Origin of the sequence: Streptomyces sp. NPDC058663 (genome assembly GCF_042716745.1) — a bacterium.
In the GTDB taxonomy this organism is placed as follows: domain Bacteria; phylum Actinomycetota; class Actinomycetes; order Streptomycetales; family Streptomycetaceae; genus Streptomyces.
Genome location: NZ_JBHXRV010000018.1, coordinates 1 through 55793 on the forward strand (window position 1 = coordinate 1; position 55793 = coordinate 55793).

52 protein-coding genes and 1 pseudogene are annotated in these 55793 nt (G+C 71.9%); 17 read left to right on the forward strand and 36 right to left on the reverse strand.

Annotated elements, in window-relative coordinates; translation table 11 throughout:
• Positions 1-132 precede the first annotated feature (132 nt).
• Complete coding sequence (locus ACFWVV_RS15215) at positions 133-303, reverse strand: hydrophobic protein (protein ID WP_384341667.1); 171 nt, start codon at positions 301-303, stop codon at positions 133-135.
• A gap of 310 nt (positions 304-613) precedes the next feature.
• On the opposite strand from ACFWVV_RS15215, the gene ACFWVV_RS15220 reads away from it, so the two are divergent.
• The gene (locus tag ACFWVV_RS15220) at positions 614-1297 is read left to right on the forward strand and encodes a vancomycin high temperature exclusion protein (protein ID WP_384341669.1); all 684 of its coding nucleotides are present in this window, start codon (positions 614-616) and stop codon (positions 1295-1297) included.
• 107 nt (positions 1298-1404) lie between these two features.
• Here the strand turns inward: ACFWVV_RS15220 and ACFWVV_RS15225 are convergent, their stop codons facing one another.
• Together ACFWVV_RS15225 and ACFWVV_RS15230 are read right to left on the reverse strand one after the other, a co-directional pair.
• On the reverse strand, positions 1405-1749 hold the full coding sequence (locus ACFWVV_RS15225) for an I78 family peptidase inhibitor (RefSeq protein ID WP_384341671.1): 345 nt from the start codon (positions 1747-1749) through the stop codon (positions 1405-1407).
• Between the two features lie 405 nt (positions 1750-2154).
• Positions 2155-2787, reverse strand: coding sequence for an NADPH-dependent FMN reductase (locus ACFWVV_RS15230; protein ID WP_384341672.1), 633 nt, complete (start codon positions 2785-2787; stop codon positions 2155-2157).
• 515 nt (positions 2788-3302) lie between these two features.
• Between ACFWVV_RS15230 and ACFWVV_RS15235 the strand changes: the two genes are divergently transcribed.
• Positions 3303-3920 carry a hypothetical protein gene (locus ACFWVV_RS15235; RefSeq protein ID WP_384341674.1) on the forward strand — a complete coding sequence of 206 codons (618 nt, stop codon included), beginning with the start codon at positions 3303-3305 and terminating at the stop codon, positions 3918-3920.
• A 90-nt stretch (positions 3921-4010) separates the two neighbouring features.
• A pseudogene (locus tag ACFWVV_RS15240) lies at positions 4011-4709 on the forward strand (class F sortase); the annotation flags it as partial.
• A 196-nt stretch (positions 4710-4905) separates the two neighbouring features.
• Here ACFWVV_RS15240 and ACFWVV_RS15245 read toward each other — a convergent pair.
• From ACFWVV_RS15245 to ACFWVV_RS15255, 3 genes are all read right to left on the reverse strand, one after another.
• Complete coding sequence (locus tag ACFWVV_RS15245) at positions 4906-5691, reverse strand: TSUP family transporter (protein ID WP_384341676.1); 786 nt, start codon at positions 5689-5691, stop codon at positions 4906-4908.
• Positions 5692-5728: 37 nt separating this feature from the next.
• Positions 5729-5932, reverse strand: coding sequence for a hypothetical protein (locus ACFWVV_RS15250; protein ID WP_384341678.1), 204 nt, complete (start codon positions 5930-5932; stop codon positions 5729-5731).
• Between the two features lie 80 nt (positions 5933-6012).
• On the reverse strand, positions 6013-7323 hold the full coding sequence (locus tag ACFWVV_RS15255; RefSeq protein WP_384342163.1) for a ferric reductase-like transmembrane domain-containing protein: 1311 nt from the start codon (positions 7321-7323) through the stop codon (positions 6013-6015).
• A gap of 371 nt (positions 7324-7694) precedes the next feature.
• Here ACFWVV_RS15255 and ACFWVV_RS15260 point away from each other — a divergent pair, with 371 nt between their 5' ends.
• Positions 7695-8018, forward strand: a complete 324-nt coding sequence (locus ACFWVV_RS15260; RefSeq protein WP_384341679.1) for a putative quinol monooxygenase — start codon at positions 7695-7697, stop codon at positions 8016-8018.
• 86 nt (positions 8019-8104) lie between these two features.
• Here the strand turns inward: ACFWVV_RS15260 and ACFWVV_RS15265 are convergent, their stop codons facing one another.
• The 3 genes from ACFWVV_RS15265 to ACFWVV_RS15275 all read right to left on the reverse strand — a co-directional run bounded on the left by ACFWVV_RS15265 (position 8105) and on the right by ACFWVV_RS15275 (position 10993).
• Positions 8105-8758: a response regulator transcription factor gene (locus ACFWVV_RS15265; RefSeq protein ID WP_384342165.1), complete on the reverse strand. Its 654-nt coding sequence runs from the start codon at positions 8756-8758 to the stop codon at positions 8105-8107.
• Positions 8759-8966: 208 nt separating this feature from the next.
• A complete protein-coding gene (locus tag ACFWVV_RS15270) occupies positions 8967-10259 on the reverse strand; it encodes a sensor domain-containing protein (protein ID WP_384341681.1) in 1293 nt (430 codons plus the stop codon).
• Positions 10260-10267: 8 nt separating this feature from the next.
• Positions 10268-10993: a sensor domain-containing protein gene (locus tag ACFWVV_RS15275; protein WP_384341683.1), complete on the reverse strand. Its 726-nt coding sequence runs from the start codon at positions 10991-10993 to the stop codon at positions 10268-10270.
• 235 nt (positions 10994-11228) lie between these two features.
• Between ACFWVV_RS15275 and ACFWVV_RS15280 the strand changes: the two genes are divergently transcribed.
• The 4 genes from ACFWVV_RS15280 to ACFWVV_RS15295 all read left to right on the forward strand — a co-directional run bounded on the left by ACFWVV_RS15280 (position 11229) and on the right by ACFWVV_RS15295 (position 15662).
• Positions 11229-12524, forward strand: a complete 1296-nt coding sequence (locus ACFWVV_RS15280) for an ABC transporter substrate-binding protein (protein WP_384341685.1) — start codon at positions 11229-11231, stop codon at positions 12522-12524.
• 137 nt (positions 12525-12661) lie between these two features.
• Positions 12662-13540: a carbohydrate ABC transporter permease gene (locus ACFWVV_RS15285; protein ID WP_384342167.1), complete on the forward strand. Its 879-nt coding sequence runs from the start codon at positions 12662-12664 to the stop codon at positions 13538-13540.
• Between the two features lie 3 nt (positions 13541-13543).
• Positions 13544-14380: a carbohydrate ABC transporter permease gene (locus tag ACFWVV_RS15290; protein ID WP_384341687.1), complete on the forward strand. Its 837-nt coding sequence runs from the start codon at positions 13544-13546 to the stop codon at positions 14378-14380.
• A 124-nt stretch (positions 14381-14504) separates the two neighbouring features.
• Positions 14505-15662, forward strand: coding sequence for an alkaline phosphatase PhoX (locus tag ACFWVV_RS15295; protein ID WP_384341689.1), 1158 nt, complete (start codon positions 14505-14507; stop codon positions 15660-15662).
• On the opposite strand, the gene ACFWVV_RS15300 is transcribed toward ACFWVV_RS15295, so the two are convergent.
• The 5 genes from ACFWVV_RS15300 to ACFWVV_RS15320 all read right to left on the reverse strand — a co-directional run bounded on the left by ACFWVV_RS15300 (position 15632) and on the right by ACFWVV_RS15320 (position 23513).
• Positions 15632-16624, reverse strand: coding sequence for an ArsR/SmtB family transcription factor (locus ACFWVV_RS15300; protein ID WP_384342169.1), 993 nt, complete (start codon positions 16622-16624; stop codon positions 15632-15634). The two genes, ACFWVV_RS15295 and ACFWVV_RS15300, sit on opposite strands and share 31 nt — an antisense overlap.
• Positions 16625-17203: 579 nt before the next feature.
• A complete protein-coding gene (gene ppdK, locus ACFWVV_RS15305; protein WP_384341691.1) occupies positions 17204-19948 on the reverse strand; it encodes a pyruvate, phosphate dikinase in 2745 nt (914 codons plus the stop codon).
• Between the two features lie 376 nt (positions 19949-20324).
• Positions 20325-21500 (reverse strand): tRNA dihydrouridine synthase DusB, encoded by a 1176-nt coding sequence (dusB, locus tag ACFWVV_RS15310; RefSeq protein WP_384341693.1) that lies wholly within the window; start codon positions 21498-21500, stop codon positions 20325-20327.
• Between the two features lie 159 nt (positions 21501-21659).
• The gene (locus ACFWVV_RS15315; protein WP_384341695.1) at positions 21660-21884 is read right to left on the reverse strand and encodes a DUF6243 family protein; all 225 of its coding nucleotides are present in this window, start codon (positions 21882-21884) and stop codon (positions 21660-21662) included.
• A 243-nt stretch (positions 21885-22127) separates the two neighbouring features.
• Positions 22128-23513 carry a glycine--tRNA ligase gene (locus tag ACFWVV_RS15320; RefSeq protein ID WP_384341697.1) on the reverse strand — a complete coding sequence of 462 codons (1386 nt, stop codon included), beginning with the start codon at positions 23511-23513 and terminating at the stop codon, positions 22128-22130.
• 210 nt (positions 23514-23723) lie between these two features.
• Here ACFWVV_RS15320 and ACFWVV_RS15325 point away from each other — a divergent pair, with 210 nt between their 5' ends.
• The 5 genes from ACFWVV_RS15325 to ACFWVV_RS15345 all read left to right on the forward strand — a co-directional run bounded on the left by ACFWVV_RS15325 (position 23724) and on the right by ACFWVV_RS15345 (position 28069).
• On the forward strand, positions 23724-24722 hold the full coding sequence (locus ACFWVV_RS15325; protein ID WP_384341699.1) for a metal ABC transporter substrate-binding protein: 999 nt from the start codon (positions 23724-23726) through the stop codon (positions 24720-24722).
• Positions 24723-24757: 35 nt separating this feature from the next.
• On the forward strand, positions 24758-25546 hold the full coding sequence (locus tag ACFWVV_RS15330; RefSeq protein WP_384341701.1) for a metal ABC transporter ATP-binding protein: 789 nt from the start codon (positions 24758-24760) through the stop codon (positions 25544-25546).
• A 2-nt stretch (positions 25547-25548) separates the two neighbouring features.
• Positions 25549-26439 carry a metal ABC transporter permease gene (locus tag ACFWVV_RS15335; protein ID WP_384341703.1) on the forward strand — a complete coding sequence of 297 codons (891 nt, stop codon included), beginning with the start codon at positions 25549-25551 and terminating at the stop codon, positions 26437-26439.
• 100 nt (positions 26440-26539) lie between these two features.
• Positions 26540-26971, forward strand: a complete 432-nt coding sequence (locus ACFWVV_RS15340) for a Fur family transcriptional regulator (protein ID WP_384341705.1) — start codon at positions 26540-26542, stop codon at positions 26969-26971.
• A gap of 192 nt (positions 26972-27163) precedes the next feature.
• Complete coding sequence (locus tag ACFWVV_RS15345) at positions 27164-28069, forward strand: trypsin-like serine peptidase (RefSeq protein ID WP_384342171.1); 906 nt, start codon at positions 27164-27166, stop codon at positions 28067-28069.
• Between the two features lie 82 nt (positions 28070-28151).
• Here ACFWVV_RS15345 and ACFWVV_RS15350 read toward each other — a convergent pair whose 3' ends face one another.
• The 6 genes from ACFWVV_RS15350 to leuA all read right to left on the reverse strand — a co-directional run bounded on the left by ACFWVV_RS15350 (position 28152) and on the right by leuA (position 35840).
• Entirely contained in the window at positions 28152-29696 is a 1545-nt protein-coding gene (locus tag ACFWVV_RS15350) for an ATP-binding protein (RefSeq protein ID WP_384342173.1), read from the reverse strand.
• 169 nt (positions 29697-29865) lie between these two features.
• On the reverse strand, positions 29866-31068 hold the full coding sequence (locus tag ACFWVV_RS15355; RefSeq protein ID WP_384341707.1) for a PP2C family protein-serine/threonine phosphatase: 1203 nt from the start codon (positions 31066-31068) through the stop codon (positions 29866-29868).
• Between the two features lie 81 nt (positions 31069-31149).
• The gene (locus ACFWVV_RS15360) at positions 31150-32001 is read right to left on the reverse strand and encodes an isoprenyl transferase (RefSeq protein WP_384341709.1); all 852 of its coding nucleotides are present in this window, start codon (positions 31999-32001) and stop codon (positions 31150-31152) included.
• Positions 32002-32052: 51 nt separating this feature from the next.
• Positions 32053-32799 carry a DNA repair protein RecO gene (gene recO, locus ACFWVV_RS15365; protein ID WP_384341711.1) on the reverse strand — a complete coding sequence of 249 codons (747 nt, stop codon included), beginning with the start codon at positions 32797-32799 and terminating at the stop codon, positions 32053-32055.
• 406 nt (positions 32800-33205) lie between these two features.
• Positions 33206-33919 (reverse strand): TerB family tellurite resistance protein, encoded by a 714-nt coding sequence (locus ACFWVV_RS15370; protein WP_384342175.1) that lies wholly within the window; start codon positions 33917-33919, stop codon positions 33206-33208.
• Between the two features lie 157 nt (positions 33920-34076).
• Complete coding sequence (gene leuA, locus ACFWVV_RS15375; protein ID WP_384341713.1) at positions 34077-35840, reverse strand: 2-isopropylmalate synthase; 1764 nt, start codon at positions 35838-35840, stop codon at positions 34077-34079.
• A gap of 310 nt (positions 35841-36150) precedes the next feature.
• Between leuA and ACFWVV_RS15380 the strand changes: the two genes are divergently transcribed.
• From ACFWVV_RS15380 to ACFWVV_RS15390, 3 genes are all read left to right on the forward strand, one after another.
• Positions 36151-37212 (forward strand): M4 family metallopeptidase, encoded by a 1062-nt coding sequence (locus ACFWVV_RS15380; protein WP_384341715.1) that lies wholly within the window; start codon positions 36151-36153, stop codon positions 37210-37212.
• 61 nt (positions 37213-37273) lie between these two features.
• On the forward strand, positions 37274-37546 hold the full coding sequence (locus ACFWVV_RS15385; RefSeq protein WP_384341717.1) for a protealysin inhibitor emfourin: 273 nt from the start codon (positions 37274-37276) through the stop codon (positions 37544-37546).
• A 125-nt stretch (positions 37547-37671) separates the two neighbouring features.
• Positions 37672-39033, forward strand: a complete 1362-nt coding sequence (locus ACFWVV_RS15390) for a GH1 family beta-glucosidase (RefSeq protein WP_384341719.1) — start codon at positions 37672-37674, stop codon at positions 39031-39033.
• A 55-nt stretch (positions 39034-39088) separates the two neighbouring features.
• Here ACFWVV_RS15390 and era read toward each other — a convergent pair whose 3' ends face one another.
• From era to ACFWVV_RS15435, 9 genes are all read right to left on the reverse strand, one after another.
• The gene (era, locus tag ACFWVV_RS15395) at positions 39089-40051 is read right to left on the reverse strand and encodes a GTPase Era (RefSeq protein ID WP_384341722.1); all 963 of its coding nucleotides are present in this window, start codon (positions 40049-40051) and stop codon (positions 39089-39091) included.
• 92 nt (positions 40052-40143) lie between these two features.
• Positions 40144-40506: a transglycosylase family protein gene (locus ACFWVV_RS15400; protein WP_384341724.1), complete on the reverse strand. Its 363-nt coding sequence runs from the start codon at positions 40504-40506 to the stop codon at positions 40144-40146.
• A gap of 318 nt (positions 40507-40824) precedes the next feature.
• Positions 40825-41199, reverse strand: coding sequence for a cytidine deaminase (locus ACFWVV_RS15405; protein ID WP_384341726.1), 375 nt, complete (start codon positions 41197-41199; stop codon positions 40825-40827).
• A 44-nt stretch (positions 41200-41243) separates the two neighbouring features.
• Positions 41244-42023 carry a hypothetical protein gene (locus tag ACFWVV_RS15410; protein ID WP_384341728.1) on the reverse strand — a complete coding sequence of 260 codons (780 nt, stop codon included), beginning with the start codon at positions 42021-42023 and terminating at the stop codon, positions 41244-41246.
• A 159-nt stretch (positions 42024-42182) separates the two neighbouring features.
• Positions 42183-42539, reverse strand: coding sequence for an MmcQ/YjbR family DNA-binding protein (locus ACFWVV_RS15415; protein WP_384341730.1), 357 nt, complete (start codon positions 42537-42539; stop codon positions 42183-42185).
• Positions 42540-42632: 93 nt separating this feature from the next.
• The gene (locus ACFWVV_RS15420) at positions 42633-43931 is read right to left on the reverse strand and encodes a hemolysin family protein (protein WP_384341732.1); all 1299 of its coding nucleotides are present in this window, start codon (positions 43929-43931) and stop codon (positions 42633-42635) included.
• Positions 43928-44425, reverse strand: coding sequence for an rRNA maturation RNase YbeY (ybeY, locus tag ACFWVV_RS15425; RefSeq protein ID WP_384341733.1), 498 nt, complete (start codon positions 44423-44425; stop codon positions 43928-43930). The genes ACFWVV_RS15420 and ybeY overlap by 4 nt, the downstream gene beginning before the upstream one ends.
• A gap of 14 nt (positions 44426-44439) precedes the next feature.
• Positions 44440-45495, reverse strand: coding sequence for a PhoH family protein (locus ACFWVV_RS15430; RefSeq protein ID WP_384341735.1), 1056 nt, complete (start codon positions 45493-45495; stop codon positions 44440-44442).
• A gap of 192 nt (positions 45496-45687) precedes the next feature.
• Positions 45688-46872 (reverse strand): carbohydrate kinase family protein, encoded by a 1185-nt coding sequence (locus ACFWVV_RS15435; RefSeq protein ID WP_384342177.1) that lies wholly within the window; start codon positions 46870-46872, stop codon positions 45688-45690.
• A 545-nt stretch (positions 46873-47417) separates the two neighbouring features.
• Between ACFWVV_RS15435 and ACFWVV_RS15440 the strand changes: the two genes are divergently transcribed.
• On the forward strand, positions 47418-48827 hold the full coding sequence (locus ACFWVV_RS15440; protein ID WP_384342179.1) for an MFS transporter: 1410 nt from the start codon (positions 47418-47420) through the stop codon (positions 48825-48827).
• Between the two features lie 122 nt (positions 48828-48949).
• On the opposite strand, the gene ACFWVV_RS15445 is transcribed toward ACFWVV_RS15440, so the two are convergent.
• The 7 genes from ACFWVV_RS15445 to ACFWVV_RS15475 form a co-directional block, all read right to left on the reverse strand.
• Complete coding sequence (locus ACFWVV_RS15445) at positions 48950-50422, reverse strand: M1 family metallopeptidase (protein ID WP_384341737.1); 1473 nt, start codon at positions 50420-50422, stop codon at positions 48950-48952.
• 74 nt (positions 50423-50496) lie between these two features.
• Positions 50497-51402 carry a ribonuclease Z gene (locus ACFWVV_RS15450; protein WP_384341739.1) on the reverse strand — a complete coding sequence of 302 codons (906 nt, stop codon included), beginning with the start codon at positions 51400-51402 and terminating at the stop codon, positions 50497-50499.
• A 17-nt stretch (positions 51403-51419) separates the two neighbouring features.
• On the reverse strand, positions 51420-51779 hold the full coding sequence (locus tag ACFWVV_RS15455) for a histidine triad nucleotide-binding protein (RefSeq protein ID WP_384341741.1): 360 nt from the start codon (positions 51777-51779) through the stop codon (positions 51420-51422).
• A 365-nt stretch (positions 51780-52144) separates the two neighbouring features.
• Complete coding sequence (locus ACFWVV_RS15460; RefSeq protein ID WP_384341743.1) at positions 52145-53101, reverse strand: ATP-binding protein; 957 nt, start codon at positions 53099-53101, stop codon at positions 52145-52147.
• Positions 53102-53441: 340 nt separating this feature from the next.
• Positions 53442-53834 carry a VOC family protein gene (locus ACFWVV_RS15465; protein WP_384341745.1) on the reverse strand — a complete coding sequence of 131 codons (393 nt, stop codon included), beginning with the start codon at positions 53832-53834 and terminating at the stop codon, positions 53442-53444.
• Positions 53835-53879: 45 nt separating this feature from the next.
• Positions 53880-54623 (reverse strand): 16S rRNA (uracil(1498)-N(3))-methyltransferase, encoded by a 744-nt coding sequence (locus ACFWVV_RS15470; protein WP_384341747.1) that lies wholly within the window; start codon positions 54621-54623, stop codon positions 53880-53882.
• Positions 54620-55720 carry a nitronate monooxygenase gene (locus ACFWVV_RS15475; RefSeq protein ID WP_384341749.1) on the reverse strand — a complete coding sequence of 367 codons (1101 nt, stop codon included), beginning with the start codon at positions 55718-55720 and terminating at the stop codon, positions 54620-54622. The genes ACFWVV_RS15470 and ACFWVV_RS15475 overlap by 4 nt, the downstream gene beginning before the upstream one ends.
• Positions 55721-55793: the final 73 nt, after the last annotated feature.

A 55793-nucleotide genomic window follows, 5' to 3' on the forward strand; every position in this document is an offset into this window, starting at 1 on the left:
GTGGGCTGGGATATGTTTATAAGTGACAGTGCGGGTGGCCCGGACAGATGTCTGTCCGGGCCACCCGCATTCGTGCCGTTGCACTACGCCTTCACAGTCGTGTCCTGACCTGCAGGCACAGTTCGGTCCTGGCTACCAGCGGTACCAGCGACCACGTCGGCCACCGCTGCCACTGGACCGGGCAACGAAACCGAGCAGCCACAGCACCAGTACGGCAATGGCGATCCACCAGAGAATCTTTACTGCGAATCCGGCACCGAAAAGGATCAGGATCAGCAGGAGAACGAGAAGCAGGGGAACCATGGTTATCAACCTCCAGGCAGACGTGTGCCCCGAGGATTCCTTGGCATGCACGCTGAATTAGCACTGCTTTTCGCGCCCCCGCCCCCGCACCCGCCCCGGGCCTCGGGGAGAAGCGGAAGGGTCACACGCAACGGGCGTGCGCGACGGGCACGCGCGACCGGCGGACGCGACCAGCACGCGCGACCGGCGCGGCGCGACCGGCGCGGCGCGACCGGCGCGGCGCGACCGGCGCGGCGCGGAACTGCGGAACTTTCGCGCCCGCCCGGGCGTCGGACAGGCAGGAGACCTGCACGTACCACGGGGGAATGTCATGCGGCTGAGACGCGTCGAGGTGAAGTGGCCCCGGCTGCCGGGGAGCAGGCGGGGGAAGCGACGCCTCGTCCAGGCCGTCATGGCGGGGTGCGTCCTGGCCCTGATCCCCTCGACCTGGACGTACGCGGCGGCCGGCGGGCGGGTCGGGGAGGTGGCCCGGGCGCCGGAGCGGGAGGTGGCGATCGTCTTCGGAGCCGGGCTGTGGCGGGGCGAGCCGACTCCGTACCTGGCGAGGCGGCTGGACGCGGCGGCGGAGCTGTACCGGGCGGGCAAGGTGCGCGTGGTGCTGGTGACGGGGGACAACGGACGCGCGGAGTACGACGAGCCGGACGCGATGCGCGGCTACCTGGTGTGGCACGGGGTGCCGGACAAGCACGTGGTGAGCGACTACGCCGGCTTCGACACCTGGGACTCCTGCGTACGGGCCAAGAAGATCTTCGGCGTCGACCGGGCGGTACTGATCAGCCAGGGCTTCCACATACGGCGGGCCGTCGCGCTCTGCGACGCGGCCGGGGTCGAGGGCTTCGGGGTCGGCGTCGACGACGTGCACGACGCGACCTGGTACTACGGCGGGGCCCGGGAGATGTTCGCCGCGTCGAAGGCCGCGCTGGACGCCGCGTTCAAGCCCGATCCGCACTTCCTCGGTGAGCGGGAGAAGGGCGTGACCGAGGCGCTGCGCTGATCACCGGCGGCACCCTGGGGCGAGGGGCGTGGTGGGAGCGGGCGTGGGAGTGTGCGGGGTGCACGGGGTGCGCCAGGCGTGCGGGGAGCGGGGTGCGCGGGGCGTGTTCAGCCGAGGGTGACGTGGGTGATGGTGCCCTGGTCGTCGACGAAGACGTTCACCCGGTCCGGGCGGTAGTCCTGCGTCACGAAGGAACCCGGGGTGACGATCCGGTACGGCTCGGGAAGGTCGCGCTCGTGCACCAGGCGGTCGGCCGGGACGGCGAAGGAGGGCCACTCCCCGGCGCGGACCAGTGTCCTGCCCACCCACTGCGCGTGGTCGGGTGCGGAGGCCACCGGGGGGTGGGGCTCGGCGGCATGCGGCTCGGCGGCGCGGGCCTCGCCGGTGGGGGCGAAGAAGGTGGCGGCCAGGGCTGCGGCGGTCACGAGGGTCTTCAGGTGTGAGCTGTGCATGCAGGGCAGGTTGCTACTGGTAACGGGCAACCACCAAACCCGTTACACCCGTTCGAGTGGGCGGCGTGTCGGCGCGTTCGAAGGCGGGGCCCGATCGGAGGGGGGTGCGGGAGAGCCGTGGCGGATGGACGGCTGTTCCAGAATGTCCGGGTTGCCGTTGGATTCGGGTACGGAGCGGCCGGAGCCGGCGGTGCATCCGCTGGGGGGGCGGGGGTGTAGGTGGGACGGGGTGTCGGTGGGCGGGGGCGGGTTGTTCGGCTCCGCCGGGGGGCCGCCCCCTTGCCCGCCCGTTCCGCCCCCCCGGGGGGGCGGCCCCGCCGCCCAAGGGGGCGACGAGCGCGTGCATGTCGGGCAGGGGCCTCATCTGTGACGGGCACGTCTGCGAGGGGCGCGGCGCGGCGCTTGCTACGCGGCGAAGGGGCGGGCGGACTTGGCGTCGCGCAGGGCCAGGGCCCACCAGGAGAGCTTCCCCAGCAGGGACTTGGCGGCGGTCTCGCTCGCGTCGGAGTCGGTGTGCTGCCCGTCCTCGTCGAACTGGCCCCACGGCCCGTGGAAGGAGACGGTGTCGCGGATCGTCACCGCGTGCAGTTCGGCGAAGACCTGCCGCAGGTGCTCGACGGCACGCAGACCGCCGGAGAGGCCTCCGTAGGAGACGAACCCGACGGGCTTGGCGTGCCATTCGGTGGTGAACCAGTCGATCAGGTTCTTCAGCCCCGCCGGGTAGGAGTGGTTGTACTCGGGGGTGATGACGACGAAGGCGTCCGCGGCCGCCAGTCTCGCCGCGATGGCGACGTGTTCGGCCCGTACGGCGTCGGAGGGGTTGAAGGAGAGGGCGGTCGGCAGCGCCACGTCGGCGACATCGACGACGTCGAGTTCCAGCCCGCCGAACTCCTCGGCGCGGGTAAGGAACCACTGGGAGATGACCGGGGCGAAGCGCCCCTCGCGGTTGCTGGCGACGACGACGGCGACCCGGACGGGCCTGTCGTCGGCGGAGTCGTGGCGGGCGGTGACAGCGGATGCGGTGCTCGTGAGGTCCATGCCGAGAAGACTCCGACCTCAAGCAAACTTGAGGTCAAGCGCGGGCGGGAAACTTCTTTCCCGGTACCGTGCGCCGAGCCGGGCCCCGCCCCTCTCCGGCATCTCTCCGACCCCTCTCCAACCCCTTCCTCCCCTCTCCGGCCCCTCCCTCTGGCCGCCCTCCGCTCCCCGAAGTGGTTGTTCCGTCGCACCGTCACCCATTCGGTCCGGTGCGCCGCCTGATCCCCCGCCACCGCCGCTGACCTGCCCGAACAAGCTGGCGTACGGGTGAAGGAGCAGCCCCCGGCACCCTATGACGCGCCGTCTCGGCAGGCGGGAGGAGCCGGACGCCGTTTATCTCGGAGACAGCGGTACGCGCCAGAGGTACCGGGACACGGACGCCTGACACGCGGACGCCGGACGCCGAGGATGCCGGATCCCGGACACGCCGGAAGCCGGACGCCGGACAGCAGTCGGCCGACGGCCGGCCGGCAGCAGGACGAAGAGCAAGAGCGGTACGCCCCCGGAGGACTCCCATGCACCAGCCCGTCGCCCGCCCCCGCCCCCGCCTCCGCACGACCGGCACGGTGATCGCCGCCGCTGCCGCCGTCCTCGCGCTGGGCGCACCTGGTGTGCCGGGAGCGGGCGGGGTGGCCCATGCGGAGAACGAGGACGCCGCCGGGGAGCTGGAGTTCAACCCGCCGACGGCGGCGCCCGGCACGGAGGTCACGGTGAACACCACCGCGTGCGGGCCCGAAGGCGCCGGCAGTGGCGAGGCCTCTTCGCTCGGCGTCAACGAGTTCCCGATGGAGAGGGCCACCCACAAGGAAGTGCTGGTGGGCAAGTTCAAGGTGCCGAACCACACCACCGGCGGCGAGTACCCGGTCACCGTGTCCTGCGCGGACGGACAAGGGTCGGCGATGGGCGCCCTGTGGGTGGAGGCGGGCGCACCGGTGCCCAGCCCCCACCACCCCTCCCCCACGCACAGCCCCACCACTCCCACGGGTCACGTACGCACCGGTGTAGGCGGCGGCACGACCGGCCCCGGCACCCCCCAGATCGCGGTGGGAGCGGCCGTACTGGCCGCGTCCGCCGTGGGCGGCGGCTGGCTGCTGCTGCGTCGCCGGGCGAGGGAGACGCAGCAGCACGGCTGAACCGCCGCCGATCCGTGTCCCCGCCCTTCACCATGAGTCCCGGGCGGGGACACGGGCCGTACGCACGAGTGGACCAGTGGGAGTGCCCCCATGCCAGTGACCGAGCCGCCAGGAAGTGCCCCGGGTGCCGCGGGCTCCGCCCGGCTCCGCGCCCAGGGCGCCCTGGTCGTCATTGCCGCGCTCACCGGACTGTGGCTGGTCAGGGAGGGTGCGGCGGAGGGCACAGCCCCGCCGCAGCCGACCGCCGCCGAGGCGTTCGCGGCGGGCCGCGCGGACCGGTCGGGGGGCCCGCCTCCCGAGCGCCCCGCGGCTGCCGCACCCGCGCCCGCCCCACTGCCGCCGTCCGCGCCTCTCCGGCTGCGTATTCCGCAGATCCGGGTGGACACCCCCGTGATGGGGCTCGGCCTCGGTGCCGGGGGCTCTCTCGACGTACCGCCCCAGGACGATCCCAATATCGCGGGCTGGTACCGGGACGGCACCCCGCCCGGCACCTCGGGCACCGCGATCGTCGCCGGGCACGTCGACACGGCGAGCGGCCCCGCGGTCTTCTTCCACCTCGGTTCGCTGCGCAAGGGGCACACGGTGGAAGTGCTGCGCGAGGACGGCAGGACCGCCGTGTTCACCATCGACGCGATCGAGGTGTACGACGCCGGGAAGTTCCCGGACGACAAGGTCTACGGCAAGGCCCCCCGCCCCGAACTGCGGGTGATCACCTGTGGGGGCGGCTTCGTCGAGGGCCAGGGCTACCGGGGCAATGTGGTGGCGTACGCGCACCTCACTGGGGTGCGGGCGGTGTCCGCCACCCGAACCGCAGGATCGCGGCCGGACGAGAAGGCAGGTCCGGAGACGGACGACGAAGCGGGACCGCGGCCGGACCAGAAGGCGGCACCGCGGGCGGACGACGAAGCGGCACCGCGGGCGGACGGGAGAGCGGGACCAGGGCCTGTGGCCCGTCGGCCGGGTGCCGGTGGCGTGGCTCCCGGTCTCAGGCCGCCACCCACTGGTCGTACGCCAGCTTGGCCACGAGGGTGAACACCACCACCAGCAGCACCACCCTGACGAATCCGCTGCCCTTCTTGAGCGCGGTGCGCGCGCCCAGCATGGCGCCCGCCAAATTGAACACCGCCATCAGCAGCCCCAGTTGCCACAGCACGTACCCCTGGTAGGCGAACATGGCGAGCGCCCCGGCGTTGGTGCACACGTTGACGATCTTCGCGGTGGCGGACGCGGTGACCATGTCGAAGTGCAGGATCGCGGCCAGCGCGAGCACCAGGAAGGTGCCGGTGCCGGGCCCGAACAGGCCGTCGTAGAAGCCGATGCCGCAGCCCGCGAGGAGGATCGCGGCGAGGATCCGCTGCTTGGTGGCGGGGCCGGTGGCGGGCGCGGTGCCGAAGTTCGGCCGGAAGATGACGAAGGTGCCGACGCCCACCAGAACGACCATGATCATGGGGCGCATGACCTCGTTGCTGATCCCGGCGGCGAAGAACGCCCCGGCCATCGACCCGGCGAGCGCCGCGATGCCGATCCGTACCGCGATCCGCACGTCCACCGGCGCCTTGCGCACATAGGTGATCGCCGCGCCGGTCGTGCCGACGATCGCGACCGCCTTGTTCGTACCCAGTGCGAACGTGCTCGCCATGGTGCCCGGCAGCCCCATGACCAGGGCGGGCAGGAGCAGCAGCCCGCCGCCGCCCACCACCGCGTCGACCCATCCGGCGGCAGCAGCCGCGAGGCACAGCAGGATGACGGCGGTGATCGAGATGTCGGGCATGGCCACGACAGTACGAGGCACCACCTTCATGGGCCACTTACTTGATGGAAAGTTGAGCAAGGCCCGAACCGCCCGTTGCGGGCGCCCGGTCGGGGGCGGGCGGGGCGGCCGGCGCGACGGCCACGGACAGGAAGGTCGCGGTGAGCGCGCTCACGCCGAAGAGCCCGGCGGCGACGTGCCGACGGGCCCGGGCGGCGACGGCAGCGGTGCGGAGCGGGGCGGGTCTGCGGTGACGTGCCATGGGGGCTGGGGTCCCTGGAGGTTGGAGTCGGAGGACGGAAAGCGAGGAGGGAAGCGAAGAGGGGAAGCGGGGGCAGGGGGCTAGAAGCTGAAGACCTCGGCGTGGATACGGGACTCGGGCACGCCGGCCCTGCCCAGCGAGACGGTCGCGGCCCGTGCCATCGCGGGCGGCCCGCACAGGTACACGTCGTGTTCGGCGATGTCGGGCAGCAGTGCGCGCAGCGCCTGGGGGGCCATGGGGTCGTACGCGGCGTCGGACGCGCCGAGCAGGAAGTGCAGTTCGGCCCCGCGGACCCGGGCGATCTCCTCCAGCTCCGCCCTGAGCACCAGCTGCCCCGCGTTGTTGGCCCGGTAGAGCAGCGTCAGTTCGCCGGGGCCGCCCGGCAGGGTCTCGAAGAGGGCTCGCATCGGAGTGATGCCCACGCCGCCGGCCAGCAGCAGTACCTTGCGCCGGGTGCGCCGGTGCGCGGTCATCGCCCCGAAGGGTCCGGTCGCCAGCACCCGGGTGCCGACCCGCAGCCTGCGCAGCCGCCTGGTGTGGTCGCCCGCCGCCTTGACCGTGATCCGCATGGTGTCGTCCCTGACCGGCGCGGACAGCGAGAACGGCAGCGCGGTGTGCCACACCCGGCGCTGCAGGAACCGCCACCGGAAGAACTGGCCCGCCTCCGCCCGCAGTTCGTCGAGTCCGGTGCCGCGCACCACCACCGACACCACACCGGGCGCCTCGTCCCGCACCTCGGCCACCCGCAGCCGGTGCCTCAGCGCCTGCCGTACGGGCACCACAGCCCGGTACCAGACCAGCAGCACCGCCACGCTCGCGTGCAGCATCGCCCACGTCCACAGCACGAGCGGATGGCTCGCCACGTCGGGGCCGGCCAGCTGGTGCACGAAGCCGAGTCCCGCGCCGAGGTACGTCAGGAGGTGGACGCCCCGCCAGGTCTCGTGCCTGACCCTGCGCCGGACGGCGCGCGCCGAGGTGACGCCCACCGCCGCGAGCAGCAAGGTCCCGGCCACGGCAGCCAGGACACCCCCGTAGCCGAGCAGCTCCGCTCCCGCCGTGAGGAGGTCCGCTCCGCCGTGCGCGGCGTACCCGCACAGCGCCAGCACTCCGTGCGCGACGCACAGCGACAGCACGTACCGCCCGCCGAGCGCGTGCCAGCGGGCCAGCCGGTCCGCGCCGACCCCGTGCTCGACGGCGGGCACCCGCGCCATCAGGAACAGCATGACCAGCACCCCGTACCCGGCGAGCAGCCCGGTCAGGTGCGCCCCGGACGCGAACAGCACGTCGAGCCGGAACGACGGCACGGCCTGTACGCCCCACAGCACGCAGACGGCCCCGAGCCCGGCGAGGATGCCGGCCCGGACGGTACGGGGCGACAACCGCGGCGCCACGGGCGCTGCGGACGGAGCCGTCAGCACCGCGGCGGCCGACGCGGCACCGGCTGCGGGAGCCGCGGCGCGGGCCGCGTCCGGGCCCGGGGCCGGACGGGGCCCGTCGCCTCGGGGCTGGGTCGTGCAGGGTGGGGTCGTGCGGGGTGGGTCGGTGCGGGGTGGGGTCGTGCGGGGTGGGTCGGTGCGGGACAGGTAGGCCGCCAGGGCGGGGTAGGCATGCGCCGGCGGTGGGGTGGCCTCGATCGTCACAACCGGCACACTAGGGGTGGCCGCCGGGGAAAATGGGCTGGTCAGAGCCGTGCGGCCGGTTCCTTAAGGCGGCCTTGAGGGAGTGCTGAAGGACGGTTAAGCGGCCGCCCTAGAATGGGGCAATGATCTTTATTGTCGTGAAGTTCCCCGTAAAGCCGGAGTACGCCGATTCCTGGATGAGCCACGTCGAGGCGTTCACCACCGCGACGCGCGCCGAGCCGGGCAACCTGTGGTTCGAGTGGTCCCGCAGCGTGGCGGATCCGGCCTCCTACACCCTGGTCGAGGCGTTCCAGGACGACGCCGCCGCCGCGCACGTCGACTCCGACCACTTCCGCGCCGCCATGGAGACCATGCGCCCGCTGCTGCGCCACACGCCGGAGATCGTCAGCACGACGATCGAGGGGCAGACGGGCTGGAGCGAGATGGGTGAGCTGAAGATCGGCTGACCCTGTCGGGCACGGGCGGGCCCCGGACGGGCTTCGGGCGGGCTGTGGACGGGTTGGGGGGCGGGCTCTCACACGGGGTGCCCGCCCTACCCCTCCAGATACCTGAGCACCGCCAGCACCCTGCGGTGCCCGCCCTCCTCCACCGCGAGTCCCAGCTTGGCGAAGATGTTCGCCACGTGCTTCTCGACGGCCCGGTCCGTCACCACGAAGCGTCGCGCGACCGACTGGTTCGTCAGCCCCTGTGCCATCAGCGCGAGCACCTCGCGCTCGCGCGGGGTCAGCCCGTCCAGCGCCGACCGCCGCCTGCTCGCGCCGAACAGCTGGGCCACCACCTCCGGGTCGAGCGCGGTGCCGCCCGCGGCGACCCGCCCGATCGCGTCCACGAACTCGCCGATGTCGACGACGCGTTCCTTCAGCAGATAGCCGACACCCGCACCGCCGCCCCGGCCGCCGCCCAGCAGTTCCGCGGCGTACCGCGTCTCCACGTACTGGGAGAAGATCAGCACCCCCACCCCGGGCCAGGTCCGCCTGATCTCCACCGCGGCCCGCAGCCCCTCGTCCGTCTGCGTCGGCGGCATCCGTACGTCGACCACCGCGGCGTCCGGCCGGTGCTCGGCCACCGCCGCCAGCAGCCGCTCCGCGTCGCCGACCGCCGCCACCACCTCCACGCCGCGCATCGCGAGCAACTGCACCAGCCCGTCGCGCAGCAGTGCGGAATCCTCGGCGATGACGACACGCAGGGACGAGGGCGCGGACGCGGACGCCGACCGCGGCTCGGACGACGACGACTCGCCCGGCGACGGCGGCTCGGACGGCAACGGCTCAGGCAGCGACGGCTCGGACGGGGGGCGCATGGTCGGGTGGAGCTCCCTCGGTCAGTGGGGCGCCCGGGCCTCCCGCTCCGGTACGCAAGGGCCCGCGGCCCCGGCAGGATGCGCCGGACAGGCCCTAACTGCAGGGCAGTACGACAGTGATCACGGTAGGCCCACCTGCTGGGCTGTCGCACTCCAGTGTCCCGTCCACCGCGCGGATCCGGCCGAGCAGCCCGCTCAGTCCGCTGCCCGCACCGACCACCGCTCCCCCACGGCCGTCGTCCCGCACCCGCAGCGTCAGCCGTCCCCCGTCCGCGGTCACTTCGACGTCCACCGCACCGGCTCCGCTGTGCTTGGCGGCGTTCGCCAGCAGTTCGGCGGTGCAGAAGTAGGCGATGGACTCCAGGGCCGGGTAAGGGCGCACTGCGATCCGGACCCGTACGCACACCGCCAGCGGACAGTCGGCCGCCAGGGTGGCGAGTGCGGCGTCGAGGCCCTGGTCCAGTACGGGCGGGTGGATGCCCTTGACGAGGTGGCGCAGGTCGGCGACGGCCTGGGTGGCGTTGCCCCTGGCGGTCTCGACGACGGCGAGCAGCCGGTCCCGGTCCGCACCGGCCACGACGAGCTCGCGGATCATGGTGAGGTGCATGCCGAGCCCGACGAGCCGGGCCTGGGTGCCGTCGTGGAGGTCGCGTTCGATGCGCCGCAGGGTGGCCGCCGTGTCCTCGACGGCCTGCGCACGGGTCTCCTCCAGGGTACGGATGCGCCGGTCGGCAGCCCCTGGACCGAGGAGCGCGCGCAGGACGAGGTCGTACGGCACGAGGGCCCGGCGGACCAGCCAGGGCGCGGCCGCCAGGAGGAGGGCGCCTGCCAGCACGACCACCACCCATCGCGGCCAGGTGTCCAGCTGTACGCCGAGGAGTTCGAGCGAGACGTGCCGCTCACGCCCGTCGGGCCCGTGCACCGTCTGGTAGTTGACGTGCTGGAGCAGCGGGTGCAGCAGGAAGAGGAGGCCGTACACATATCCGACGGTGGCGGCCACGAGCGCCGGGAGGGCGAGCAGTGGGGCGGCGCACGCCCAGCCGACGGCCCGCCATCCCGCCCGGTCGGCCAGCGCGCTGCGGCGCCAGCCGAGCAGCCCGGTCGCTTCCGCCCGTACGGGGTCCTCGATGTCGGCGCCCCGCAGCCGGCGTGCCAGGCCGCGCTGGAGGGAACCGAGGCCCGCCGCACCCCGTACGGTCGCCGCGATCAGCCACGGGCCGGGGGCGGTGACCGCCAGGGCGCCTCCGGCCAGCAGCCCGGCAAGCACCAGCACCGCGCCCACCAGGCCGAACGGCAGCGCGAGCAGGGCGTACAGCAGGGTCCTGGCGTGCGCCGGGGTACGGAGACGGACGGCCTGGGCGCCGGGCGGGAGGAGACGGCGGTGCATGGTGGCCACTAAAGCTGATGGATGACCGGCACGGACAGCAGCCCGCAGAGCGCCGCCACTCCCAGTGCGAGGGCGACGCTCCGCCCGAGACCGGCCCGCTCCCGTCCCAGGAGCCCGGTGGCGAGCCGTACGTGCAGCGCGCTCAGCCCCTTGACGACCCACGGCATCAGCAGCAGGAACACCACACCGCCCGCCGCGTGCACCGCCCAGGCGCCGGCCAGGGTGGGGCCGCCCCAGGACCGGGCGAAGTCGTTGTCGACGCGCAGCGGGTAACCGAGGTTGAGCGCGACGAGTGACCAGCCGTACCCCACGACGACGACAGAGACCAGCGCGAGCGGTGCGACGGCCAGGGCGTGCACCACCCCGAGCGGCCCTGCACGTTCACGTATCTCGGTGCCCGGGTCCGCCCGCAGCACCCGCCGCACCAGCCAGAACTGCATCCTGCCGACCGGGCCGCCCAGGAAGGCCACCGGGAGGCAGAGCAGGGCGAGGGGCAGTGCCAGGAGGAGGTGGGCGACCCGACGCCAGGTCGCGGACCGGAAGGGCTCGCGGAGGACGGAGCGCCATCCGGGGAAGCGGCGGTGCGGGGCGGGTGCGCCGGTGACGGGGATGCCGGAGCGGGAGGTACGCGCGCCGGGGGCGTGGGTGCCGGGGGCTTGGGTGCCGGAGCCGGAAGCGCCCGTGCCTTGGGCCTGGCCGTACGACGTGCCGGAGGTGTGCGTGGGGGTGTCCATGCCTCAAGGCTGGCGGCCGGCGGCCTCCCGGACGAGCGTGCCCGTACGGAGGTCCGCGGTTCGGTTTACCCCACCCCCGCGGGGTAAAGCCGCCCCGGAAGGCTCCTCCCCCGGACCTCCGAGAAGTGACATGCGGCCGCAACGGACCGGCCGTAAATCCGAGGCATGGTTGATCGTCGGGCCGTTCGGCTTCACGATGGCCCGGTCCGACGGTCGACCACTGGGGGAACAAGGCATGTCCATCAGTCGCAGAAATCTCCTCGCCGCGGGATCCGCCCTCGCCCTCACCGGAGCGCTCGGCGCCTGCGGTTCCAACACGGGCCGCGGCGGCGGAAGTTCGGGCGGCGGCGGTACGGGAGGCGGCGGTACCGGGCCGGGCGGCGGCCTCGCCCAGTGGTACCACCAGTACGGCGAGAACGGCACCGAGCAGGCCGTGCGGCGCTACGCGGCGGCGTACAGGAAGACCAAGGTCACCGTGCAGTGGCGGCCGGGCAACTACGACCAGCAGACGGCCGCCGCCCTCCTCACCGACAGCGGCCCCGACGTCTTCGAGGTCAACGGCCCCAGCCTGGACCAGATCCGGGGCGGTCAGGTCGTCGACCTCACGGACCTCTTCGACGGGGTGAAGGACGACTTCGACGCCGCGGTGCTGGCCCCCAAGACGTACCGGGGCAGGATCTACGCCGTCCCGCAGGTCGTCGACATGCAGATCCTCTTCTACCGCAAGAGCCTGTTGAGGGCCGCCGGCGTCGAACCGCCCCGCACGCTGGAGGAGCTGGTGGACGCGGCGAAGAAACTGACGGACAGGAGGACGAAGGGGCTCTTCCTCGGCAACGACGGCGGCGCGGGCGCCGTCGGCGGCACCCCGCTGTACGCCGCCGGGCTCTCCCTCGTCACCGCCGACGGCAAGGTCGGCTTCGACGACCCGGCCGCTGCCCGCGCGCTCGGCCGGCTGCGCGCCCTGTACGCGGACAAGTCGCTGCTGCTCGGCGCCCCCACGGACTGGGCGGACCCGTCCGCCTTCATCCAGGGGCTGACCGCGATGCAGTGGTCGGGGCTGTGGGCGCTGCCGGCCGTGGAGAAGGCGCTCGGGGACGACTTCGGGGTGCTTCCGTTCCCGAAGGAGGGCGCCGCGGGCAAGCCGTCCGTGCCGGTCGGGGCGTACGGGGCGGCGGTCAGCGCGCGCAGCAAGCAGCAGGCCGCGGCCAAGGAATACATCAAGTGGCTGTGGATCGAGCAGGCCGATTTCCAGACGGACTTCGCCCTGTCGTACGGCTTCCACATCCCCGCCCGCACCTCCCTCGCCAAGAAGGCCGACAAGCTGCGGAAGGGGGCTGCGGCCGACGCGGTGAAGTACGCGGGTGAGCACGGCTACGCCCAGCCGCTGCTGTGGACCCCGCTCGCCCAGACCGCGTACCAGGACGCGCTGAGCCGCATCATCAAGGACGGCGCGAACCCCGAAACCGAGCTGAAGAAGGTGGTCCGCAAGGCCGGCGAGGAGCTGCGGCGCGTGCAGAAGAAGTCCTCGTGAGCGGTGGCACCCCCGGTACGGCGCGCGCGTCCCGCGAGCGGGCAACGACGCGGGGCAAGGGCGCGAGGTGGGACAGCAAGGGGGGCACGAGGCGGGGCAGCAAGCGGGGCACGAGGTGGGGCACCCAGAACCGCACGCTGTGGTTCTGGGTGTTCGTCGGCCCCTTCGCACTCGGACTCGGCCTGTTCACCTACGTACCACTGCTGTGGAGCCTGTACCTCAGCTTCTTCGACGCGCACAACACCGTCTCCCCGACGGAGTTCGTCGGCTTCGCCAACTACGCCGCGATGCTGCGGGACGACGCCTTCACCAGCAGCATGGGCACCTTCGTGCTGTTCACCGCGTTCATCGTCCCGGCGACCTACGCGCTGTCCCTCGCGCTCGCGCTGATGGTGAACCGGCTCCGGTTCGCGCAGGCCTTCTTCCGGTCGGTCTTCTTCCTCCCGGCGGCCTGCAGTTACGTGGTCGCCGCGCTGATCTGGAAGATGTCGATCTTCAACGGGGTGCGGTTCGGGCTGGCGAACACCGTGCTCGGCTGGTTCGGCGCGGACCAGACCGCCTGGCTGTCGACCACCGACCCGCCCTGGTACTGGCTGGTCGTCGTGACCGTACGGCTGTGGCTGCAGGCGGGCTTCTACATGATCCTCTTCCTGGCCGGGCTGCAGCGCATCCCGCCGTCCCTGTACGAGGCGGCGTCGGTGGACGGCGCCCGCCCCGGCTGGCAGGTCCTGCGGCACATCACCCTGCCCATGCTGCGCGCCACCTCCGTCGCCGTCGTCCTGCTCCTGGTCATCAACGCCTTCCAGGCCTTCGACGAGTTCTACAACCTGCTCTCCGACTCGCGCGGCTATCCGCCGTACGCCAGGCCGCCGCTGGTCTACCTCTACTACACGGCCCTCGGCCAGGGGCAGAACCTCGGACTCGGCAGTGCGGGCGCGATCATCCTGGCACTGGTCATCGCCGTCGTGACCGTCTTCCAGGCCCGGTTCTTCGGCCTCGGCCGGAAGGAGGACTGACCGATGGACGACGCCCTGGTCCGGGTGGGGCGCGCACTGCGGACGGCTCTGCTGCTCGCGCTCGCGCTGCTCTTCCTCGTCCCCTTCTACCTGCTGCTGCGCAACGGGCTGGCCACCGACCAGGAGATCACCTCTCCCGAGTGGACTCTCTTCCCCGCGTCCCTGCGCTGGGACAACGTCACCGAACTGTTCGCCGGCACCGCCGTGCCCTTCGGCCGCTCCCTGCTCAACTCCACACTGATCGCGGTGGCCACCACGCTGGGCACCCTGCTGCTCGCCTCGCTCGCCGGGTACGGTCTCGCCCGCATCCCCTACCGGCACGCGGGCAAGGTCTTCGCCGCGGTGCTTGGCACGCTGATGGTCCCGGCGGCCGTCACCTTCGTGCCCAGCTTCGTACTGGTCTCCTCGCTCGGCTGGGTCTCCACACTGCGCGGGCTGATCATCCCGACGCTGTTCTCGGCGTTCGCGTGCTTCGTGTTCCGGCAGTACTTCCTCGGCTTCCCCCGGGAGCTGGAGGACGCGGCGCGCGTCGACGGGCTCGGGTACTGGCGGACGTACTGGCTCGTCGTCGTGCCGAACGCGCGCCCGGTCTTCGCCGCGGTCGGCACCATCGTCTTCATCGGGGCGTGGAACTCCTTCCTGTGGCCACTGGTGATCGGGCAGGACCAGCGGTCGTGGACGGTGCAGGTGGCGCTCGCCACCCTCAACACGGCGCAGACGGTCAATCTGCACGAGCTGTTCATCGCGGCGGCGGTCTCCGTGCTGCCGTTGCTGCTGGTGTTCCTGTTTTTCCAGCGGTGGATCGTGGCGGGTGTGGAGCGCTCGGGCATCGACGACTGAGGCGCCCTTCTTCGTTTCGCCTTTTCTTCACCGCGGGTTGACGTTCCGTCAACTCGGCAAACCTAGGTTCCGGGGGCACACCCGAGCCCCTCCCCCCGTCCCCGGAACCCTGGAGCGAGCAGTCATGGAACGTCGTACCTTCCTGCGTACCGCCGTCATCTCCACCTCCGTCACCGCCTTCGGCGGCAGCCTCTGGCGCGGCGCCGCGCACGCCGACCCCGCCCAGCCGGGCACCGGCCCGTACGGTGCGCTCGGCAGCGCCGACGCCAACGGCATCCGGCTCCCGGCCGGGTTCCGCAGCCGTGTCGTCGCCCGCTCGGGCCAGAAGGTCGCCGGCACCTCCTACACCTGGCACAACGCCCCCGACGGCGGCGACTGTTACGCCGACGGCACCGGCTGGATCTACGTCTCCAACTCCGAGATCAACCCCTCCGGCGGTGCGGGCGCCCTCCGCTTCTCGTCGACGGGCGCGATCACCGGCGCGTACCGCATCCTCGCCAACACCCGGCAGAACTGCGCGGGCGGCAAGACCCCGTGGAACACCTGGCTGTCCTGCGAGGAGGTGGACCGCGGGTACGTCTACGAGACCGACCCGTGGGGGGTCAAGGCGGCCGTCCGCCGCGACGCCATGGGCCGCTTCAAGCACGAGGCGGCCGCCGCCGACCCCGACCGCAAGGTCATCTACCTCACCGAGGACGTCAGCAACGGCTGCTTCTACCGGTTCACCCCCAGCACCTGGGGCAATCTGGCGGCCGGCAAGCTGGAGGTGCTGAAGATGGGCTCGGGCACCAGCGGCCCGGTCACCTGGGCAACCGTCCCCGACCCGACCGGCGCCTCCAAGGCCACCCGCGACCAGGTCTCCGGCGCCAAGCGCTTCAACGGCGGCGAGGGCTGCTACTACGCGAACGGCATCTGCTTCTTCACCACCAAGGGCGACAACCGGGTGTGGCGCTACGACGCGGCCGCCGCCACCCTGGACCTCACCTACGACGACTCCCTGGTCAACGGCAGCGCCCCGCTGACCGGTGTCGACAACGTCACCGGCACCTCATCGGGCGACCTGTTCGTCGCGGAGGACGGCGGCAACATGGAGATCTGCGTCATCACCCCGGACGACGTGGTGGCCTCCTTCCTGCGCATCGACGGCCAGTCGGGCTCGGAGATCACAGGCCCCGCCTTCTCCCCCGACGGCAGCCGGCTCTACTTCTCCAGCCAGCGCGGCACCAGCGGCAGCTCCTCGGGCGGCATCACCTACGAGGTGACGGGCCCGTTCCGCGCGTAGGACCTCTCCTGAGGTGCCGGTGCCGCCCCGCCCCGCAGCAGGGCGGCACCCAGCGGGGTCAGCGAGTGCAGTACGGCGCTGCCGTGCCGCAGGGTCACCACCAGCCCCGCCTCCCGCAGCACGCACGCGTGCTGACTGGCAGAGGCCAGCGACACCCCGGCCCGCAGGGCGAGCTCGCTGGTGGTGCAGCCGTGGTCGATGGCCCGCAGCACCACGGACCTGGTCTGTCCGACGAGCCGGCCGAGGTAGGGGCTGGAGACGGTGGCGGGGGCGGCAGGCGGGGTGTGCGCCACCGGGTAGACGAGCACCGGCGGCAGCTTCGGGTCGTACAGCATGACCGGCGCCCCCTGGCAGAAGAACGACGGCTGGAGCCGCAGCCCGCGCCCGTCGAGGTGCACGTCGCGCGCCACCGGGTAGTCCGCCTCCAGCACCGGCGCCCGCCAGCGCAGCACCGGCGGCAGCGACGTGAGCAGCGCGTCGGCGCCGCCGTCGAGCAGGGCCCGGCCACGGGCGGCCCTGTCGGCCTCCACGCGCGCGTGCAGGTGCGGCCAGTACGGGGCGACGGCGGCCCGGTGGTAGTCGCCGAGCGCGTCGGCCAGGGCGCCGAGCGGGGGCGCGTCCTTGGCCCCGCCGCCGACCAGGGCCACTTCGCCGGCCACCCGGTCCTCCGGCGTGGCCCGCACCGCCTCAAGCCCGTCGTCCCAGCCGTCCACACCCTCCACCGGGGTGAGGAAGTCGGGGAAGTACCCGCGCTCGGGCACCATGGACGCCAGCAGCTGCCGCGCCTTGCGCCCGCCGCCGCCCAGCCGGGTCCGTGCCTCCGTGCGCCACTGTCCGTAGACCCGTCCGCCGCGCCGGTCCCGCAGCCGGTGGAAGCTGAGCACCGTCTCCCACAGCGCGTCCGGCCGGGCGGCGAGCCGCACCCGCGCGAGGTCCTCCACCGTGAAGTGGATACGCAGCACCACCGGCCCAACTCCCCATCTTCTCCCTAAGGTTGCATCCGCAACCGACACGAAGACGAGTATGCACGCCCTCACACGGGGTCACCACGGCCTTTCGGCCAGAGTTGAAACGTCTCGCCCCGAGGGGCCGGAAACGAGAGGCTTTGGGGTGTCGGGCAACCGGCGCGGTACGGGCACCAAGAAGGTGGGGCGAAGGCCGTGGGGGGCTTCGCCGTACTTGACGGCGGTGTGCTCGCACAGAGCGCCGGGGGTCCGGCTGAGGTGACGGGGCGCGTACCACGGGTGGGGATCCGAGGTGCGCGCCCCGCACCTCTCCTGGCGGGAGCGCCGTTCACCTCCCGTACTGCGAAGGTCCACTTTTCAACTGCCACTTCGCGCGAGGGCTCCGCGGGTATCGCCCGCAGGCTCCGCGGCCCGGCGCGGGTTTCGCCCGGGGGCTGCCCGCCGGCCGTGCGGCATGCCGAAGCGGCGGCACCCCCGCACAGGGTGCCACCGCTTCGTATCGGGCCGGATCCTTCGCCGGGGGTGAGGGTTGAGGTGGAGCGGTCCCGGCGAGGGGTCCGGTGGTTCTGCCTCGGGTCAGCGGCTGTCGCTGCCCGTCGACTGGGCGGCCGCCCGGCCCGCTTCCAGGCGCGCGACCGGAATGCGGAACGGGGAGCAGGAGACGTAGTCGAGGCCCACCTCGTGGAAGAAGTGGACGGACTCCGGGTCGCCGCCGTGCTCGCCGCAGACACCCAGCTTGAGGTCGGGGCGGGTCTTGCGGCCCGCCTCGACGGCCTGCTTCACCAGCGCGCCGACGCCGTCGCGGTCGATCGTCTCGAACGGGGAGACGCCGAAGATGCCCTTCTCCAGGTACGCGGTGAAGAAGGAGGCCTCCACGTCGTCGCGGGAGAAGCCCCAGACGGTCTGGGTGAGGTCGTTGGTGCCGAAGGAGAAGAACTCCGCGGCCTCGGCGATCTGACCGGCCGTGATGGCGGCACGCGGCAGCTCGATCATGGTGCCGAGCGCCAGCTTGAGGTCGATGCCGTGGGCCGCCTGGACCTCGGCGATGACCGTCTCGGCCTCCTCGCGGACGATCTCCAGCTCCTGGACCGTGCCGACGAGCGGAATCATGATCTCCGCGCGCGGGTCGCCCTTGGCGTTCTTGCGGGCGGCCGCGGCCTCGGCGATGGCGCGGACCTGCATGGTGAACAGGCCGGGGATGACCAGGCCGAGGCGGACGCCGCGCAGGCCGAGCATCGGGTTCTGCTCGTGCAGGCGGTGGACGGCCTGCAGCAGGCGCAGGTCGTTCTCGTTGGCGTCCTTGCGGGACTCGGCGAGGGCGACCCGTACCGACAGCTCGGTGATGTCGGGCAGGAACTCGTGGAGCGGCGGGTCCAGCAGACGGACGGTGACCGGCAGGCCGTCCATCGCCTCGAACAGCTCTATGAAGTCCTTCTTCTGGAGCGGCAGCAGGCCCTTCAGGGCTTCCTCGCGCTCGTCGTCGGTGTCCGCGAGGATCAGCTTCTCGACCATCTCGCGGCGCTCGCCGAGGAACATGTGCTCGGTGCGGCACAGGCCGATGCCCTGGGCGCCGAAGCGGCGGGCGCGCAGTGCGTCCTCGGCGTTGTCGGCGTTGGCCCGTACGCGCAGCCGGCGGCGGCGGTCGGCGTACGCCATGATCCGGTGGACGGCCTCGACCAGCTCGTCGGCGTCGTCGGCGCCGGCGTGCATCCGGCCCTCGAAGTACTCGACGACGGGCGAGGGGACGACGGGGACCTCACCGAGGTAGACCTTGCCGGAGGAGCCGTCGATGGAGACGACGTCGCCCTCCTCGACCACGGTGTTGCCGACGGTCAGACGGCGGCGCTTGGTGTCGACCTCGATCTCCTCGGCGCCGCAGACACAGGTCTTGCCCATGCCGCGGGCGACGACGGCGGCGTGCGAGGTCTTGCCGCCGCGGCTGGTGAGGATGCCCTCGGCGGCGATCATGCCGTCGAGGTCGTCGGGGTTGGTCTCGCGGCGGATCAGGATGACCTTCTCGCCCGAGCGCGACCACTTGACGGCCGTGTACGAGTCGAAGACGGCCTTGCCGACGGCGGCGCCGGGCGAGGCGGCGATGCCCCTGCCGAGCAGCTGCGGCCCCTCCCCGCCGCGCGCTCCGCTGTCGTCGAAGCGCGGGAACATCAGCTGGGCGAGCTGGGCGCCGTTGACCCGCTGGAGGGCCTCGGCCTCGTCGATCAGGCCCTGGTCGACGAGCTGCGTGGCGATGCGGAAGGCGGCACCGGCGGTGCGCTTGCCGACGCGGGTCTGGAGCATCCACAGCTGGCCGCGCTCGATGGTGAACTCGATGTCGCAGAGATCCTTGTAGTGGGTCTCCAGCGTCTCCATGATCTGCATGAGCTGGTCGTACGACTTCTTGTCGATCGATTCCAGGTCGGCGAGCGGGACCGTGTTGCGGATGCCCGCCACCACGTCCTCGCCCTGCGCGTTCTGCAGGTAGTCGCCGTAGACGCCCTGGTGGCCGGAGGCCGGGTCGCGGGTGAAGGCGACGCCGGTGCCGGAGTCGGGGCCGAGGTTGCCGAAGACCATCGAGCAGATGTTGACGGCGGTGCCCAGGTCGCCGGGGATGCGCTCCTGGCGGCGGTAGAGCTTGGCGCGGTCGGTGTTCCACGAGTCGAAGACCGCGTTGATCGCGAGGTCCATCTGCTCGCGCGGGTCCTGCGGGAAGTCCCGGCCCGCCTCGTCGGAGACGATCTTCTTGAACTTCCGGACGAGCTTCTTGAGGTCGGCGGCCTCCAGGTCGGTGTCGACCTTGACCTTCTTGGCGTGCTTGGCCGCTTCGAGGGCGTCCTCGAAGAGCTCGCCGTCCACGCCCAGGACGGTCTTGCCGAACATCTGGATCAGGCGCCGGTAGGAATCCCACGCGAACCGCTCGTCGCCGCCGACCTGCTTGGCCAGGCCGGTCACCGAGGCGTCCGAGAGACCGATGTTGAGGACCGTGTCCATCATGCCGGGCATCGAGAACTTGGCACCGGAGCGGACCGAGACGAGGAGCGGGTTGTCGGCCTGGCCGAGCTTCTTGCCCATCTTCGTCTCGAGGGCGTCCAGGTGGGCGCTGACCTCCTCGCGCAGCTCCTTGGGAGCGTCACCGCTGTCGAGGTAGACCTTGCAGGCCTCGGTGGTGATGGTGAACCCCGGAGGCACCGGCAGACCGAGATTGGTCATCTCGGCGAGGTTGGCGCCCTTGCCACCGAGCAGGTCCTTGAGGTTCCTGTTGCCCTCGGTGAAGTCGTAGACGAACTTCTGGTCGGTCGCTACGTGGGGTTCTTTGTTTTCCGACACGGTCTCGGCTCCTCGAAGACGCGTTGGCTGCCCTGACGGCGAGGAACATACCCAGATCGAAGGTGTCTGGGTACGTCCACTTAACCGTCATACGGCTTTAACCGCCTGTCGGCCAGCAGATCGAAAGCCGCGGGTACGCCCGAGTGAGATCCCTACTGAGTTCAAGGCTTGCACGCATCATTACACTCCGCTCTGAAACCTCGCAGAACATCCACTCTCCGTGACGAAATGGACCACTCGTCAAACGAAGAAGGGGTGGCACCGAGTGCCACCCCTTGGAAAAGTGCAATCCCCCGCCTGCCGCTCATGTGAGCAACTACATCATCAGGCGTGGCGAGAATCACGCCGCCAGGCGCTCATCGGAGCACCCCGGATCTCACCCTCCGGACGTGTCCAGCTCCGCCTCGTCACTGATTCCGGAGCAGTCGTAGGGGTCCTTCAACCAGCCATCCGGTAGGACAACCCGCCCGTTTCCGGACGTACGCCCCCTGGGTCCATCCGCCCCCTCGGGCCACGGCTGGTCCAGATCAAGCTCGCTCAGATGAGCGTCCATTTCGGCCAGCGAAGACGCCACAGCGAGCTTCTTCCGCATCTCGCCACCCGTGGAAAACCCCTTGAGGTACCAGGCGACATGCTTCCGGAAGTCGATGACACCCCGTGCCTCGTCACCGATCCACTCGCCGAGCAGCTCCGCGTGCCGGCGCATCACCACGGCGACCTCGCGCAGCGTCGGCGCGGCCCGCTCGCTGCGGCCCTCGAAGGCCGCCACCAGGTCCCCGAACAGCCACGGCCGGCCCAGGCAGCCGCGCCCCACGACCACCCCGTCGCAGCCCGTCTCGCGCACCATGCGCAGCGCGTCGTCCGCCGACCAGATGTCACCGTTGCCCAGCACCGGGATCTCCGGCACGTGCTCCTTGAGGCGCGCGATGGCGTCCCAGTCGGCGGTGCCGCCGTAGTGCTGCGCGGCCGTGCGGCCGTGCAGGGCGATGGCGGTGACGCCCTCGTCGACGGCGATGCGCCCGGCGTCGAGGAAGGTGATGTGGTCGTCGTCGATGCCCTTGCGCATCTTCATGGTGACCGGCAGGTCCCCGGCGTTGCCCACGGCCTCGTGCAGGATCGCCCTCAGCAGGGGCCGCTTGTACGGCAGCGCGGAGCCGCCGCCCTTGCGGGTCACCTTCGGCACCGGGCAGCCGAAGTTGAGGTCGATGTGGTCGGCCAGGTCCTCGTCCACGATCATCCGGACGGCCTTGCCGACGGTGACCGGGTCCACTCCGTACAGCTGGATCGAGCGCGGGGTCTCCTGCGCGTCGAAGTGGATGAGGTGCATGGTCTTCTCGTTGCGCTCCACCAGCGCCCGCGTCGTGATCATTTCGCTCACGAACAGCCCCTTCCCGCCGGAAGCTGCGTCCATCGGGGGGCGACCCCCGAACCCCCGCACGCCTTCGGCGAACTCGCGGCAGAGGGTGCGGAACGGCGCGTTCGTGATGCCCGCCATGGGGGCGAGGACCACGGGCGGCTGCACGACATGGGGGCCGATGTTGAGCGAAGTCATTAGTTCATTGTCGCGCACCGCGCGGCAGGGCCCGGACGGCCCACAGAGCCCGCACCGCGCACGGGGCCCGCACCACGCGGCAGGGCCCGGACCGCGTGCTGCGGTGTCCGGGCCCTGCTCGGTGTTCCGATACGTCTTGGGGCGGGTGCCCCGCAGGCGTCAGCTCTGCGCGGCGTCGCCGTCCGTGCCCTCGGCGCCTTCGGTGCCCTCGGCGCCGGCCGCCTTCTCTCGCATCCTGCGCACCAGCTCCGCCTTCTGGTCCGCGGCACTCTGCCGGTCGGCGTTGCGGTGCGGCCCGTTGTTGGCACGCTCGTCGCGGGACTGCCGCTTGCGCTGGCCGCCGCCCTGGCCGACGGGGTTGTTGATGTTCTTGCTCGTGGTCACGGGTTCTCCCGGAAGGTGTGGAGTGATCTACGGATTTCGCCGGTGGGGGACGGGCGCGGCGACGTCGGACGCGTCAGCAGGGGCCCGTCACGCTCTCACTCGTAAATCGGCGTCTGGAAGAACATGCTCAGAACGGTACCCTCTCCCGCTCACCGCCCGCACCAGATATTTTCCCGCCCGTGACGCGACGGAGCCCCCGGCCCCGCGTGCGCGCGGTGCCGGGGGTCCTGGGGTGAGCCGGGATCAGCAGCCGATGAGCCGGACCGCCAGGTACTCCTGGATCATGTCCAGCGAGACGCGCTCCTGCTTCATGGTGTCGCGCTCGCGCACGGTCACCGCGTTGTCGTCGAGGGTGTCGAAGTCGACGGTGACGCAGAACGGGGTGCCGATCTCGTCCTGACGGCGGTAGCGGCGGCCGATGGCGCCCGCGTCGTCGAACTCGATGTTCCAGTTCTTGCGCAGGTCGGCGGCCAGGCCCTTGGCCTTCGGCGAGAGCTGCGGGTTGCGGGAGAGCGGCAGGACCGCGACCTTGACCGGCGCCAGGCGCGGGTCGAGGCCCATCACCACGCGCTTCTCCATGACGCCCTTGGCGTTGGGCGCCTCGTCCTCGCGGTAGGCGTCCAGCATGAAGGCGAGCATGGCGCGGTTGACGCCCGCCGCCGGCTCGATCACGTACGGCGTCCAGCGCTCGTTGGCCTCCTGGTCGAAGTAGACCAGGTCGTGGCCGGTGGCGGCGGAGTGCGCCTTCAGGTCGAAGTCGGTGCGGTTGGCCACGCCCTCCAGCTCGGAGAACTCACTGCCGCCGAAGTTGAAGCGGTACTCGATGTCGGCGGTGCGCTTGGAGTAGTGCGAGAGCTTCTCGGCCGGGTGGTCGTACCAGCGGATGTTCTCGGGGTTGATGCCGAGGTCCAGGTACCAGTTCCAGCGCTGCTCCATCCAGTATTCCTGCCACTGCTCGTCCTCGCCCGGCTTGACGAAGAACTCCATCTCCATCTGCTCGAACTCGCGCGTGCGGAAGATGAAGTTGCCCGGAGTGATCTCGTTCCGGAAGGACTTGCCCATCTGCGCGATGCCGAACGGCGGCTTCTTGCGCGAGGTCTGCTGCACCTGGGCGAAGTTGGTGAAGATGCCCTGGGCGGTCTCCGGGCGCAGGTACGCCTTGGAGCCGGTGTCCTGGGTCGGGCCGAGGTGGGTCTCCAGCATGCCGGAGAACTGCTTGGGCTCGGTGAACTGGCCCTTGGTGCCGCAGTTGGGGCAGTTGATGTCGGCCAGGCCGTTCTCGGGGGTGCGGCCGTGGTGCTTGGCCTCGTACGCCTCGATCAGGTGGTCGGCACGGTGCCGCTTGTGGCAGGCGGTGCACTCGGTGAGCGGGTCGGAGAAGGTCGCGACGTGACCGGACGCCACCCACACCTCGGGCGCCAGGATGACCGACGAGTCGATACCGACCACGTCCTCGCGCGCGACGACCATCGCCCGCCACCACTGACGCTTGATGTTCTCCTTGAGCTCGACGCCCAGCGGCCCGTAGTCCCAGGCAGCTTTGGAACCGCCGTAGATCTCACTGCTCGGGAAAACGAAGCCACGGCGCTTGCTCAGGCTGACGATGGTGTCGATCTTGTCGGCGGCCACGGTGCTCTCTTCATTACGACGACGAAGGTCTGGGGTCCGCCGGTGCGCACAGCCCCGCGCGCGGCCCCCCTGCACGGCCTCGACCCGGTGCGGCCCGGCGAATGCTTCAGGTTACCGGCGTGCGGGGGCCCCGGATCAAATCGGTAGGGGGGACAGAGCGGACAACCGCACTATTGACAATCGTTTCCACTTTAGTTGAAAATGACTGTCATGAACGTACGTCGCCTCATATCCGCCACCGCCACCGCCACCGCTCTCTCCGTCGGTCTCCTCTCCCTGTCCGCCTGCGCGGGCAGCTCCTCCGCCACGGAGGGCAAGGCCGCGGACGGGAAGAACGCGGAGGGGAAGCTGAACGTGATCGCGTCGTTCTACCCCATGCAGTACCTGGCCGAGCAGATAGGCGGCGACAAGGTCGCCGTCTCCACGCTGACCAAGCCGGGCGTCGAGCCGCACGACCTCGAGCTCAAGCCCAAACAGACCGCGGAGCTCTCCGACGCGGACCTGATCCTCTACCTGGGCGGTCTCCAGCCGGCCGTCGACGAGGCCGTGAAGCAGTCCGGGGCCAAGGCCGCCGTCGACGCCGCGTCCCTCACGAAGACCGAGTCCCACGGCACGGAGTCCGGCGGCCACGAGCACGGCGAGGAGGAGGCCGGGCACGAGGGCCACGACCACGGGCACGCCGAGGGCGCCGCCGACCCGCACGTCTGGCTGGACCCGGTGAAGTACGCCGAGATCGCCAAGGGCGTCGAGAAGTCGCTGGCGAAGGCCGACCCGGCGAACGCCGCGACGTACCAGAAGAACGCCACGACCCTCGTCACGAAGCTGGACGGCCTGAACACCGCCTTCAAGGACGGCCTGAAGAACACCTCCACCAAGACCTTCATCACCACCCACGCCGCCTTCGGCTACCTCGCCGAGCGGTACGGACTGGAGCAGGAGGGCATCAGCGGCGTCGCCCCGGAGTCCGAGCCGAGCCCGGCCCGCATCAAGCAGCTCCAGAAGATCGCCAAGGAGGACGAGGTCACCACGGTCTTCTTCGAGACACTGGTCAGCGACAAGACCGCGAACACCCTCGCCAGGGACACCGGCCTGAAGACGGACGTGCTGGATCCCCTGGAGGGCATCACGGACAAGTCCAGGGGCGAGGACTACGTCGAGGTCATGCAGTCCAACCTCGCCGCGCTGAAGAAGGCCCTCGGCGCCAAGTGACACCCCCACCAGCCCCAGCATCGGAGGCGCGACCCGTGCACCACGACGCCGTCATATCCCTGAGCGCGGCCACCGCCACGCTCGGCTCGCGCCCCGTGCTGCGCGGGGTCGACCTCGCCGTGCAGCGCGGCGAGGTCGTCGCCCTGCTCGGTGCGAACGGCTCGGGCAAGTCCACGGCCGTACGCTCCGTGATCGGCCAGGTCCCGCTCACCGGCGGCGCCGTCGAGCTGTTCGGCACCCCGCTGGGGCGCTTTCGGCAGTGGGCGCGGATCGGCTACGTACCGCAGCGGACGACGGCGGCGGGCGGGGTGCCCGCGACCATCCGCGAGGTGGTGTCGTCGGGACGGCTCTCGCGCTCGCGCCTGGGCCTGCTGGCCTCGAAGGCGGACCGGGCCGCCGTGGACCGGGCGATCGCCCTGGTGGGGCTCCAGGACCGCGCCAGGGACTCGGTGAGCGCGCTCTCCGGCGGCCAGCACCAGCGGGTGCTGATCGCCCGCGCGCTGGCCTCCGAGCCCGAGCTGCTGATCATGGACGAGCCGATGGCGGGAGTCGACCTGGCGAGCCAGGAGATCCTGGCGGCCACCCTGCGCCGGCAGGTGGCGGACGGCGCCTCCGTCCTGCTCGTCCTGCACGAACTGGGCCCGCTGGAGCCGCTCATCGACCGGACCGTCGTCCTGCGCGAAGGACGGGTGGTGTACGACGGGCCGCCCACGGCCGCCGGCTCCCTGCCGGGCCACGACGACCACCACCTGACCAAGGAAAACTGCCACCCGGATGTGGTGCCCGCCACCTCCTCCGGGGTACCGACGGGACTGCTGGGCTGATCATGAGCGAACTGATGGACATCTTCAGCACCCCGTTCATGCAGCGGGCCCTGATCGCCGCCGTCCTGGTCGGCATCACCGCCCCGGCGATCGGCATCTACCTCGTCCAGCGCCGCCAGTCGCTGATGGGCGACGGCATCGGCCACGTCGCGATGACCGGTGTCGGCCTCGGCTTCCTGCTGTCGGCGAGCCCCGTGTGGACCGCGACGGCCGTCGCCATCGCGGGCGCCGTCGTCATGGAGCTGATCCGCTGGTACGGCAAGACCCGCGGCGACATCGCGCTCGCGATGCTCTTCTACGGCGGCATGGCGGGCGGTGTCCTGCTGATCAACCTGGCGCCGACCGGCTCCAACGCCAATCTCTCCTCGTACCTCTTCGGCTCGCTGTCCACGGTCTCCGCCGAGGACGTCACGGCGATCTGCGTCCTGGCGGCCTTCGTGGTGCTGGTGACCATCGGGCTGCGCCGCCAGCTCTTCGCCGTCAGCCAGGACGAGGAGTTCGCCCGGGTGACGGGCCTGCCGGTGCGCGCCCTGAACCTCCTGGTCGCGGTCACGGCCGCGGTGACCGTCACGGTTGCCATGCGAGTCGTGGGCCTGCTCCTGGTGAGTGCGCTGATGGTGGTGCCGGTGGCCGCGGCCCAGCAGATCTCGCGCAGCTTCACGGTCACCTTCGTGCTGGCCGTCGCCATCGGGACGGCTGTCACCCTGTCCGGAACCGTCGCCTCGTACCAGTACGACGTGCCGCCCGGCGCGACCATCGTGCTGCTGGCCATCGGGGTCTTCATCGCCCTGACCGTGCTCGCCGCGCCCCTGGCACGGCGCCGCTCCCGTGCGGCGGGCCCCGCCGGGAGCCCGGCCCCCGGCCCGGTGGCCGCGGACACCGTGAAGGCCTGAAACGAAACCGGCCCGGGGCGACGGAGCGGGCCGGGTGGACAGCCCTGGCACAATGGCCCGACGTATCCATTCGTGTAACGGGCGACCAGAGGAGGCACCTGTGACGACGGCGCCGAACGGTGCGACGGCCAACGCCGCACCGGTGCGTGGGCGCTCCACCCGGCAGCGGACCGCAGTGGCGGCGGCGCTGGACGAGGTGGACGAGTTCCGCAGCGCACAGGAGCTGCACGACATGCTCAAGCACAAGGGCGACTCGGTCGGCCTGACCACTGTCTACCGCACGCTCCAGTCCCTGGCGGACGCGGGCGAGGTCGATGTGCTGCGCACCAGTGAGGGCGAGTCGGTGTACCGGCGCTGTTCCACCGGTGACCACCATCACCACCTGGTGTGCCGGATGTGCGGCAAGGCGGTCGAGGTCGAGGGCCCGGCGGTCGAGACGTGGGCCGAGACCATCGCCGCCCAGCACGGCTACGTCAACGTGGCGCACACGGTGGAGGTCTTCGGCACCTGCGCGGAGTGCGCAGCCGGCTGATCCCTCCCCCGGTCGCCCACGGGCGCCCCCGCTCCCTCACGGAGCGGGGGCGCCCGTCGTGTTTCAGCCACTCCCGCATCCGCTGCTGACAGTTGTTCAGCTCCGTGGCAGCCTGCCTCCCGCACACCGATTTCCGCACCGCTCCCCCTCTTCGCAGAAGGAGTCAGCGTGAGACGTCGTCCCCACAGTGCAATGCTCGGCCTGGTCGCTGCCGCAGGCGGTCTGCTCTCCGTCGGAGCGGCCCCGGCTCCCGTGGCCGCCTCCCCCGCCCCCACCGCGGAGCAGCAGGTACGGAACTTCTGGACGCCGGAGCGGATGCGCTCGGCGAAACCGCTGGACCTGCTGAAGGTGTCCCCCTCCCAGGTCGCCCCGGCGAGGACCGGCGGCCCGGCCACCACCGTTCCCTCCACCATGGCGTTCCCGCAGAAGGGCGGGGCGTGGACGGGTGGCGGCGCCGTCGTGAAGACCTCGGGCCGGGTCTTCTTCACGTACCAGGGCCGTACGGCCTCCTGCTCGGGCAACTCCGTCACCAGCCAGAACAAGTCGACGGTCGTCACGGCGGGGCACTGCGTGAAGATGCAGGGCGCCTGGCACACCAACTGGGTGTTCGTGCCCGCGTACCACGACGGCGCGACCCCGTACGGCACCTGGACGGCGTCCAAGATCTCCGCCACCGACCAGTGGGCGGCGAGCGAGGACATCAATTACGACGTCGGCCTGGCGGTGGTGAACCCGCTGAACGGCCAGAAGCTGTCCGACGTCGTCGGCGCGCAGGGCCTGCAGTTCAACGGCGGCTACAACAAGCCCATGTACGCGTTCGGCTTCCCGGCGGCCGCGCCGTACGACGGCACGAAGCTCGTCTACTGCTCGGGGAACACCACCAAGGACTTCCTGTTCTCCAAGGACCACAGCCTGGCGTGCGACATGACGGGCGGCTCCAGCGGCGGCCCCTGGTTCAATTCCTTCCAGGAGTCGACGGGGACGGGGCTGCAGGCCTCCGTGAACAGTTTCGGCTACACCTTCCTGCCGGGGCGGATGTTCGGCCCGTACTTCGGCAACGAGGTGAAGGCGGCGTACGACAAGGCGCAGGCCGGCTAGGGCCTGCGCGGTGCGGCGGCCACCGGGGGCGTCCCCGCGGCCGCCGCACGGCGGCGGTGCGCCCCTCTGCCGGTAGGGGTGCTCAGGTGCGTGCTCCCGCGGGGGTGACGGCCACCGGGGTGGGGCCCGCCGGGCCCGGCACGGGCGCCGGCAGGCTGAAGCAGACCCGCAGCCCCTCCCGGGCCGAGGTGTCGAGGCGGATCGTGCCGCCGTAGTACTCGACGATCTTCCGGCACAGTGCGAGACCGATCCCGGTGCCCGCGTACTCCTCCCGCGGGTGCAGCCGCTGAAAGAGGACGAAGGCCTTCTCCGCGGACTCCTCCGGTACCCCGATGCCGTTGTCCCGCACCGAGAAGTGCCATGTGCCGCCCGCCCGTTCGCAGCCGACACGGATGCGCGGGGGGCGGTCCGGGTGGCGGAACTTGACCGCGTTGCCGAGCAGGTTCTGCCACAGCATGGCGAGGCTGGTGGGGTCGCCGACCACCACCGGCAGGGGTTCACCCGGCAGTTCGATGCGTGCGCCCGACTCCTCCAGGGCCACGGCGAGGTCGGCGACCGCCTGCTCCAGCACCCGGTCCATGGCGACTTCGACGGGGTCGTCGTCCAGCCGCCCCACCCGGGAGAAGGTCAGCAGGTCGCTGATGAGGATCTGCATGCGCTGCGCCCCGTCCACGGCGAAGCCGATGTACTGCCTGCCCCGCTCGTCGAGGGCGTCCCCGAACCGCTTCTCCAGCAGGTGGCAGAACGCGGTGACCTTGCGCAGCGGCTCCTGGAGGTCGTGCGAGGCGACGTAGGCGAACTGTTCCAGCTCGGCGTTGGAGCGCCGCAGTTCGGCCGCCTGCGCGTCCAGGTCGGCGGCCTGCCTGGCGACTTCGGCCGTCCGGGCCCTGGCCTGGTCGAGCTCGCCCGCGATGCGCCGGCGCATCGTGTCCACACTGCGGGCCACGGCCCGTACGTCGCTCGGCCCGCGCACCTCGATCCGCCGGTCGAACTCGCCGCCCGCCACCCGGTCGGCCGCCGTGCGCAGCGCCGCCAGGGGCCGCAGGACCATGCGGCCGAGCAGCAGGGCCAGCAGCACCCCGGTCGCCACGATCACCGCCAGCATGCCGAGGAACACCCCGTCGCGCAGGGTGCGCAGGGCCGCCATGTCGGCGAGCACCTTCGCCCGTTCCCGGTCGATGTGCGCCTCCTGGGCCCGCAGCAGGGCGCGCAGTTCGTCGAAGCTCCGCTTGCTGGCGTCGATGCGCGGCTGTACGGAGTCCACGCCGGCTCCGGCCCGGATCGCGGCGATCAGCGGCACCGCCTGGTCCCTGCGCCACTGCGCCGCCTTGGCGGTGACCGCCCTCAGGTCGGCGCCGAAGCGGCCCTCGCGGCCCAGCAGCCGGGCCGTCTCGTCCCGGAACCTGCGTTCGTCGCGCCTGCCCTCCTCGTACGGCGCGAGGAAGCTCTGCTCGCCGCTCAGCGCGTAGCCGCGTACCCCGGTCTCCTGGTCGATGAGCGACCTGTGGAGCTGGAGTGCGGCGGCCCGGCCGGGCTGGATGTGCTCCAGGAGGTCGGTGCTGCGGTCGTTGGTCCGGCTGAACAGGACGGCGCCGACGGTGGCGCAGAGGGCGAGCAGGACGGCCATGGTGAGCAGCACCAGGCGGATCCAGCCCCGCACGGACAGCCTGGCGAAGCCCCGGGGCCGCCCCGGGCCCGCGGGTGGCCCGGGGTCCGCCGCGGGTGCCGTGGTGGCGGGCGGGGGCCCGGGGGCCGCAGGGGGTGCTGTGGCGGCGGGTGGTGGCGCCCCGGCCATCTCAGCCGCTCCCCCAGGCCAGGTGGAGCACCGCTATGTCGTCGGCGAGCCCGCCGTGCGGGGCGGCGGCCTGTGCCGCCGCGTGGACGAGGGCCTGGACGAACTGCGGGGCCGGCAGCGCCTGGTACTCCCTGGCCAGGGCGAGCAGCCCGTTTTCGCCGAGCCGGGTGCGGGGTCCGGTGAGGCCCTCGAAGAGGCCGTCGGTGAACACGACGATGCCGGTGCCCGGTTCCAGCGGCAGGTCCGTCTCGGGCCAGCTGCCGGTGCCGGGGGCGATGCCCAGTGCCATGCCGCCGGGCGGGTCGTACCAGGTGGTGTCCGTGGAGCCGCGGACCAGCAGGCCGGGGTGCCCGGCCCGCACCACGCGCACCGAGGTGCGGTCGGGCGGGAAGACGAGGCTGGTGAGGGTGGCGAAGACCTGTTCGGCGGACCGCTCGGCCGCCATGATCTCCTCCAGCAGCCGCAGCTGGGCCGGTCCCGTGCAGCCGCTGAGCACCGCGGCCCGCCAGGCGACCCGCAGGCACACGCCGAGCGCGGCCTCCGTCGCTCCGTGCCCGGAGACGTCGCCGATCACGGCGTGGACGGTTCCGTCGGCGGTCTGTACGACGTCGTAGAAGTCACCGCTGAGCAGGCCCTGTTCGCGGCCCGGGTCGTAGCGGGCGTCGACCTCGAAACCGGTGCCGCGCATCAGCGGCACGGGCAGCAGGCCCCGTTCGAGCCGGGCGTTCTCCTCGGCGCGCAGCCGGCCCGTCCGCAGTGCCGCCGAGGCCTGCTCGACCTGCTTGCGCTGGACGGCGTAGCGCAGGGCGCGGCTCAGGGTCTCGGCGTCCAGACGGCCCTTGACCAGGTAGTCCTGTGCGCCCTCGGCCACCGCGTGCTGTCCTGCCTCGCCCTCGACGAGTCCGGTCAGCACGACGATGGCCGCCTCGGGGTGCGCGGCGAGGACCTGCCGTACGGCGTCGAGTCCCTGGACGTCCGGCAGATGCAGGTCGAGCAGGACGCAGACGGGCCCGAGGTGTCCGGTGAGGAACTTCCGGGCCTCGCCGAGCGAGGTGCACCAGTGGACGTCGGCCGCCAGGTCGCTGTCCTGGAGCACCTCGGTGAACAGCAGGGCGTCCGCGGCGTCGTCCTCGACCAGCAGCAGGACCGCGTCGAGTTCCCTCCTGCCCGTCGCCGTCCCGGACACCACGAGTCGCTCGGTCACGCTCAACCCCCGCCCCGGGAGGCCGGATCACTGTCCGGCGCCTCCCTCTGAGGCCGAATAGTACTGCCGGGGGCCGGGCCCTCAGCCCTGTCCGGGAACCGTCGCGGCGGCTTGAATCCCCTGTGCCTGCTGCTCGTTGGGGACCGCCCCGCCGAACCGCCGGTCGCGCTGGGCATACGCGTAGCAGGCGTCCCACAGGTTGCGGCGGTCGAAGTCGGGCCACAGGACGTCCTGGAAGACCATCTCGGCGTACGCGCTCTGCCAGAGCAGGTAGTTGGAGGTGCGCTGCTCGCCGCTGGGGCGCAGGAACAGGTCCACGTCGGGCATGTCCGGGTAGTACATGTACTTGGCGAAGGTCTTCTCGTTGACCTTGGCCGGGTCCAGCTTGCCGGCGGCGACGTCGCGGGCGATGGCCTGTGCGGCATCCGCGATCTCCGCGCGGCCGCCGTAGTTGACGCAGAAGTACAGGGTCATCGCGTCGTTGTCGACGGTCTGCTCCTGGGCGACCTGGAGTTCCTGGACGACCGACTTCCACATCTTGGGCATCCGGCCGACCCAGCGGATGCGGATGCCGAGGTCGTTCATCTCGTCGCGGCGGCGGCGGATGACGTCCCGGTTGAAGTTCATCAGGAAGCGGACCTCGTCGGGGGTGCGCTTCCAGTTCTCGGTGGAGAAGGCGTACAGGGAGAGGTTCTTGACTCCCATCTCCAGGCAGCCCTTGAGGACGTCGAGGACGACGCCCTCGCCGACCTTGTGGCCCTCGGTGCGGGGCAGGCCGCGCTCCTTGGCCCAGCGGCCGTTCCCGTCCATGACGATCGCCACGTGCTCCGGGACCAGCTCTCCGGGGATCTTCGGGGGGCGCGCACCGGAGGGGTGCGGCTCGGGGACCTTGTACTCGCGCCGGTTGCGCCCCAGAATCCCGCGTCGTGCCATGAGATGGATCTCCTAGTTTTCTGCCGCTTGCATCTGCTTCTCTGCTTCTTCTTACTTCTCCACGTACCGCAGTGAGCGCAGTCCGCGCTCCAGGTGCCAGTGCAGGTACGCCGACACCAGTCCGCTGCCCTCGCGCGCGTGTCTCGGCTCGCAGACGTCGGCCGCCGCCCAGTCGCCCGTGAGCAGCGCGCTCAGCAGAGAGACGGCCTCCGCAGAGGGTACGACGCTGCCCGGCACCCGGCAGTCACCGCATATGACGCCGCCCGCCGCGACGGAGAACAGCCGGTTCGGTCCCTCGACGCCGCACTTCGCGCAGTCGTCGAAGCTGGGGGCGTACCCGTTGACGGCGAGCGAGCGCAGCAGGAAGGCGTCCAGGATCAGATTCGGCGCGTGCTCGGCGCGGGAGAGCGTGCGCAGGCCGCCCACCAGCAGCAGGTACTGCTGGACGGCGGGCTCCCCCTCGTGGTCGGTGAACCGCTCGGCGGTCTCCAGCATGGCGGTGCCCGCGGTGTAGCGGGCGTAGTCGGTGACGATTCCGCTGCCGTAGGGGGAGATGATCTCGCCCTGGGTGCACAGCGGCAGGCCGCGCCCGACGAGCTCGCTGCCGCGCGCGAAGAACTGCACGTCCACGTGACTGAACGGCTCCAGCCGGGCGCCGAACTTCGACTTGGTGCGGCGCACTCCGCGGGCGACGGCCCGAATCCGCCCGTGCTGACGGGTCAGGAGGGTGATGATGCGGTCCGCTTCGCCCAGCTTCTGGGTGCGCAGGACGATGCCGTCGTCGCGGAACAGACTCATGCGTCCATTGTCCCGTACGGGAGGAGGGGGGCGGGCCGCGGCTTGTCCGGTACGGGGCGGGGGCGGCCGGGGCCCGTCCGGTACGGGGCAGGGGCGGGCGCCGGGTGTCGTCCTGGTCGCAGTTCCGGGCCCGCTTGGCTACTGTCGGGCGGGGTCTGTACGGCACACATGCGCAGGCCGAGGCTTACGGCCGGAACGTAGACCGCGTTCCGGGCCCCGGCGAAGGTTCGCCCCCATGATCCACGCGCCAATGATCGACGCGCCGATGATCCCGGAGACGGCGAACAGCCTCAGCAGCGCCCCCTCGGTGCGCCATGCGGCCAAACCGCCTCAGCCGTCACCGTGACGTCCGCAGGGAACCGCCCGTGGTGTCAGCGGTGTCCGCAGGCGGCAGGGCCGGTGCGTCTCAGGACGGGGTGCGTGCCGCCGCCAGCAGCCGTGCCGTGTCGTCCGCGCACAGTCGCAGGGCCGCACCGACCGTGGTGAGCACCTCCCGCTCGGCGGGACTGTAGGGGCCGTCGGCGAGCGCGATCCGGGCGCCCTGGAGCAGGATCGACTCCCGCCCGGCGGGGGCGAGGTGCGGAGCGAGCGGTTCGAGGGCCTCGTGCAGCTCGATGGCGAGACTGGCGCCGCGGAGCCCGCCGGCCCCGCCCGCCACGTCCTCGTCCGGCAGGTAGCGCCCGGTGTCCTGGGCCAGTGCCTCGATGAGGTGGGTGAGCTGGTCCTCCGTACAGTCCTCGAAACCGGCGGAGCGGACCGTGGCCGCCGCCGTGCCGGTCACCGTGGGGGACGACGCGCCTCCGGCGGCCAGGACGGCGAGGGCGACCGTGTGGACGGCGTCGCGCAGCATCGCGGCGAGGCGGACGGTGGTGGGGTGGTCGAGGGCCTCGGCGTCGAACCGGCCGTCGCAGGAGGCGCATTCGACGACCGGGCCCTCGTGGCCGCGGGCGAGCAGCGGGATGCCGAGGACGGTCAGGCGCCGACGGCCGGTGCGGCGGGCGTAGTTGCGGTCGCCGCCGCAGCCGGGGCAGAAGAACTCCCCGTCCCCCACGGTCGTCCAGGTGGTGCGGACGCCCCACAGTCCGGCCCACGGGCTGAGCGATCGGCCTCGTACTGACAGCACGGCGAACCTCCGTCACACTTCGGCATCTTTGCCGGGGTTGGACGTGATGTTAGCCACATCCACCCGGTGCCGTCAGCACCCCGGGAAAAGACGGCGGCCCCGCCCACCGCGAGGGTGGCCGGGGCCGGCCGGTGACCGAGGGAGAACGCTCAGGTCAGCGCGCTGCGCGGTTCACCGCGGAGACAACTGCCTTCAGGGAGGCGCGAGTCGTGTTCGGGTCGATGCCGATGCCCCACAGGACCTTCCCGTCGATGGCGCACTCGATGTACGAGGCGGCCTGGGCGGAGGCACCCTCGCTCATGGTGTGCTCCTGGTAGTCCAGCAGGCGGGCGTCGACGCCGACGGCGGCCAGCGCGTCGAAGAACGCGGAGATGGGGCCGTTGCCGGTGCCGGTCAGCACCGTCTCGGCGCCGTCCACGACCGCTTCGACGGTCAGCGTGTCGACGCCGTCGGTGTCGGTGGTGGTCTGGCCGGAGCGCACCTGGATGCGGCCCCACGGGTTCTCGGCGTGCGGCAGGTACTCGTCCCTGAAGGCCGACCAGATGGCCTTCGGGGTGACCTCGCCGCCCTCGGAGTCCGTCTTCTGCTGGATGATCTTCGAGAACTCGATCTGCATCCGGCGCGGCAGGTCCAGCTTGTGGTCGTTCTTCAGGACGTACGCGATGCCGCCCTTGCCGGACTGCGAGTTGACCCGGATCACGGCCTCGTAGGAGCGGCCGACGTCCTTGGGGTCGATCGGCAGGTACGGGACCGCCCACTCGATGTCGTCGACCGTCCTGCCCAGGGCGGCCGCGTCGGCCTCCATGGCGTCGAAGCCCTTCTTGATGGCGTCCTGGTGGGAGCCGGAGAAGGCGGTGTAGACCAGGTCGCCCGCGTAGGGGTGGCGCGGGTGGACCTCCATCTGGTTGCAGTACTCGGAGGTGCGGCGGATCTCGTCGATCTGCGAGAAGTCGATCTGCGGGTCGACGCCCTGCGAGAACAGGTTCATGCCCAGGGTGACCAGGTCGACGTTGCCGGTGCGCTCGCCCTGGCCGAACAGGCAGCCCTCGATGCGGTCGGCGCCCGCCATCAGGGCCAGCTCGGCGGCGGCGACGGCGGTGCCGCGGTCGTTGTGCGGGTGCACCGACAGGCAGACGTGCTCCCTGCGGGTCAGGTGGCGCGACATCCACTCGAAGCGGTCCGCGTGCGTGGAGGGCGTGGAGCGCTCCACGGTGGCGGGCAGGTTGAGGATGATCTCGCGGCCCTCCTCGGGGCCCCACACGTCGCACACCGCCTCGCAGACCTCCAGGGCGAAGTCCAGCTCGGTGTCGGTGAAGATCTCCGGCGAGTACTGGTACCCGAAGACCGTCTCGGGGCCCAGGATCTTCTCCGCGTACTCCATCACCAGCCGGGTGCCGTCCACGGCGATCTGCTTGACCTGCTCCTTCGTCCCCCGGAAGACCACCCGGCGGAAGGTCGGCGCGGTCGCGTTGTACAGGTGGACGGTGGCGCGGCGGGCGCCGCGCAGCGACTCCACGGTGCGCTCGATCAGCTCTTCGCGGGCCTGGGTCAGGACGGAGATGGTCACGTCCTCGGGGATCGCGCCCTCTTCGATGATGGAGCGTACGAACTGGAAGTCGGTCTCGCCGGAGGAGGGGAAGCCGACCTCGATCTCCTTGTAGCCCATCCGCACCAGCAGGTCGAACATCTCGCGCTTGCGGGCGGGACTCATGGGGTCGATCAGGGCCTGGTTGCCGTCGCGCAGGTCGGTGGAGAGCCAGCGAGGAGCCTTGGTGATGCGGGCCTCGGGCCAGGTCCGGTCGGGGATGCCGACGGCGTCGTACGGGCCGTACTTGTGGACCGGCATGCCGGACGGCTGCTGGAAGTGCGAGGCGTTCGTGACCGGCGTGGGGTTGCGATAGGACTGCTGGGGGGTCATTGCGTAGGGCTCCTCGGGTCTCCTGCAAGGGGACGGCCGACTTCTTCGAGCGCAGCACCAGATCCCGCGGGGAGGGGGTCGGCCTACGACTACAGGCCCTCGCCGCGGCAGCTAAGAAGAAGCAGCCCGAAACGCATGATGTGCCGCAGCCTAACCGAGGGACGGCGAGGACGCCGGTCCCGTATCAGTATGCAAGACCGGGCATGCGCGGAGCCGAAACAGTGATCCATCACTCGAAAGCCTTGAAATATGGCGCATATTTCGGTCGCGGGTAGTGACAGCGTCATGACCCAGTGCCACATTGCTCGCCATGGAAGCCATCCACCCCGTCTTCTGCACCATCGTGCCGCCCCATGTCCTGGACAGGCTCGCCCGTTCCGAGGACCCCGCGCTCGCCGCACCCGCCCGCCGCACCCTGGAGGCGGACGCCGCACAGCGCACCCACCGCCGGCTGACCACGGTCCTCGGCGCGCCGTCGGCTCCCCCCGCCCCGGGGGCCGCCGACAGCAAGGTCCACCGCACGCTCCACGACGCCCGCAACCGGCGTGAGCTGCCGGGCCGGGTGGTGCGCAAGGAGGGCGAGGAGCCCACCAAGGACGCCACGGTCAACCGGGCGTACGCCGGTCTGGGCGCCACCTTCGAGCTGCTCCTGAAGGCGTTCGCGCGCAACTCCATCGACGGCAACGGCCTGCCGCTGAACGCCACCGTGCACTTCGACAAGGACTACGGGAACGCCTTCTGGGACGGCGAGCAGATGGTCTTCGGCGACGGCGACGGCGAGATCTTCCTCGACTTCACCCTCCCCGTCGACGTCATCGGCCACGAACTGGCCCACGGCGTGACCCAGTACTCGGCGAACTTCACCTACTTCGGCCAGCCCGGCGCGCTCAACGAGTCGGTGTCCGACGTGCTCGGCTCGCTGGTGAAGCAGTACGTCAACGACCAGAGCGCCACCGAGGCCGACTGGCTGGTCGGGGCGGGGCTGCTCGCCGAGCGCGTCAGCGGTGTGGCGCTGCGCTCGATGAAGGCTCCGGGCACGGCGTACGACGACGACGTACTGGGCAGGGACCCGCAGCCCGCGACGATGGACGACTACGTCACCACCGGCCGCGACAACGGCGGGGTGCACATCAACTCCGGCATCCCCAACCACGCGTTCTACCTGCTGGCCACCGCGCTGGGCGGCAAGGCGTGGGAGCGCGCCGGACAGATCTGGTACGACACCCTGACCGCCGGGACGCTCACCGTCACGCCCACCTTCGCCGACTTCGCGCGGGCCACCGTGACGGCGGCCCGTGCCCGCTTCGGGGAGGGCGAGGAGCTCGAGGCGGTGCTCAAGGCGTGGGAGCAGGTGGGAGTGGACCCGCGCTGAGGGGCGCGGCGCGCGGGCGGCCCCCTACCGGGCGGGCCGCCCGCGTACTACAACGGACCCCATGCGTATTCAGGTAGTCCGCACGGGAGGATTCGCCGGGATCGAGCGCCGGGCCGAGGTCGACACCTCCGCCGGGCCCGATGCCCGCGCGTGGCACGCCCTGGCCGCCGAGGCGCTCGCCGCCGGCCAGGGCGTCCGCACGCCGCCGGCCGGGATCGCCGACGGATTCCGTTACGAGATCACCGTGGACGGACGGACCGTGCACTGCGCCGAACCGGAACTGACCGAGGCGCAGCGCGAGTTGATCTCACGGGTGCTGAAGGAGGGCGCTTAGCGGCACCCGGACGGGCGGTTGTGGGGGGCGCCCGGCGGGGCCCCTGGTCGCTCGGCGGCCCCGCGGGACAATCGGCCGCGCCCGGTCGTTGACAGGGGTGTCCGGGGGTAACCACCATCTCCCCCATGACCATGCTGACGCCCGGCCCACTGCCCCGGTTCCCCGCCAACTTCCTGTGGGGGGTGTCCACTTCGGCCCATCAGATCGAGGGTGCGGCCGCCGAGGACGGGCGCGGGCCGTCCTCCTGGGACGCCTTCGCCGCCGAGCCGGGACGCATCAGGGACGGGTCGAACGCGTCCGTGGCCGTCGACCACTACCACCGCTACCCCGAGGACGTCGCCCTGCTGAAGGGCCTCGGCGTGGACGGCTACCGCTTCTCCGTCTCCTGGCCGCGCGTACTCCCCGAGGGGGCGGGCGCCGTCAACAAGGCCGGGCTCGACTTCTACGACCGGCTGGTGGACGCGCTGTGCGAGGCGGGCATACGCCCCGTGCCGACGCTCTTCCACTGGGACACACCGCTGGCCCTGGAGGAGGCGGGCGGCTGGCTGGAGCGGGACACCGCCCACCGGTTCGCGGAGTACGTGGAGGTGGTCGCGGCCCGCCTCGGCGACCGGGTCGGCCGCTGGATCACCCTGAACGAGCCCGCCGAGCTGACGCTGCTGGGCCATGCGCTGGGCGAGCACGCCCCCGGCAAACGGCTCCTCCTCGACGCCCTGCCGGTGGCCCACCACCAGCTCCTGGCACACGGCCTGGCGGTGGAGGTGCTGCGCTCGCGCGGCTCGGGCAGCATCGGCATCGCCCACTCGCACGGTCCGACCTGGGCCGCCTCCGGATCCGCCGAGGACAGGGCCGCCGCGGACTTCTACGACCTGCTGCTCAACCGGCTGTTCGCCGACCCGGTGCTGCTGGGGAAGTACCCCGACGGCATCGCGGAGCTGCTGCCGGGACCGGTCGCCGAGGACCTCGCGCTGATCTCCCAGCCGCTGGACTGGTACGGGATCAACTACTACCAGCCGACCAAGGTGGGCGCTCCGGACGCGTCCGCGCCCACGGACTTCGCCGGGGTCACCGTCCCCGCGGAGATGCCGTTCTCGGTCCGCCCCGTCACGGGAGTGGCGCGCACCGCCTTCGACTGGGCGGTGGTGCCCGAGGCCCTGACCGAGCTGCTCGTCTCGTTCCGCGACCGGTACGGCGACAGCCTGCCGCCGGTCGTCATCACCGAGAACGGCTGCTCCTACGAGGGCGTCGACGACCAGGAACGGATCGCCTTCCTCGACGGGCACCTGCGGGCGCTGCACCGGGCGATGGACGAGGGCGTCGACGTCCGCGGGTACTTCGTGTGGTCGCTGATGGACAACTGGGAGTGGGCGCACGGGTACGCGCAGCGGTTCGGCCTGGTCCACATCGACTACGAGGGCGGCACGCTGGACCGCACGCCGAAGGCGTCGTACCACTGGCTGCGGGCCGCGCTGCGCGCCCAGCGGTGACGTACCTCACAGGGCGGCAGCCGCAGGGAGGGCCCTGTGCGGAGAGCCCCCGGGCTCAGAAGCCGAGCTTGCGCAGCTGCTTGGGGTCGCGCTGCCAGTCCTTGGCGACCTTCACATGGAGGTCGAGGAAGACGGGCGTGCCCAGCAGGGCCTCGATCTGCTTGCGGGACTTCGTGCCGACGTCCTTCAGCCGCTGGCCCTTGGGGCCGATGATGATGCCCTTCTGGCTGGGCCGCTCGATGTAGACGTTGGCGTGGATGTCGAGCAGCGGCCGGTCGGCGGGCCGGTCCTCGCGGGGGATCATCTCCTCGACGACGACCGCGATCGAGTGCGGCAGCTCGTCGCGCACGCCTTCCAGCGCGGCCTCGCGGATCAGTTCCGCGACCATCACCATCTCGGGCTCGTCGGTGAGGTCGCCCTCGGGGTACAGCGGCGGACTCTCGGGGAGCATCGGGGCGATGAGGTCCGCCAGCAGCGACACCTGCTGGTCACCCACCGCGGACACGGGCACGATCTGCGCCCACTCGATGCCCAGCTCGCGCCCGAGCGCGTCGATCGCCAGGAGCTGCTCACGCAGCTGCTTCGGCGCGACGAGGTCGGTCTTCGTCAGGATGGCGATCTTCGGGGTCTTCTTGATCCCGGCGAGCTCCTTGGCGATGAACTTGTCGCCGGGGCCGAGCTTCTGGTCCGCGGGCACGCAGAAGCCGATCACGTCGACCTCCGCCCAGGTCGTGCGGACGACGTCGTTCAGGCGTTCGCCGAGCAGGGTGCGCGGCTTGTGGAGCCCGGGGGTGTCGACCAGGATCAGCTGCGCGTCGGGGCGGTGCACGATGCCGCGCACGGTGTGCCTGGTGGTCTGCGGGCGGCTGGAGGTGATGGCCACCTTCTTGCCGACCAGAGCGTTCGTGAGGGTGGACTTGCCCGCGTTGGGGCGGCCCACGAAGCAGGCGAAACCGGCCCGGTGGGGGGCGGGGCCGGCTGCGGGGTTTTCGGGAGTACGAGCGCTCATGGGGCCCATTCTCCCCGATGTACGGCGAAGGGCCGACCAGAGGCCGGCCCTTCGCGGGTGGTGCGGGGTGGCGGCCGGCGGGCCCGGGCCGCCCACGGGGGTCAGGACAGGCCGGCCTTGGCGGCACAGGAGCCCCACGCGCCCGGGCCCTGGGCCGCGAGGACCTTCTCGGCGACGGCGATCTGCGCGGCCTGGCTCGCCTGGTGGGCGCTCGGCGCGTGCGCGGTGCCGCCGAAGGCGGACCAGGTCTGCTGGGTGAACTGGAGGCCGCCGGAGTAGCCGTTGCCGGTGTTGGTGGCCCAGTTGCCGCCCGACTCGCACGCCGCGACCGCCGACCAGTTGGCGCTGGAGGCCGCGGAGGCGCTGCCCGTACCGGTGAGGATCATGGCCGCGGCGGCGCCAGCCGTCACGACGGAACCGGTGATGCGGCGGGCGGCGGTGGTGCGGATCAGGGAGGAGAACACGCGGTGACCTAACTCTGGGGGACGTGGTCCGCCGGTCCGGGGCTTCGCTGCTGCCCCGTCCGGCGTGCCTCCACACTCCCAGCGCGGCCGGGCCCGGTCCACGGACCTTCGCAGGGTGGGGGCGGGACCAAGGTCCCGCCCCCACGGCCCCCCTCCCCCCGGCCGAAGGACCCGGGCCGAAGGTCCCGCCGCCGGTGTCACGCGGCCGGGAAGGGTCCGTCGGCGAGGACCGGCCGGGGGCCGCCCGGCCCCTTGCGGAACCGTACGTGTGCTGCCTCACATGCGTAGGGTGCCCCACCCGTGCCGCGCCCCTCCCGGTCACACCTCGACGCGTGACCTGACCACCGCGTCCGGGCCGGCCAGGAGCACGGGCGTGCCCGGGCCGCCCAGGTCGCGTACCGCCGCGAGATCGGCGTCGGCGGGGGCCGGGGCCCCTGTGACGACGGCCGCCGCCTCCAGCGAGCCGGCTCCGCTCGCGACGGCCATCGCGACGGCCGTCCGCAGGGCGCTCAGGTGCAGCGAGTCGAGGGCGACGGTCCCGGCGACGTACGTCCGCCCGGTCTCGTCGCGCACGGCGGCGCCCTCCGGCACCCCGTTGCGGGCCCGGGTGCTGCGGGCGAGGGTGAGGAGCTTCTGGTCCTCGGTGTCGAGGGGGGCTGCCTGGGGGTCCTCGGAGGACGGGGAAGTGGTCATGACCCCGAGCATAGGAAGCCCCGGGGCCCGGCCGCCCGTCCGGGTCAGCCCTTCTTGCCGTCCCGGGCCGCGGCGCCGGCCTTCTCGGCCTTGGCCACGGCCTTGGTGAAGGACTCGGTGAAGGTCTGGACGTCCGCCTTCGTGAAGCTGATCTCCATGACGGACACGACCGCCCCGCCCACGCGCGCGTGGGCCACGTCGTACTGGAGCGGCGGCATCTCCGGGTCGTCCGTGACGATCTTGAGGCGGACGCCCTGGGAGTCCTGGCCGGCCTTCGGGACGGAGAGCTCCTCGTAGGTGACGGTGGCCTTGTCGCCGTCGAGATCGGCGGTGAAGGTGCGGCACGCCTCGGGGACCGGGCGGCCCTTGATCAGCTTCGTGGCCTCCGCCTCGGTGTAACCGGTGACGCCGTGGACCACGAACGGGCCCTCCTGCGACTTGGTGAAGGCGATGATGCCGGTGCTCTGCGGCTTGGGGCCCTGCTCGGCCCCCACGACGCCGTCGAGCAGGAACTGGCACTGCTTCTTGTTCTTGTCGGCCTTGCCGGTGGCGAACTCGGTGTTGCCCGCCTCGGTGGATGACATCTCGGTGTCCTTGCTCCAGCCGTTGGGCATCTCCTTGACCTCCAGCAGGGCGGACTCCGCCTGGCGCTGGGTGAGCGGCGCGGCCGCCGTCGGGGTGGGCGACGGCGTGGCCGTCCTCGCCGGCGCCTTCTTGGCCGCGGACTCCTTCTCCGCGTCCGCGGCACCCCCGCACGCGGTGGCGAGGAGGAGGGACGAAGCGGCCAGGCCGAGGCCGGTTACGCGGAGGGTACGGGTACGCACGGGTGCTCCTGATGAGGGTGTTCGCATGACTTGCGCGAATTAAAACGGCAAGTAAAGAGAACGCCAAATCCGCACAGACGTGCCCCCTGTGTGCTTCCCTGTCGGCCGTCACTCCGGCTGCCGACCGCTCCCGCACGGCGGGCCTGGGCCGGGGGGTGGTCAGGGGCGGTCCAGCGTCAGCCGGACCGCCCGCGGCATGCCCGCCACCACCAGGTCGTACGAGTCCTCGACCAGCTCGCGCACGAGGCCCTCGGGCAGCGAGCCGTCCAGGGTGACGGTGTTCCAGTGGCGCTTGTTCATGTGCCAGCCGGGGACGATCGCCGGGTGCTCGGCCCGCAGCCGCACCGCGTTCTCCGGGTCGCACTTGAGGTTGACGCGCAGCGGCGACGCACCCAGGGCGCTCAGCGCGAACACCTTGCCCAGCACCTTGAAGACCGAGGTCTCCGGCGTGAAGGGGAACTCCTCGACGGCTGCACCGAAGTCGAGGCAGAGGGCGCGGAGCTGATCGGGCGTCATACCGGCCAGTATCCGTCAGCGTGCCCCCGCCGTCACCGGTACGGCGCCCACGCCGCGCAGCCGTGCCCGTCACCGGTACGGCGCCCGCGCCGCTCAGCCCTGGTGGGCCTCGTCGCCCTCCGGCTCCACGGGCTCCGCGAGCACCGTGACGATCTTGTTGCGGCGGCCGGCCGGTGACTCCGCCGTGAGGCGCAGCGCCCGACCGTCCGGGAGGTCCACCGTCGCCGAGGCCCCGGCGATGGGCACCCTGCCGAGCGCCTTCGCCAGCAGGCCGCCGACCGTCTCGACGTCCTCGTCGTCGAACTCGTCGAGCCCGTACAGCTCGCCGAGGTCCTCGATGTCGAGGCGGGCGGTGACCCGGAACCGGCCGTCGCCCAGGGCGTCGACCGGGGGGACCTCGCGGTCGTACTCGTCGGTGATCTCCCCGACGATCTCCTCCAGGATGTCCTCGATGGTGACGATGCCGGCGGTGCCGCCGTACTCGTCGATCACCACGGCGACATGGTTGCGCTCCTGCTGCATCTCGCGCAGCAGGTCACCGGCGTTCTTGGTGTCGGGGACGAAGACGGCGGGGCGCATCGCCGTGGAGAGCAGGTCGGACTCGGAGTCGCGGTTGATGTGCGTCTTGCGGACCAGGTCCTTGAGGTAGACGACACCGACCACGTCGTCCTCGTTCTCACCGGTCACCGGGATGCGGGAGAAACCGGAGCGCAGCGCGAGCGTCAGCGCCTGCCGGATGGTCTTGAAGCGCTCGATCGAGATCAGGTCCGTACGCGGCACCATCACTTCGCGCACCAGGGTGTCGCCCAGTTCGAACACGGAGTGCACCATGCGCCGCTCGTCGTCCTCGATGAGCGACTCCTGCTCGGCGAGGTCGACCATGGCGCGCAGTTCCGCCTCACTGGCGAAGGGGCCCTTGCGGAAGCCCTTGCCGGGGGTGAGCGCGTTGCCGATGAGGATGAGCAGCTGCGGAACGGGGCCCATGATCCGGGCCAGCGGCAGCAGTACGTAGGCCGAGGCGGTCGCCGTGTTCAGCGGGTGCTGGCGGCCGATGGTGCGCGGGGACACGCCCACGGCGACGTAACTGACGAGGACCATCACGGCGATCGCGACGAGCAGCGCCTGCCAGGTCCTGTCGTAGAGGTCCAGGAAGCCGTACGTGACCAGGACGCCCGCCGCCATCTCGCAGGCGACGCGCACCAGCAGTGCCACGTTCAGATAACGGGTGGGGTCGGCGGCGACCTGGGCGAGCTTCGCGCTGCCGCGCCTGCCCGCCCGGGCCGCCTCCTCCGCGCGGAAGGTGGAGACGCGGGCGAGACCGGCCTCCGCGCACGCGGCCAGCCAGGCCACGACGACCAGGGCGACGGCACCGAGGATCAGCTGGGCGCTCATGAGACGGTCGGCGCCGGGGAGGGACCGGTGAAGCCCTTCTCCGCCCGCCAGCCGTCGACGATGGCCGCCTGCAGACCGAACATCTCGGTCTTCTCCTCGGGCACCTCGTGGTCGTAACCGAGGAGGTGCAGCACGCCGTGCACGGTGAGGAGCTGGAGCTCCTCGTCCATGGAGTGCTCGGTGGGGGCGTCCTTGCCCTGCTGCTCGGCGACCTCGGGGCAGAGCACGATGTCACCGAGGAGCCCCTGCGGGGGCTCCTCGTCGTCCTTGGCCGGCGGACGCAGTTCGTCCATCGGGAAGGACATGACATCGGTCGGACCGGGGAGGTCCATCCACTGGATGTGGAGCTGCTCCATGGCGTCGGTGTCCACGACGATCACCGAGAGTTCGGAGAGCGGGTGGATGCGCATCCGGGTCAGGGCGTAGCGGGCGATGTCGAGGATCGCCTGCTCGTCGACCTCGGTTCCGGACTCGTTGTTGACGTCGATCGACATGGTGCGCTGGTGCTCTACTTCCCTCTCGTGCCGCCCCGGCCCTGCTGCTCGTTGCGGCTGTCGTACTGCTCGTACGCGTCGACGATACGGCCGACGAGCTTGTGCCGGACGACATCCTCGGACGTGAGCCGGGAGAAATGGATGTCCGGGACGTCGCCGAGGATGTCCTGGACCTGGCGCAGACCGCTCTTCGTGCCGTTCGGCAGGTCGACCTGGGTGACGTCACCGGTGATGACGATCTTCGAGTCGAAGCCGAGCCGGGTGAGGAACATCTTCATCTGCTCGGTGCTGGTGTTCTGCGCCTCGTCCAGTACGACGAACGCGCTGTTCAGCGTGCGTCCGCGCATGTACGCCAGGGGGGCCACCTCGATGGTCCCGGCCGCCATCAGACGGGGGATGGTCTCGGGGTCCATCATGTCGTGCAGCGCGTCGTAGAGCGGGCGCAGATACGGGTCGATCTTGTCGAAGAGGGTGCCGGGGAGGAAGCCCAGACGCTCGCCCGCCTCGACGGCGGGACGGGTCAGGATGATCCGGTCGACCTGCTTGGACTGGAGCGCCTGGACCGCCTTCGCCATGGCGAGGTACGTCTTGCCGGTGCCGGCGGGGCCGATGCCGAACACGACGGTGTGCTTGTCGATGGCGTCGACGTACCGCTTCTGGTTGAGCGTCTTGGGGCGGATGGTGCGGCCGCGGCTGGAGAGGATGTTCTGGGTGAGCACCTCGGCGGGGGTCTCGGTGACGGCCCCGCCGTCCCTGGTTCCGTCGCCCTTGCCGTTGCCGCTCGCCCTGAGCATGGCGATCGAGCGTTCCACTGCGTCCTCCGTCATCGGCTGCCCGGTGCGGAGCACCAGCATCATCTGGTCGAACAGCCGCTGGATCAGGGCGACTTCCGCCGGTTCCCCCGTAGCGCTGATCTCATTGCCCCGGACGTGGATGTCGGCCGCCGGGAAGGCCTTCTCGATCACGCGCAGCAGTGCGTCGCCGGATCCGAGCACCATCACCATCGGGTGAGTGGCCGGGATCTTGAACTCGGCGCGGGACTGCGGCGGCTGTGTGGGTGTCTGAGTCATGGGCCGGCACTGTGGCCTGCACATACCTCCCGTTGCAGGGTTCTCGCTGCTCGACAACCTCTGGGTTCCCAGCGTACGACTCACCGCTGACAACACCGAGGGGTTTTACCTTCGAACTGTTTCGGAGCCGCCGGCACGGGAGTTCCGGAGCTCTCGGGGCAGCAGGGGCTCAGGCCCCGGGGCAGCAGGGGCTCAGGCCCGGAAGCCGATGGTCGGCACCGCCCTGCGCAGCGGCCACGGCCTGGCGTCCGCCGGGAGCAGTTCCTCCAGGAATGCGTACCGGCGCAGCGCCTCCTGGTCCTGGGCCTCGTACCCGCGCACCTGCTGCCACCAGGCGCCGATCTCCGCCCAGCCGGGCGCGGAGAGCGAACCGCCGAACTCCTGCACGGAGAGGGCGGCGGTGAGCCCGGCGAAGGCGAGGCGGTCGGCGAGGGGCCAGCCCGCGAGGGTGCCGGTGACGAATCCGGCGACGAAGACGTCCCCCGCCCCCGTCGGATCCAGCGCCTCGACGGCGATGGCGGGCACCTCGGCGCTCTCGCCGCTCGCCCCGTCCACCGCGTACGCACCCTCCGCGCCGAGGGTGACGACGGCGAGGGGAACCTTCTCGGCAAGCCGGTGGGCGGCCGTGCGGGGGCAGTCGGTGCGGGTGTAGCGCATGGCCTCCTCGGCGTTGGGGAGGAAGGCCTCGCAGTGCTCCAGGTCAGCGAGTCCCGCCAGGTCCCAGCGCCCGGTGTCGTCCCAGCCCACGTCGGCGAAGACGCGGGCGCCGTTGCGGGCTGCGGACTCCACCCACCGCTGCCGGTGGCCGGGCACCAGGGAGGCGATCGCGGCACGCGCGCGTGGCGGGCAGGCGGGGAAGGGTGCGGGGCCGCCGGGCGGCGGGGCCTCGTGGCCGTGGGAGACCATCGTGCGCTCGCCCTCGTACGCCATGGAGACGGTCACCGGGGAGTGCCAGCCGGGCACTGTGCGGGACATCCCGAGGTCGATGCCCTCGCCGTCGGCGAGCGCGTCCCAGCAGTACTCGCCGTAGTGGTCGTCGCCGAAGGCCGCCGCGAGGGCGGTGCGCAGGCCCAGGCGGGCCAGGGCGGTGGCCATGTTGGCGACGCCGCCGGGGCTGGATCCCATGCCGCGCGCCCAGGACTCGGTGCCGCGCACGGGAGCGCTGTCGAGACCCGTGAAGATGATGTCGAGGAAGACCGTGCCGGTGAGGAACACGTCGCAGCACGGACCGCCGGGCGTGCGCAGACCGTCGAGGGGGTCGACCCTGTCGGTGGCGGGCGCGTCGTGGCCTGCCTTGTCGCGGGCGTGCCCGCCGTGTCTGTGTCCGCCGCCGTGCCCGCCGTGACCGTGCTCGTCGCATTCGTGCCCGTCGCGCATGTGCTCGTGGCGCTTGTGCCCGTCGTGCATGTGGTCGTCGCACTCGTGCCCGTCGCGCCTGTGGTCGTCGCGCATGTGCTCGTCGTGCTTGTGCCCGTCGTGGGCGGGCGCGCCCGGGGTGACCTTCTCGCCGTGGTGGTCACCGTGGTGGTGGTGCGTGCTCACTTGCGCTCCCCGTGGTGCGGTGCGTGTGCTGCCCTTGTCGTGGTGCGGTGCGCGTCTGCCCGGCACACCGTCGTTTCGCGGCCAGTGTGCACGATCGGCCGTCACCGGCGGAGCTCCGCGAACAGGGCGTGACGGCGCGCCAAAGAGGCCGCACCCACCCGGCGGAGCACGACGAATACCCGGCCTGCTCAACACCAAACACAATGTGTCCCAGCTCACATCCCACCTGCCCTTTTCCTGCGGTCGGCGCGCTTGATAAGAATTGGGCCGCGTTCCTGTCCGTCGACGGTCGCCCCACCCCCTTTCTCCATGGCCGTCATGACGTCCTGTCATCACGCACGTCTCCTCCAGGAATGCCCGTGTTCTCGCGCTTTCGCGCCCTGTTCGCGTGCCCTCGCGCCCTGTGGCCGCTCGTCGCTGTCTTCACCGCCGGCTATCTCGCCTCCTATCTGCTGCCGACCCTCGTCGGGCGGCTCGGTTCCGGGCTGGGTCTGTCCCCCGCCGGGGCCGGCCTGGTCGGCAGCACGCTGCTGCTGTGCTCGGCCGCGGCCGGCTTCACCCTGGCGTCCCGGGTGCAGCGCACCGGCCCGCGCCGGGCGGCCCGTACCGGTCTGCTGCTGATGCTGCTGGGCTACGGCTGCGCCGCGCTGTCCTCGGCCGTCCCCGCCGTCGTGGCGGGCTGTGCGCTGGGCGGTTTCGGCTCCGGTACGGCGACGGCAGTGGCGGCCGCCGGAATCGCCGCCGCCACCAACCCCCACCGGGCGTCCGTCCTGGGCCTGCTGAGCGTGTCGGCGACGGCGGGCGCGCTCTATCTGTCGGTGCCGCACCTGGACGGCGGCCACCGCCCGCCGTTCGTGGCACTCGCGCTGATCGCCGCGCTGGTCTGGCCCGCCACGGGGCGGCTGCACAGTGCGGACGCAGCACATTCCACCGGCGTACCGCGGGCGCCTCTCGAGGTGCTCGGGGCGGCCGCCGCGCACCCGTCGCGGCTGCCGCACCTGCGGTCCGGTCTGGTGCTGGCTGCGGCCATGCTCTGCTGGTCCCTCAGCCAGAACGCCCTGTGGGGGGTCAGCAACCGGATAGGCACTGTCCAGGCGGGCCTGTCCGAGGTGGCTGTCGGTGTGGTCTTCGCCGCCGGCCTGGGGGCAGGCCTGGCCGGAGTGAGCGCGGCGGGCGCACTCGGCTCGCGGCTGGGAAGGGCGGTTCCGGTCGGCTGCGGGACGGTGGCCATCGCGCTGTGCGTCGCGGTGAGTTCGTCGGCGACGGGCCCGGTGTCCTTCGCGTCCGGCGAGATCCTGTGGAACGCGTTCTACCCGGTCGTGCTGTCGTACCTGATCGGGCTCGCCGCCTCGATGGACCCGCGCGGCCGGTGGGCGGTGTTCGCCGGTTCGGCGTCGTCGCTGGGGGTCGCCTGCGGGCCGGTGGCGGGCAGTCTGCTGTCGGCGTGGGCGGGCTTCCCCGTGATGGGTCTGGTGCTCGGCGGCGTCCTGCTGCTGACCGCGATGCCGATGACGGCGGTCGCGCTGCACACGGGCGGGCGTCCGCTGGTGGCGGGTGCGGTACGCCGCAGGGGCGGTGCTCCGGTGGCCGTACTCGCCGGTACGACGGGTGCTCCGGCCGGGCACGTCCCGCAGGTGGGGGCGGCGGAGCAGGAGGTCGCGGAGATTTCCCTGCGGCCGCTCACCCGGCGGGTCCGCTCCCCGTTCGTCCGCACCGCCCCGCGCTCCGCGCGCGTGCCGCAGGCGCGCGGGGCGGAGCGGGAGCGCGTACGGGCGGGGGCGGAGGTCTGAGCCCTGCGGACGGATGCTGCCGGGGGCCCTGTGGTGGCGGGCCGGACGCAGGGGGCCGGGGGGGCGGGGAGCGGGGATCGGGGAGCGGAGGATCGAGGGCTCGGGGTGGGGGCGGCCCGGCGTCAGTGGATCCGGTGTTCCTTCCAGAAGGGGCCGAGGTCCTTGGTGGTCGCCGCCTGCGCGGCGCGTGTGAAGCCGGCGGTCGTGGAGACGCCGAGCCAGTGGTCCCGCACGTACGTGCGCAGCATGCCGGCCATGGCGGGAGTTCCGAGAGTGCGCTCCAGGTCGTGCAGGGCGCAGGCGCCGCGCTGGTAGACGACGTGGCCGAACTCGCGGCGGTGGCCGTCGGCGAAGTAGGCCATGGAGCGGGTGAGGGCGGCCGTGTCGCTGGGCCAGGGACCGAGGTCGGCCCAGCAGGTGGTGGTGTCGTCGCCGTGGTACAGCTCGCTCGCGTACTGGGCGAACGATTCGTCCAGCCAGGGCGCGGAGAACTGGTCGTTGCCGACGATGGCGTACCACCACTGATGAGCGACCTCGTGCGCGGCCGCGAAGCCCTCCGATTCGGTCCACAGCAGAAGAAAACCGGGGAATTCCATGCTGCCGAAGTCGTCGAGGGCGTCGCTCATGACGAGGTCGAGTTCGCCGTACGGATAGCGGCCGAAGCGCTTGCCGAACTCGTCGACGGAGCCGGCCACGTTCTTCAGGTTGTCGGCAACGCCAGTGGCCGGGGTGGCAGCGGTCCAGTACGCGTGCAGCGTGATCCCGCCGGGCGACGTCACCGACTTCGTCCCGAACGGTCCCGCGGCCCAGGCGAAGTCCCGCACCCCGCGCGCCGTGCTCGTGCTGACGGTACGGCCAAAGGTGCTCGCCCGGCGGGTGGTGGCGCCGGTGGCGGGGACCTTGAGCGCACTGGGGTGGTCGAGCGCCACCCGGAAGTCCCCGGCGAGCGTGTAGAAGCTCTCGCCGAAGCCGACGTCGGGGTCGAGGTGGCGGCCCTTCGCGTCCTGCACGGACAGCAGCGGCAGGGCGTTGCCGAGGAAGTGGTGTGCGCCGTCCCTGCCGAATCGGTGGACGCGGTCGGGGACGGCGATCGACACGTCGAAGGAGACGGCCGTACGGGCGCGGTGCGGCAACGGCTCGCGCAGGTCGATGCGCAGGGCGCTGCAGCGGACGGCGAGCGGGTGTGCGGTGCCCCCGGCGACCCTGCTCACCTTCACCGGTGACGGCTTCCCCGGAGAGCCGCAACCGGCGTCCGGGTGGCCGTTGCCCCACAGCCGTACGTCGACGTACCGCAACGGAGCGCGGGCGGAGTTGCGGAAGGAGACCGTCTGCCGGCCCTTCCAGCGCGAACCGTCCGCGTTGCTGCGCAGGCGTACGTCGTAGGAGGGGCGGTCCGGCGCCGCGGCGGGAGGAGCCGCGGCGGGCCGTGCCGGTGCGTACGGTGCTGATACGAACCGTTGGGGATCGGACGGTGCCGGTGCCGACGGTGCCGGGGCGGCGAGGGCAGGACCCTGTGCCGCGGCCGACTGCGGGACGAGCAATGCGGCGGCCGCGAGTGCACACACCACCGGGCGCCACAGCCTGATCGAGGTCATGACAAGCACGCTAGGCCGCCGTACGCCCGGACGAGGAAGTTCCGGGGCACGGCCGCGACAGGGGCCCCGCGGGGTCACGCCCGTTTCGGCACCGGCACCCGCATCAGGTCCTCCGCGACCGTCAGTTCGCCCTCGAAACCGGCCGCGCGGGCCTGCCTCTCGAACTCCTCCGGTTCGCTGTAGCGCTGCGAGAAGTGCGTCAGGACCAGGTGCCGCACACCCGCGTCCCGGGCGGCCGCCGCCGCCTGGCCCGCCGTCAGATGGCCGTGGTCCTGCGCGAGGCGAACGTCCTCGTCGAGGAACGTCGACTCGATGACGAGCATGTCGCACCCCTCGGCGAGCGCGTGCACGCCGTCGCACAGCCGGGTGTCCATGACGAACGCGAAACGCTGTCCGCGCCGTTCCTCACTGACGTCCAGGAGGTCGACTCCGTTGAGCGAACCCAACCGCTGGAGGCGTCCGACGTCCGGGCCCGAGATGCCGTGCTCGGCCAGCTTCTCCGGCAGCATGCGCCGGCCGTCGGGCTCGACGAGCCGGTAGCCGTAACTCTCCACCGGGTGCGACAGCTTGTGCGCCTCAAGGGTGTACGCGCGCGTGGTGGCGAGCACCCCGTCGGCGGCGGCCGGGGCCTCGGTCAGCCGCACGGTCTCCCGGTAGGCGGTGGAGTACCGCAGCCGCTCGAAGAAGTGCTGCCCCGAGGCCGGGTAGTGCGCGGTGACCGGGTGCGGCACCTGGTCGAGGTTGATGCGCTGGATGACTCCGGCGAGCCCCAGCGAGTGGTCGCCGTGGAAGTGCGTGACGCAGATCCGGTGAATGTCGTGGGCGGCGACCCCGGCGCGCAGCATCTGGCGCTGGGTGCCCTCGCCGGGGTCGAAGAGGATGCCCTCGGCGTCCCAGCGCAGGAGGTAGCCGTTGTGGTTGCGGCGGCGGGTGGGGACCTGACTGGCGGTGCCGAGGACGACGAGCTCGCGAGCGGACACGGGAGGTACCGGGCGCCCTATCCGGGCGGCCAGGTGAGGCCGCGTCCCCCGAGCACGTGCGCGTGCGCGTGGAAGACGGTCTGGCCCGCGCCGGAGCCCGTGTTGAGGATGATGCGGTAGCCGCTCTCCGCGACGCCCTCGTCGAAGGCGACCTCGCCGGCCTCGCGCAGTACGTCCGCCGCGATTCCCGGCTCGGCAGCGGCCAGGGAGGCGGCGTCCGGATGGTGCACCTTGGGGATGACCAGGACGTGGGTGGGCGCCTGCGGGTTGATGTCGCGGAACGCGAGCGTGGTCTCGCTCTCGCGCACGACCGTCGCCGGAATCTCCTTGGCGACGATCCTGCAGAACAGGCAGTCGGCCTGCGCTTCATCTGCCATGTCGGGCTCCCCTCGTGGCTTCGTTGATCGGACACCGCGCATGCTATCCGCCGGATCCTCCCGGCGGCCGGGGCAGCCGGCACCACGGGGCCTGCGGGGCTGCGGGGCCTGCGGGGCCGCGGGGCTGCGGGGCCGCCGGGGCCTGCGCAGCTGCGAGTTCCTGCGGGGCGCTGGGGGCTGCGGGGCCTCCCACGGCCCGCGCCATCAGTTCCCTCGCCGTTCACGTCCCCGGGCGCGTGCGTGAGTGCCACGGCGGCTTCGGCGACCGCCGCGCTCCCCTGCCCGGCGTCGTCGGGCAGCAGGTGCGCCAGGCGCAGCCGGGGTGCGCCGTCGGGGCGTCCGCGACGGCCGCGCGCGTCCGGCTGCTACGGCCTGCCCAGCCCCTCCAGCAGCAGCTGCCCGTACTCGCGGTGCGCCAACGGCAGCCGGTAGGTGCCGTCGTCCTCGGACAGCACCACCGACGCGTCGATCAGCGCGGCCAGTTCGCCGTCGCTCGCGAAGACCGTTTGGACCTGCTCGGCGGTGAAGTTACCGGCGAACGCCGACAGCCGCGCCCACAGCAGCCGTTCCGCCCGCCCGCACAGGTCGTGGCTCCAGGCGATGGCGCGCAGCAGGGTGCTGTGCCGGGCGGGCTGCTTGGGACCGTGTATCAGCACCCCGAACCGTGCCCCCGGCTCGCACAGGCTGCCGTACAGCTGCTGCGGGGTGGCGGACCTGCCGAGGGTGCGGGCGGCGAGCAGCACGCTCAGCGGGTCGCCGTCGAGACGTTCGGCGAGCAGCCTGGTCCAGAAGACGGGCAGGTCGACTCCCTGCACCGCGGCCTTCTCGCGGAGCAGTTCGATGGTCTGCTCGCGCGAGAGCGGGCGCAGCCGGATGCACTGCTCGTCGGGCACCCCGATCGGGGTGCGGCTGGTCACCAGGATCTGCAGGCCGGGGCACGCGTCGTGCAGTCTGCCCACCAGGTAGGCACAGCCGGCCCGGACGTGCTCGCAGGTGTCCAGGACGAGCAGCCCGCGCCGCCCGGCGAGCAGGCGCAGCACCGCCTCCATGGGGTCGGTGCCGGTGCCCGGCGCCGTACCGGCGTGCAGGGCGGCGGCGACGGTCTGCGGCACCAGGGCCGCGTCGGCACAGTCGGAGAGGTCGGCACGGTGGACGGGGAGGTCCGTGACGGCTTCGGCGGCGCGGGCCGCCAAGTGCGACTTGCCGACCCCGGCGGGTCCGGTGAGGGTCACCAGCCTTGTCTCGACGAGCAGTTCGAGAAGGTCACCGAGGGCCGGCTCGTGGGGGGTACGGGAAACGGGGAGGCCGTATGCGGGAGGCATGCGCCCACTGTGACCGGCCGCGGCCCCGCCGCGCGCCCCAGCGGACCGGAGATCCGTACACCTAATTCCCCTGATGGGTACGCCCTAGGTATGTGCCGCGTTCACCGGCGCGCTACGACGCCGTTCCCGGCGCGCGGCGGAACGCGGCCACGCGCGCGTGGCCGCGCCGGCACCCGCTGAGCACCGCGGCGGCCCCGACGGAGGCAGCTTCTCACCGAAGGGCCCCGGCGCACAGCCCTGTTGCGGCACCTGAGCGGCGCCCGGGGCGGTCGGCCAGGTCGCCCGCGGCGCCGCGGCACAGCCGGCCCGGCCGTCGCGGCGCCGCGGGGCGTACGGCGGCTCAGCCGCCGAGCAGCAACCACTCCTGGAGCTCCACCAGGTTGCCTTCGGGGTCCTTGAGGTGGGCGGCCCGCATGCGTTCGGTCATCGCCACCGGCCCGTGCACGAGCACCGCACCGCGCCCGGTGATCTCGGCGCAGTACCGGTCGAGGTCGTCGACCCGCAGCACCACGAACGACCTGTGGCCCGCCGGTTCCTGAGACAGCTCCCCCAGCAGTTCGGCCATCACGGCCCGGTCCTGGAGGGCGATGCCGGCGGAGCCCACCGACGGCGAGAACTTCTCGCAGGGCCCGTTCTCGTACCCCGACTGGGGTTTCAGGCCGAGCACCTCACCGTAGAAGCGGTAGCAGGCGGCGAAGTCGGACACCAGCAGCCGTACTTGTGCGAGTTCCATGTCGCTCTCCCTCGTCCAGCCCCCCGATGGTGTGTGCCCGGTGGCTCAGGACCACCGTCCGGTGCGCCCCAGCAGGAGCGCGGTGGCAGCGGTGCCGGCCGTGGAGGTCCGCAGCACGCTGCGGCCCAGCCGGTACGGTTTGGCCCCCGCCGCCGCGAACGCCGCCAGTTCCTCGGGCGAGACTCCGCCCTCGGGTCCGACGACCAGCACGATGCTGCCCTGCCGCGGCAGCTCGGCGACCGCCAGCGCACCGCTGTCGGCGTCCCGGTCCTCGTGCAGTACGGCGGCGAAGTCCGCGGCGGCCAGCAGGGAGGCCACCTGTCTGGTGCTCATCGCGTCCGCGATCTCCGGGAAGCGGAGCCTGCGCGACTGCTTTCCCGCCTCGCGGGCGGTGGCCCGCCACTTGGCGAGCGACTTGGCGCCCCGCTCGCCCTTCCACTGGGTGATGCAGCGGGCCGCCTGCCACGGCACGACGGCGTCCACCCCGGTCTCCGTCATCGTCTCGACGGCCAGTTCTCCCCGGTCGCCCTTGGGGAGGGCCTGGACGACGGTGATCCGCGGCCGGGGCTCGTCCTCGACGAGGGTCCCTGTGACCTTCACGACGAGCCGGTCCTTGCCCTCCGCGGCGACGACGACGCCCTCGGCGCCGTTCCCCGCCCCGTCGGCCAGAACGACGTCCTCGCCCGCCCTCAGGCGCCGTACGGACACCGCGTGGCGCCCCTCGGGCCCCTCCAGGACGTACTCGCCGCCCCGGGGCACGCTCTCCACCACGAACACCGGTGCCGTCATGACGTCGGCCTCCTCAATGCCATTTCCGTCCACGCCGAGTCCGCCTCGGCGCCGAGCACCTGCACAAGACGGCCCGCAGGCAGGTCCCGGGCCAGCCGGTGCCCCTGCCCCGCCCACAGCGCCATGCCCTGTGCGTCGCCCACGCGCGCGGCGGCGCTGCGCAGGCCCGCCGTCATGAAGTGCACCTCGGGATACCCCGACGGCGCGTAGGGGCCGTGTTCACGCATGAAACGGTTGACCAGGCCGCGTGCGGGCCGCCCGGAGAACGCGCGGGTGAGTTCCGTCCGTACGAACAGGGGATTCTTCAGCGCCTGCTTGTGCATCGCGTGCGCCCCGGACTCCGGGCACGCCAGGAACGCCGTCCCGAGCTGCGCCGCGTCCGCCCCCGCCGCCCGTACGGCGGCGATCTGCGCCCCGCGCATCAGCCCGCCCGCGGCGATCACCGGCAGCTGTACGGTCTCGCAGACCTGCGTCACCAGCGACAGCAGCCCGAGCCCGCTGGTGCCGTCGGCCTGCGGGTCGTCGCGGTGGGTTCCCTGGTGGCCGCCCGCCTCGATGCCCTGGACGCACACCGCGTCGGCTCCCGCCCACTCGGCGGCCTGTGCCTCCTCGGGAGTGGTCACCGTGACCACGGTGAAGGTGCCCACGTGGGCGAGGGCGTCGAGCTCGTCCCGGGAGGGGCAGCCGAACGTGAAGGACACCACGGGCACCGGGTCGTCGACGAGGAGGGCCAGTTTGGCCTCGTACCCGTCGTCGGTGCCGCGCCCCTCGTCCTGTTCGTCGACCGGCGTCTCGTACCAGGCGCTCTCCCCTGTGAGCTGCTGCCGGTACAGGTCGAGGGCGGAGGGGTCGGCGGCGGGCTGCGGCATGAACAGATTGACGCCGAAGGGCTTGGAGGTCAGCGCGCGCAGCTGCTTGATCTCCTCGTACATCCCGTCGGCGGTCTTGTACCCCGCGGCGAGGAAACCGAGCCCGCCCGCCTCGGACACGGCACCGGCCAGCTCGGGGCGGGAGACCCCGCCGGCCATGGGCGCGGCGACGATCCCCCGCCGGCACAGCTCCCCCAGCGCGGGAATCACCCGGGACTCAACAGACATGTCCGCATCGTTTCACGCCCGGCGGTCCCCGCCGAATCGAACAGGGGCGGGGGGGGGCGCCCCCGGTCCGCCC

Excerpts from the sequence above, each read along its gene's own strand:
- ACFWVV_RS15270 (WP_384341681.1), bottom strand. The coding sequence starts at position 10,259 with ATGCACCGCCGTCTCCTCCCGCCCGGCGCCCAGGCCGTCCGTCTCCGT.
- ACFWVV_RS15250 (WP_384341678.1), bottom strand. The coding sequence starts at position 5,932 with ATGGCACGTCACCGCAGACCCGCCCCGCTCCGCACCGCTGCCGTCGCC.
- ACFWVV_RS15470 (WP_384341747.1), bottom strand. The coding sequence starts at position 54,623 with ATGACGGCACCGGTGTTCGTGGTGGAGAGCGTGCCCCGGGGCGGCGAG.
- ACFWVV_RS15380 (WP_384341715.1), top strand. The coding sequence starts at position 36,151 with ATGGAAGCCATCCACCCCGTCTTCTGCACCATCGTGCCGCCCCATGTC.
- ACFWVV_RS15230 (WP_384341672.1), bottom strand. The coding sequence starts at position 2,787 with ATGGACCTCACGAGCACCGCATCCGCTGTCACCGCCCGCCACGACTCC.
- ACFWVV_RS15475 (WP_384341749.1), bottom strand. The coding sequence starts at position 55,720 with ATGTCTGTTGAGTCCCGGGTGATTCCCGCGCTGGGGGAGCTGTGCCGG.
- dusB (WP_384341693.1), bottom strand. The coding sequence starts at position 21,500 with ATGACTTCGCTCAACATCGGCCCCCATGTCGTGCAGCCGCCCGTGGTC.
- leuA (WP_384341713.1), bottom strand. The coding sequence starts at position 35,840 with ATGACCCCCCAGCAGTCCTATCGCAACCCCACGCCGGTCACGAACGCC.
- ACFWVV_RS15350 (WP_384342173.1), bottom strand. The coding sequence starts at position 29,696 with ATGGCCGTCCTGCTCGCCCTCTGCGCCACCGTCGGCGCCGTCCTGTTC.
- ACFWVV_RS15435 (WP_384342177.1), bottom strand. The coding sequence starts at position 46,872 with ATGCGCGACGGGCACGAATGCGACGAGCACGGTCACGGCGGGCACGGC.
- ACFWVV_RS15360 (WP_384341709.1), bottom strand. The coding sequence starts at position 32,001 with ATGGCACGACGCGGGATTCTGGGGCGCAACCGGCGCGAGTACAAGGTC.
- ACFWVV_RS15275 (WP_384341683.1), bottom strand. The coding sequence starts at position 10,993 with ATGGACACCCCCACGCACACCTCCGGCACGTCGTACGGCCAGGCCCAA.
- ACFWVV_RS15235 (WP_384341674.1), top strand. The coding sequence starts at position 3,303 with ATGCACCAGCCCGTCGCCCGCCCCCGCCCCCGCCTCCGCACGACCGGC.
- ACFWVV_RS15455 (WP_384341741.1), bottom strand. The coding sequence starts at position 51,779 with ATGGCAGATGAAGCGCAGGCCGACTGCCTGTTCTGCAGGATCGTCGCC.
- ACFWVV_RS15335 (WP_384341703.1), top strand. The coding sequence starts at position 25,549 with ATGAGCGAACTGATGGACATCTTCAGCACCCCGTTCATGCAGCGGGCC.
- ACFWVV_RS15430 (WP_384341735.1), bottom strand. The coding sequence starts at position 45,495 with ATGACTCAGACACCCACACAGCCGCCGCAGTCCCGCGCCGAGTTCAAG.
- ACFWVV_RS15420 (WP_384341732.1), bottom strand. The coding sequence starts at position 43,931 with ATGAGCGCCCAGCTGATCCTCGGTGCCGTCGCCCTGGTCGTCGTGGCC.
- ACFWVV_RS15215 (WP_384341667.1), bottom strand. The coding sequence starts at position 303 with ATGGTTCCCCTGCTTCTCGTTCTCCTGCTGATCCTGATCCTTTTCGGT.
- ACFWVV_RS15325 (WP_384341699.1), top strand. The coding sequence starts at position 23,724 with ATGAACGTACGTCGCCTCATATCCGCCACCGCCACCGCCACCGCTCTC.
- ACFWVV_RS15290 (WP_384341687.1), top strand. The coding sequence starts at position 13,544 with ATGGACGACGCCCTGGTCCGGGTGGGGCGCGCACTGCGGACGGCTCTG.
- ACFWVV_RS15260 (WP_384341679.1), top strand. The coding sequence starts at position 7,695 with ATGATCTTTATTGTCGTGAAGTTCCCCGTAAAGCCGGAGTACGCCGAT.
- ACFWVV_RS15390 (WP_384341719.1), top strand. The coding sequence starts at position 37,672 with ATGACCATGCTGACGCCCGGCCCACTGCCCCGGTTCCCCGCCAACTTC.
- ACFWVV_RS15445 (WP_384341737.1), bottom strand. The coding sequence starts at position 50,422 with ATGACCTCGATCAGGCTGTGGCGCCCGGTGGTGTGTGCACTCGCGGCC.
- ACFWVV_RS15385 (WP_384341717.1), top strand. The coding sequence starts at position 37,274 with ATGCGTATTCAGGTAGTCCGCACGGGAGGATTCGCCGGGATCGAGCGC.
- recO (WP_384341711.1), bottom strand. The coding sequence starts at position 32,799 with ATGAGTCTGTTCCGCGACGACGGCATCGTCCTGCGCACCCAGAAGCTG.
- ACFWVV_RS15280 (WP_384341685.1), top strand. The coding sequence starts at position 11,229 with ATGTCCATCAGTCGCAGAAATCTCCTCGCCGCGGGATCCGCCCTCGCC.
- ACFWVV_RS15220 (WP_384341669.1), top strand. The coding sequence starts at position 614 with ATGCGGCTGAGACGCGTCGAGGTGAAGTGGCCCCGGCTGCCGGGGAGC.
- ybeY (WP_384341733.1), bottom strand. The coding sequence starts at position 44,425 with ATGTCGATCGACGTCAACAACGAGTCCGGAACCGAGGTCGACGAGCAG.
- ACFWVV_RS15415 (WP_384341730.1), bottom strand. The coding sequence starts at position 42,539 with ATGACGCCCGATCAGCTCCGCGCCCTCTGCCTCGACTTCGGTGCAGCC.
- ACFWVV_RS15405 (WP_384341726.1), bottom strand. The coding sequence starts at position 41,199 with ATGACCACTTCCCCGTCCTCCGAGGACCCCCAGGCAGCCCCCCTCGAC.
- ACFWVV_RS15295 (WP_384341689.1), top strand. The coding sequence starts at position 14,505 with ATGGAACGTCGTACCTTCCTGCGTACCGCCGTCATCTCCACCTCCGTC.
- ACFWVV_RS15245 (WP_384341676.1), bottom strand. The coding sequence starts at position 5,691 with ATGCCCGACATCTCGATCACCGCCGTCATCCTGCTGTGCCTCGCGGCT.
- ACFWVV_RS15465 (WP_384341745.1), bottom strand. The coding sequence starts at position 53,834 with ATGGAACTCGCACAAGTACGGCTGCTGGTGTCCGACTTCGCCGCCTGC.
- ACFWVV_RS15460 (WP_384341743.1), bottom strand. The coding sequence starts at position 53,101 with ATGCCTCCCGCATACGGCCTCCCCGTTTCCCGTACCCCCCACGAGCCG.
- era (WP_384341722.1), bottom strand. The coding sequence starts at position 40,051 with ATGGGCCCCATGAGCGCTCGTACTCCCGAAAACCCCGCAGCCGGCCCC.
- ACFWVV_RS15345 (WP_384342171.1), top strand. The coding sequence starts at position 27,164 with ATGCTCGGCCTGGTCGCTGCCGCAGGCGGTCTGCTCTCCGTCGGAGCG.
- ACFWVV_RS15225 (WP_384341671.1), bottom strand. The coding sequence starts at position 1,749 with ATGCACAGCTCACACCTGAAGACCCTCGTGACCGCCGCAGCCCTGGCC.